This window comes from Komagataeibacter nataicola (assembly GCF_003207795.1).
Lineage (GTDB): Bacteria > Pseudomonadota > Alphaproteobacteria > Acetobacterales > Acetobacteraceae > Komagataeibacter > Komagataeibacter nataicola.
This window is the reverse complement of sequence record NZ_NIRT01000017.1, coordinates 1-57,671: the sequence shown is the minus strand read 5'-3', so window position 1 is coordinate 57,671 and position 57,671 is coordinate 1. Positions and strand designations below refer to the sequence as shown.

47 protein-coding genes and 1 tRNA gene are annotated in these 57,671 nt (G+C 64.3%); 33 read left to right on the top strand and 15 right to left on the bottom strand.

Annotated features, from left to right (window positions below):
* Positions 1-80 precede the first annotated feature (80 nt).
* Both rpoH and CDI09_RS10625 read right to left on the bottom strand, forming a co-directional pair.
* A complete protein-coding gene (gene rpoH, locus CDI09_RS10630) occupies positions 81-977 on the bottom strand; it encodes an RNA polymerase sigma factor RpoH (RefSeq protein ID WP_078526493.1) in 897 nt (298 codons plus the stop codon).
* A gap of 243 nt (positions 978-1,220) precedes the next feature.
* Positions 1,221-2,192 (bottom strand): RluA family pseudouridine synthase, encoded by a 972-nt coding sequence (locus CDI09_RS10625; protein ID WP_078526494.1) that lies wholly within the window; start codon positions 2,190-2,192, stop codon positions 1,221-1,223.
* A 48-nt stretch (positions 2,193-2,240) separates the two neighbouring features.
* On the opposite strand from CDI09_RS10625, the gene CDI09_RS10620 reads away from it, so the two are divergent.
* The 16 genes from CDI09_RS10620 (at position 2,241) to CDI09_RS10545 (ending at position 25,441) form a co-directional block, all read left to right on the top strand.
* Positions 2,241-2,594, top strand: coding sequence for a hypothetical protein (locus CDI09_RS10620; RefSeq protein WP_110571321.1), 354 nt, complete (start codon positions 2,241-2,243; stop codon positions 2,592-2,594).
* Between the two features lie 76 nt (positions 2,595-2,670).
* A tRNA-Glu gene (locus CDI09_RS10615) sits at positions 2,671-2,746 on the top strand.
* 635 nt (positions 2,747-3,381) lie between these two features.
* On the top strand, positions 3,382-4,431 hold the full coding sequence (locus CDI09_RS10610) for a glycosyl hydrolase family 8 (protein WP_236944487.1): 1,050 nt from the start codon (positions 3,382-3,384) through the stop codon (positions 4,429-4,431).
* Positions 4,428-5,468, top strand: coding sequence for a ribonuclease E domain-containing protein (locus CDI09_RS10605; RefSeq protein ID WP_249034018.1), 1,041 nt, complete (start codon positions 4,428-4,430; stop codon positions 5,466-5,468). The genes CDI09_RS10610 and CDI09_RS10605 overlap by 4 nt, the downstream gene beginning before the upstream one ends.
* Before the next feature lie 178 nt (positions 5,469-5,646).
* Positions 5,647-7,911, top strand: coding sequence for a UDP-forming cellulose synthase catalytic subunit (bcsA, locus tag CDI09_RS10600; RefSeq protein ID WP_110571320.1), 2,265 nt, complete (start codon positions 5,647-5,649; stop codon positions 7,909-7,911).
* Between the two features lies 1 nt (position 7,912).
* A complete protein-coding gene (locus CDI09_RS10595) occupies positions 7,913-10,327 on the top strand; it encodes a cellulose biosynthesis cyclic di-GMP-binding regulatory protein BcsB (protein WP_110571319.1) in 2,415 nt (804 codons plus the stop codon).
* A 2-nt stretch (positions 10,328-10,329) separates the two neighbouring features.
* On the top strand, positions 10,330-14,286 hold the full coding sequence (locus tag CDI09_RS10590) for a cellulose synthase subunit BcsC-related outer membrane protein (protein WP_078526502.1): 3,957 nt from the start codon (positions 10,330-10,332) through the stop codon (positions 14,284-14,286).
* The gene (gene bcsD / locus CDI09_RS10585; protein ID WP_061271618.1) at positions 14,286-14,756 is read left to right on the top strand and encodes a cellulose biosynthesis protein BcsD; all 471 of its coding nucleotides are present in this window, start codon (positions 14,286-14,288) and stop codon (positions 14,754-14,756) included. The genes CDI09_RS10590 and bcsD overlap by 1 nt, the downstream gene beginning before the upstream one ends.
* 218 nt (positions 14,757-14,974) lie before the next feature.
* Positions 14,975-17,182 (top strand): beta-glucosidase family protein, encoded by a 2,208-nt coding sequence (locus CDI09_RS10580; protein WP_078526506.1) that lies wholly within the window; start codon positions 14,975-14,977, stop codon positions 17,180-17,182.
* Positions 17,183-17,193: 11 nt separating this feature from the next.
* A complete protein-coding gene (locus CDI09_RS10575; protein WP_078526508.1) occupies positions 17,194-17,868 on the top strand; it encodes a hypothetical protein in 675 nt (224 codons plus the stop codon).
* 162 nt (positions 17,869-18,030) lie between these two features.
* Positions 18,031-18,489: a cupin domain-containing protein gene (locus CDI09_RS10570; RefSeq protein WP_078526510.1), complete on the top strand. Its 459-nt coding sequence runs from the start codon at positions 18,031-18,033 to the stop codon at positions 18,487-18,489.
* The gene (locus CDI09_RS10565) at positions 18,486-19,115 is read left to right on the top strand and encodes an NUDIX hydrolase (protein WP_078526512.1); all 630 of its coding nucleotides are present in this window, start codon (positions 18,486-18,488) and stop codon (positions 19,113-19,115) included. Before CDI09_RS10570 ends, CDI09_RS10565 begins: the two co-directional genes overlap by 4 nt.
* A gap of 214 nt (positions 19,116-19,329) precedes the next feature.
* Positions 19,330-21,216 (top strand): molecular chaperone HtpG, encoded by a 1,887-nt coding sequence (gene htpG, locus CDI09_RS10560; RefSeq protein ID WP_078526514.1) that lies wholly within the window; start codon positions 19,330-19,332, stop codon positions 21,214-21,216.
* A 306-nt stretch (positions 21,217-21,522) separates the two neighbouring features.
* Positions 21,523-22,614: an S-methyl-5-thioribose-1-phosphate isomerase gene (mtnA, locus tag CDI09_RS10555; protein WP_078528048.1), complete on the top strand. Its 1,092-nt coding sequence runs from the start codon at positions 21,523-21,525 to the stop codon at positions 22,612-22,614.
* 131 nt (positions 22,615-22,745) lie between these two features.
* Positions 22,746-24,542, top strand: coding sequence for an aspartate--tRNA ligase (aspS, locus tag CDI09_RS10550; protein ID WP_078526516.1), 1,797 nt, complete (start codon positions 22,746-22,748; stop codon positions 24,540-24,542).
* Between the two features lie 5 nt (positions 24,543-24,547).
* The gene (locus CDI09_RS10545) at positions 24,548-25,441 is read left to right on the top strand and encodes an EipB family protein (RefSeq protein ID WP_236944489.1); all 894 of its coding nucleotides are present in this window, start codon (positions 24,548-24,550) and stop codon (positions 25,439-25,441) included.
* On the opposite strand, the gene CDI09_RS10540 is transcribed toward CDI09_RS10545, so the two are convergent.
* Entirely contained in the window at positions 25,416-26,201 is a 786-nt protein-coding gene (locus CDI09_RS10540; RefSeq protein ID WP_078526518.1) for an exodeoxyribonuclease III, read from the bottom strand. The two genes, CDI09_RS10545 and CDI09_RS10540, sit on opposite strands and share 26 nt — an antisense overlap.
* Entirely contained in the window at positions 26,198-26,563 is a 366-nt protein-coding gene (locus CDI09_RS10535) for a HesB/IscA family protein (protein ID WP_078526520.1), read from the bottom strand. The genes CDI09_RS10540 and CDI09_RS10535 overlap by 4 nt, the downstream gene beginning before the upstream one ends.
* A gap of 127 nt (positions 26,564-26,690) precedes the next feature.
* Here CDI09_RS10535 and CDI09_RS10530 point away from each other — a divergent pair, with 127 nt between their 5' ends.
* From CDI09_RS10530 to serS, 8 genes are all read left to right on the top strand, one after another.
* Positions 26,691-27,155 (top strand): hypothetical protein, encoded by a 465-nt coding sequence (locus CDI09_RS10530; RefSeq protein ID WP_078526522.1) that lies wholly within the window; start codon positions 26,691-26,693, stop codon positions 27,153-27,155.
* A 112-nt stretch (positions 27,156-27,267) separates the two neighbouring features.
* Positions 27,268-29,073 carry an arginine--tRNA ligase gene (gene argS / locus CDI09_RS10525; RefSeq protein ID WP_078526524.1) on the top strand — a complete coding sequence of 602 codons (1,806 nt, stop codon included), beginning with the start codon at positions 27,268-27,270 and terminating at the stop codon, positions 29,071-29,073.
* Positions 29,070-30,044, top strand: coding sequence for an SPOR domain-containing protein (locus CDI09_RS10520; protein ID WP_078526526.1), 975 nt, complete (start codon positions 29,070-29,072; stop codon positions 30,042-30,044). Before argS ends, CDI09_RS10520 begins: the two co-directional genes overlap by 4 nt.
* 9 nt (positions 30,045-30,053) lie before the next feature.
* Positions 30,054-30,911, top strand: coding sequence for a segregation and condensation protein A (locus tag CDI09_RS10515; RefSeq protein WP_078526528.1), 858 nt, complete (start codon positions 30,054-30,056; stop codon positions 30,909-30,911).
* On the top strand, positions 30,911-31,606 hold the full coding sequence (gene scpB / locus CDI09_RS10510) for an SMC-Scp complex subunit ScpB (protein WP_078526530.1): 696 nt from the start codon (positions 30,911-30,913) through the stop codon (positions 31,604-31,606). Before CDI09_RS10515 ends, scpB begins: the two co-directional genes overlap by 1 nt.
* A 78-nt stretch (positions 31,607-31,684) precedes the next feature.
* Positions 31,685-32,245, top strand: coding sequence for a Sec-independent protein translocase protein TatB (tatB, locus tag CDI09_RS10505; RefSeq protein WP_078526532.1), 561 nt, complete (start codon positions 31,685-31,687; stop codon positions 32,243-32,245).
* 7 nt (positions 32,246-32,252) lie between these two features.
* On the top strand, positions 32,253-33,062 hold the full coding sequence (tatC, locus tag CDI09_RS10500; protein WP_078526533.1) for a twin-arginine translocase subunit TatC: 810 nt from the start codon (positions 32,253-32,255) through the stop codon (positions 33,060-33,062).
* Positions 33,062-34,327, top strand: coding sequence for a serine--tRNA ligase (gene serS, locus CDI09_RS10495; protein WP_078526535.1), 1,266 nt, complete (start codon positions 33,062-33,064; stop codon positions 34,325-34,327). The genes tatC and serS overlap by 1 nt, the downstream gene beginning before the upstream one ends.
* 97 nt (positions 34,328-34,424) lie before the next feature.
* Here serS and CDI09_RS10490 read toward each other — a convergent pair whose 3' ends face one another.
* Positions 34,425-36,893: a helicase-related protein gene (locus CDI09_RS10490; RefSeq protein ID WP_078526537.1), complete on the bottom strand. Its 2,469-nt coding sequence runs from the start codon at positions 36,891-36,893 to the stop codon at positions 34,425-34,427.
* 294 nt (positions 36,894-37,187) lie between these two features.
* Between CDI09_RS10490 and CDI09_RS10485 the strand changes: the two genes are divergently transcribed.
* Entirely contained in the window at positions 37,188-38,066 is an 879-nt protein-coding gene (locus tag CDI09_RS10485) for a ferredoxin--NADP reductase (protein ID WP_078526539.1), read from the top strand.
* Between the two features lie 133 nt (positions 38,067-38,199).
* A complete protein-coding gene (gene gorA / locus CDI09_RS10480; protein ID WP_078526541.1) occupies positions 38,200-39,597 on the top strand; it encodes a glutathione-disulfide reductase in 1,398 nt (465 codons plus the stop codon).
* Between the two features lie 167 nt (positions 39,598-39,764).
* On the opposite strand, the gene CDI09_RS10475 is transcribed toward gorA, so the two are convergent.
* Positions 39,765-40,112 (bottom strand): hypothetical protein, encoded by a 348-nt coding sequence (locus CDI09_RS10475; RefSeq protein WP_110571318.1) that lies wholly within the window; start codon positions 40,110-40,112, stop codon positions 39,765-39,767.
* 310 nt (positions 40,113-40,422) lie between these two features.
* On the opposite strand from CDI09_RS10475, the gene CDI09_RS10470 reads away from it, so the two are divergent.
* The 4 genes from CDI09_RS10470 to gltX all read left to right on the top strand — a co-directional run bounded on the left by CDI09_RS10470 (position 40,423) and on the right by gltX (position 44,888).
* The gene (locus tag CDI09_RS10470) at positions 40,423-41,826 is read left to right on the top strand and encodes a class II 3-deoxy-7-phosphoheptulonate synthase (protein WP_078526544.1); all 1,404 of its coding nucleotides are present in this window, start codon (positions 40,423-40,425) and stop codon (positions 41,824-41,826) included.
* A 31-nt stretch (positions 41,827-41,857) separates the two neighbouring features.
* Positions 41,858-43,027 (top strand): beta/alpha barrel domain-containing protein, encoded by a 1,170-nt coding sequence (locus CDI09_RS10465; protein ID WP_078526546.1) that lies wholly within the window; start codon positions 41,858-41,860, stop codon positions 43,025-43,027.
* A 16-nt stretch (positions 43,028-43,043) separates the two neighbouring features.
* The gene (locus CDI09_RS10460) at positions 43,044-43,409 is read left to right on the top strand and encodes a hypothetical protein (RefSeq protein WP_078526548.1); all 366 of its coding nucleotides are present in this window, start codon (positions 43,044-43,046) and stop codon (positions 43,407-43,409) included.
* Between the two features lie 141 nt (positions 43,410-43,550).
* Positions 43,551-44,888 carry a glutamate--tRNA ligase gene (gltX, locus tag CDI09_RS10455; RefSeq protein ID WP_078526550.1) on the top strand — a complete coding sequence of 446 codons (1,338 nt, stop codon included), beginning with the start codon at positions 43,551-43,553 and terminating at the stop codon, positions 44,886-44,888.
* A gap of 121 nt (positions 44,889-45,009) precedes the next feature.
* Here gltX and CDI09_RS10450 read toward each other — a convergent pair whose 3' ends face one another.
* The 4 genes from CDI09_RS10450 to rpsD all read right to left on the bottom strand — a co-directional run bounded on the left by CDI09_RS10450 (position 45,010) and on the right by rpsD (position 49,517).
* The gene (locus CDI09_RS10450) at positions 45,010-45,792 is read right to left on the bottom strand and encodes an RNA methyltransferase (protein ID WP_205836718.1); all 783 of its coding nucleotides are present in this window, start codon (positions 45,790-45,792) and stop codon (positions 45,010-45,012) included.
* Complete coding sequence (gene cysS, locus CDI09_RS10445) at positions 45,789-47,153, bottom strand: cysteine--tRNA ligase (protein WP_078526553.1); 1,365 nt, start codon at positions 47,151-47,153, stop codon at positions 45,789-45,791. The genes CDI09_RS10450 and cysS overlap by 4 nt, the downstream gene beginning before the upstream one ends.
* 65 nt (positions 47,154-47,218) lie before the next feature.
* Complete coding sequence (locus tag CDI09_RS10440) at positions 47,219-48,781, bottom strand: peptide chain release factor 3 (protein ID WP_078526555.1); 1,563 nt, start codon at positions 48,779-48,781, stop codon at positions 47,219-47,221.
* A gap of 118 nt (positions 48,782-48,899) precedes the next feature.
* Positions 48,900-49,517: a 30S ribosomal protein S4 gene (gene rpsD / locus CDI09_RS10435; RefSeq protein ID WP_025437534.1), complete on the bottom strand. Its 618-nt coding sequence runs from the start codon at positions 49,515-49,517 to the stop codon at positions 48,900-48,902.
* A gap of 307 nt (positions 49,518-49,824) precedes the next feature.
* Here rpsD and CDI09_RS10430 point away from each other — a divergent pair, with 307 nt between their 5' ends.
* The gene (locus CDI09_RS10430; protein ID WP_078526557.1) at positions 49,825-50,373 is read left to right on the top strand and encodes an HdeD family acid-resistance protein; all 549 of its coding nucleotides are present in this window, start codon (positions 49,825-49,827) and stop codon (positions 50,371-50,373) included.
* Here the strand turns inward: CDI09_RS10430 and CDI09_RS10425 are convergent.
* The gene (locus tag CDI09_RS10425) at positions 50,352-51,125 is read right to left on the bottom strand and encodes an NADPH-dependent F420 reductase (protein WP_078526559.1); all 774 of its coding nucleotides are present in this window, start codon (positions 51,123-51,125) and stop codon (positions 50,352-50,354) included. The two genes, CDI09_RS10430 and CDI09_RS10425, sit on opposite strands and share 22 nt — an antisense overlap.
* 122 nt (positions 51,126-51,247) lie before the next feature.
* Between CDI09_RS10425 and CDI09_RS10420 the strand changes: the two genes are divergently transcribed.
* A complete protein-coding gene (locus tag CDI09_RS10420) occupies positions 51,248-51,595 on the top strand; it encodes a hypothetical protein (protein ID WP_078526561.1) in 348 nt (115 codons plus the stop codon).
* A gap of 11 nt (positions 51,596-51,606) precedes the next feature.
* Here the strand turns inward: CDI09_RS10420 and CDI09_RS10415 are convergent, their stop codons facing one another.
* From CDI09_RS10415 to alaS, 3 genes are all read right to left on the bottom strand, one after another.
* On the bottom strand, positions 51,607-52,440 hold the full coding sequence (locus CDI09_RS10415; RefSeq protein WP_078526563.1) for an endonuclease/exonuclease/phosphatase family protein: 834 nt from the start codon (positions 52,438-52,440) through the stop codon (positions 51,607-51,609).
* 37 nt (positions 52,441-52,477) lie between these two features.
* Entirely contained in the window at positions 52,478-53,167 is a 690-nt protein-coding gene (locus CDI09_RS10410) for a carbonic anhydrase (protein WP_078526565.1), read from the bottom strand.
* A gap of 295 nt (positions 53,168-53,462) precedes the next feature.
* Positions 53,463-56,114 carry an alanine--tRNA ligase gene (gene alaS, locus CDI09_RS10405; protein WP_078526567.1) on the bottom strand — a complete coding sequence of 884 codons (2,652 nt, stop codon included), beginning with the start codon at positions 56,112-56,114 and terminating at the stop codon, positions 53,463-53,465.
* A gap of 155 nt (positions 56,115-56,269) precedes the next feature.
* Here alaS and tenA point away from each other — a divergent pair, with 155 nt between their 5' ends.
* Positions 56,270-56,974, top strand: coding sequence for a thiaminase II (gene tenA / locus CDI09_RS10400; protein WP_078526569.1), 705 nt, complete (start codon positions 56,270-56,272; stop codon positions 56,972-56,974).
* Here tenA and CDI09_RS10395 read toward each other — a convergent pair.
* Positions 56,896-57,570: a GtrA family protein gene (locus tag CDI09_RS10395; protein ID WP_322788384.1), complete on the bottom strand. Its 675-nt coding sequence runs from the start codon at positions 57,568-57,570 to the stop codon at positions 56,896-56,898. The two genes, tenA and CDI09_RS10395, sit on opposite strands and share 79 nt — an antisense overlap.
* Positions 57,571-57,671: the final 101 nt, after the last annotated feature.

Below are 57,671 nucleotides of genomic sequence, written 5' to 3'. Positions count from 1 at the left end.
AAAAAGCCCCGTAGCCATTGGCGCACGGGGCTTTAATTTTAAGAGTTTTTGGTAAATCGTTAAAGAACGTCGCCTTTATTTCAGGCTTCCGCCCCTTCGGTATGTCGGGCGCGGCGTGAGGCGACTTCCGCCTTCATCGCGGCCTGCACCTTTTCAAAGGCGCGGACCTCGATCTGGCGCACCCGCTCGCGCGAGATGTTATAGACATGCGATAGTTCTTCGAGCGTGGCCGGTTCGTCCTTGAGCCTGCGTTCGGTCAGGATATGGCGCTCGCGGTCGTTGAGCGACTTCATGGCGTTGGCCAGAAGCGCCTGACGGCCGGAATATTCCTCGCTCTCGGCCAGGGTCTGTTCCTGGTTGTCGTTGTCATCCACCAGCCAGTCCTGCCATTCGCCCTCGCCATCCATGCGCAGCGGCGCGTTCAGGCTGTGGTCGGGGGCGGCAAGGCGGCGGTTCATGTTCACCACGTCCTGCTCGGGCACGCCGAGGGACTGGGCAATCTTGTTGACCTGTTCGGGCTGGAGGTCACCATCATCAATGGCCTGCATCTGGCCCTTGAGGCGACGGAGGTTGAAGAAAAGTTTTTTCTGGGCGGCGGTTGTGCCGATCTTCACCAGTGACCAGCTATGCAGGATGTATTCCTGTATCGCGGCACGGATCCACCACATGGCATATGTGGCCAGGCGGAAACCCCGATCGGGGTCGAAGCGGCGCACGGCCTGCATCATCCCGATATTGCCTTCGCTGATCAGCTCGCCCACCGGCAGGCCATAGCCGCGATAGCCCATGGCGATCTTGGCCACGAGGCGCAGGTGGGAGGTGACAAGCTTGTGGGCGGCTTCGGTATCGCCCTTGTCCTTCCAGCGGTGTGAAAGGCGAAGCTCCTCCTCGGGGGAGAGCATGGGGAATTTGCGGATATCCCGAAGGTATTTGGACAGGTTGTTTTCGGGACCGGAAATAAGAGCAGAAGAGGCCATTGCAACGGACTCCTGTACCAGAGGGATGGGGGCAGCTGTAATCCGGCTCAACGTCATTGTGACCGGGCGGGTTGCATCATCACTCTGCTAGACGCACGACTGGACTTCTCACGTCCCTGCATGCAACCCCCATCCTGGGCAGTTCCATACAGGACGTCCAGTTAGCCTGGGGGCGTCGGCCCCGGCGAACAATCACCGAACATAGGCATTGTTCCTGCTCCTGTCAATGAATATGCCTGTTAATCAGGCAATATCGGCCAGAAGCTGGCGGAAGTCTTCCGGCGGCGCGCTTTCAAACAGCATCTCGGCCCCGCTGCGCGGGTGGATGAAGCCCAGCCTGCGCGCATGCAGCGCCTGGCGGCCAAAATCCAGTGCTGCGGTCTTGGCCGTGGGGGGCAGGGCACGGGCGGCGGCGGGAATGCGGCGCAGATAGACCGGGTCGCCCACTAGCGCATGCCCGGCATGGGCAAAATGCACCCGGATCTGGTGCGTGCGCCCGGTGGCCAGCCTGCATTCCACATGCGCAACGCCGCCGTGGAAGGTATTGAGAATCCGGTAATGGGTGAGCGCATGTTTGCCGCTGCCGCCTGTTACCACCGCCATGCGCTTGCGGTCGCGCCTGTCGCGCCCGATCGCGCCATCGAACGACCCGCTTCCCGGTGTGGGGATGCCCCAGCACAGGGCCTCGTAAGCGCGGTCGATCCGCCGCTCGGCGAAGGCGAGTGACAGGGCCTGATGCGCCATTTCGGTCTTGGCGGCGACCATGATGCCCGATGTGTCCTTGTCCAGCCGATGCACGATTCCTGGGCGTTTTTCGCCGCCAATGCCGGTCAGGCTCTCGCCGCAATGGGCGAGCAGGGCGTTGACCAGCGTGCCATCTTCATTGCCCGGCGCGGGGTGCACCACCATGCCGGCGGGCTTGTCGAGCACGATCAGGTCGCGGTCCTCGTATAATATGGTGAGCGCGATGTCCTGACCCTGCGGCGTTGCGGGGATTGCGGGGGGGATGTGAATTTCATAACACATGCCTGCCCGTACGGGTTCGGCCGGGTCGCGCAGCGGATCGCCATTGCGCAGCAGGTGCCCGCTTTCCATAAGGGACTTGACGCGCGAGCGCGAAAGGCTTTCGACCGCGTTGGCAAGAAAACGGTCGGTACGCTGGCCTGCATCATCGGCGGTGGCGATGATCGGGGCAGGGGGGGCAGTGTCATTCATGGCATGTGTCTATCGGAAAAAACGGTATTCGGGAACGGAAAGCACGGAATGGAAAAACAGGGATCGCGCGCGCTGCTCGCCGCAGTGATCGGCATGGGGGTTCTGCTGTTCCTCGGGTCGCTGGCGCTGGTAGGGGTGCTGGTGCATCGCATGATGCATCCTGCCCCCCCGCCAGCGGCCACGATGGCCGTGGCAGGGCCTGTGGTGGCCGGGCCGGACATGCCGGCACAGGCAGCGCTTGTGGTTGACGAGCCACCCGGCACGGCCGTGCGTTCGGTCACCGCGCGGGCGGACGGGCTGCTGGCCGTGGCGCTGACGGGCGGCGGCGTGGCCGAGCGCATAATCGTGTGGGATCCGGCGGCGCGGCGCATCACGGCGCGCCTCGTGCTGGGGCAGCCGTAAACAGAAAAGCGCGGGGGCGTGATTCTTTGCTTGCATGCCTCCGCAACATCGCCTAGAAGGCGGCTACCGGCCTTTTGTCCCGTTCGTCTAGAGGCCTAGGACACTGCCCTCTCACGGCGGCAACAGGGGTTCGAATCCCCTACGGGACGCCAGTCCATTCTGGCTGAATAAAAGACCGACTGAATAAAAACGCGCCGCAAGGCGGGTTTTTCGTATGTACTGCCGTTTGTAGCAAATATTTTTGCGAGAAGGGTGGATACGCTATGGCAAGGCAATTTATTATATATTAATATATAATAAAGGCATCTTATATACTGCGGCGGCCCGTTCTCCAAAAAGCATTGATTCAGATCAAGCTGGTTTGAAATTTAAAAATATTTTCCGTCTTTTAATTTTGCGAAATATGGCAGCATAGTGAACAGCGGTCATTCGCCATAGGTCTCTTCTTTAATTTCCTTAGGAAGTATCAACGGTTTTTGTAGGGGGCCATTTGCCTCTGCGTGACAAAAATGCAACTTCTCCCGCCCTGTAGCCGGTTGTGGTGCTGGTGGCGGTTTCGCCGCCGGGGGGAGAGACGTTATGGTCCTTTTTCAGTAATAAAGTCTGTCCCGGAATGGTCGTCTGCGACTTGCAGGATGGAGGAGTTTCCGATTAAGGCGTCATGGCACGGCAGGGTATCGAAGGCGCGGCAGGCGCTCAGCCAGGCAGTGGCATGGGTTCAGACTTCTTGAGGGTGTGGTGGTAGATGCTGTTGGATTTTATGAAGCTGCAAAAACATGTATCCGGAATGGGGCGCCGCTCTTTTCTGTCCGCCATGGCGGTGGCTGGCAGCCTTCCCGTGCTTTCTGCCGCTGAAGCCGATGACGCCATCGGCGTAAATCCACAGATCGCCCAGCAATGGGCCATTTTCCGCAGCAAGTATTTCCGTCCCGACGGGCGCATTGTCGATACGGGCAATAGTGGCGAATCCCACAGCGAAGGGCAGGGCTATGGCATGCTCTTCTCCGCTGCGGCAGGCGACCGGACAGCGTTCGAGGCGATCTGGGTCTGGGCGCGCACCAACCTGCAGCACAAGGATGACGCCCTGTTCTCCTGGCGTTACCTTGATGGGCACAACCCGCCCGTGGCCGACAAGAACAACGCAACCGATGGCGACCTGCTCATCGCCCTCGGCCTGGCATGGGCCGGCAAGCGCTGGAAGCGCGCAGACTTCATTCAGGACGCTATGGACATCTATGGCGATGTGCTGAAGCTCATGACCAAGACCGTCGGCCCCTATACGGTGCTGCTGCCGGGCGCTGTCGGGTTTCTCACCAAGGATGCGGTGACGCTGAACCTGTCCTATTATGTCATGCCTTCCCTCATGCAGGCCTTCGCGCTCACGGGGGATGCGCAGTGGACCAAGGTGATGGGCGACGGGCTGAAGATCATCGCCAAAGGGCGATTCGGTGAGTGGAAGCTCCCGCCGGACTGGCTTTCGATCAACCTGCACACCAACGCTTTCTCCATTGCCAAGGGCTGGCCGCCGCGTTTCTCGTATGATGCGATTCGCGTGCCGCTCTATCTGGCTTGGGCACATATGCTGACCCCGGATCTGCAAGCGGATTTCGCCCGGTTCTGGAACCATTTTGGCGCGTCCGCCCTGCCGGGCTGGGTTGATCTGACCAATGGCGCGCGCTCGCCCTATAATGCGCCGCCGGGCTATCTGGCGGTGGCGTCATGCACGGGTCTGGCATCAGCAGGTGAACTGCCCACGCTTGACCATGCGCCCGATTATTATTCGGCAGCGTTGACGATGCTGGCCTATATCGCCCGGAACCAGGGAGATGGAATGTGAGCACACCTGAAAAGGAAGCGGGAACGCAGGTGAATACCGACAGCCAGCAGGATGTCGATCGCATGCTGACGGATGGCTATGGTGTCAGCAGCGCAGGTTTTCACTACCGCCCTTTCAAGCAGAAGCGTCCGCCCAAGCCACAGGTCAGGCACGACGAGTCCAGCGTGGCGCAGCAGGCCGTGGCGACCGAGCACGCGCATGCTGCTGAAGAAACGTCGCAGCATCCCGTTTCTTCCTACAATGAACCCTATTCCACCCCGTCAGCGCCTGAGGTCGCACCTGCCGAGACAGCAGGGCAGGTGCAGCATTACGGGGAAACGGCATATACGCCTGCCGCGCATGATGCCTATGCCACGCAGTCAGCGCCCGAGCCGGAACCTGAACAGGCCGCGCCCGAGCCCGAGCCTTATGTCTCGCATGACGATACGCCAGCAGCCGAACCCGAGATATATGCAGCCACCCATGCCGAAACCGTAGCGGTTCCGGAATATGAGGCCCCGCCACAGCCAGCCGCAGCCCCCGTGGCGCAGGTCGCGCCGCCGACCGCAGCGGTGACCCCGCCCGTCAGGCAGGAGCGGCCCACAGTGCCGCCCGTAACGCCGAGGCCCACGGTGTCTTCCTTCATGGCCCCCCGTCCTGCGCCGGCTTCTGGCGTGGCTTCGGCGCCGTCCCCCATCGCGGTGGAGGACTGGGCCCCCGTGCCCAAGGCCCAGCAGCAGCGTGGGCAGCGTTTGACAGGGCCTGGATTCTTTTTCGGCGCGGGAAGCGAGCGGACGCCCGCAGCAAGGCTGTTCCAGTCGGCGCCGGTGTCCCGGCCTGTTTCAAAACCTGTTTCCAAGGTGACCACAATGACCAAAGTCGACAAGAGTTCCCCGAATGGCAGCCAGGCTGGCCGCCCCGCGCCGACCGACAATTCTCCTACCCTGACCGAAGTGTTCATGACCCTTGGCGGTCGGGCCACGGACCGGTTGGTGCCCAAGCCCAGCCTGCGTGATGCCCTGTTGCGCAAGCGTGAAGACGCAAACGGCGAATCCTGAAACCGTGCCGGGGGCAGCCAGCCCCCGGCCTGCCAAAGGAAAGAAGGGGGAAGGTCTTTCCCCGTTCCGCATATGCTGCGGGCCGAAAGGCGACATGACGGACCAAATGCGTCTGACGGTTTTCTTTTGAATATATAACGATCTGTTTTTTCAGTATTTATTATCGGACGAGCTATTGATGTCAGAGGTTCAGTCGCCAGTACCCGCGGAGAGTAGGCTAGACCGCTTTTCCAACAAGATACTGTCACTGCGTGGGGCCAACTATATAGTTGGAGCGCTGGGGCTTTGTGCACTTATCGCCGCAACCACGGTCACGCTGTCCAACTATGAGCAGCTAAGTGTGGCAGTTGTGTGTGTGCTCGTCTTTTTCATTGTCGGACGGCGCAAGAGCCGGCGCACCCAGATCTTTCTCGAGGTGCTCTCGGCGCTGGTCTCCCTGCGTTACCTCACATGGCGCCTGACCGAAACGCTGGACTTCGATACATGGATTCAGGGCGGGCTGGGCGTAATCCTGCTCACTGCCGAGCTTTATGCCCTGTACATGCTGTTTCTCAGTTATTTCCAGACAATCCAGCCGCTCCATCGCGCGCCGCTGCCCCTGCCTGACAATGTTGATGACTGGCCGACCGTCGATATCTTCATTCCGACCTATGATGAACAGCTGAGCATCGTGCGCCTGACCGTGCTGGGCGCGCTGGGCATCGACTGGCCGCCCGATAAAGTGAATGTCTATATCCTCGATGATGGCGTGCGCCCCGAATTCGAGCAGTTTGCCGAGGAGTGCGGCGCTCTCTACATCGGGCGCGTCGACAGTGCGCACGCCAAGGCGGGTAACCTGAACCACGCCATTAAGCAGACCTTTGCCGATTATATTCTCATCCTGGATTGTGACCATATTCCGACACGCGCGTTCCTGCAGATCGCCATGGGGTGGATGGTCGCTGACCGCAAGATTGCCCTGATGCAGACGCCGCATCACTTCTATTCTCCCGATCCGTTCCAGCGTAACCTGGCCGTGGGCTACCGCACCCCGCCGGAAGGCAACCTGTTCTATGGCGTTATTCAGGATGGTAACGACTTCTGGGATGCCACCTTCTTCTGCGGCTCGTGCGCCATCCTGCGGCGTGAGGCCATTGAATCGATCGGCGGCTTCGCGGTTGAAACCGTGACGGAAGATGCCCATACCGCCCTGCGCATGCAGCGCCGTGGCTGGTCCACGGCTTACCTGCGCATTCCTGTTGCCAGTGGTCTGGCCACCGAGCGGCTGACAACCCATATCGGCCAGCGCATGCGCTGGGCGCGCGGCATGATCCAGATCTTCCGCGTGGATAATCCGATGCTCGGGCGGGGGCTGAAGCTGGGGCAGCGGCTTTGCTATCTTTCGGCCATGACGTCGTTCTTCTTCGCCATTCCGCGCGTCATCTTCCTTGCCTCGCCGCTGGCGTTCCTGTTCGCGGGCCAGAACATCATCGCCGCTTCGCCGCTGGCCGTGGCGGCTTACGCCATTCCGCATATGTTCCACTCCATCGCAACCGCCGCCAAGGGGAACAAGGGCTGGCGCTATTCGTTCTGGAGTGAAGTGTACGAAACCACCATGGCGCTGTTCCTGGTGCGCGTGACCATCATCACCATGCTGTTCCCCTCCAAGGGCAAGTTCAACGTGACGGAAAAGGGGGGCGTGCTGGAGCAGGAAGAGTTTGATCTTGGCGCGACCTACCCCAACATCATCTTTGCCACCATCATGGGGGGTGGCCTGCTGATCGGTCTGTTCGAGCTGACCTTCCACTACACCCAGCTCGATGGCATCGCCATCCGTGCTTACGCACTGAACTGCGTCTGGGCGGCGATCAGTCTCATGATCCTCCTTGCCGCCATCGCCGTGGGGCGTGAGACCAAGCAGGTCCGCTACAACCATCGTATCGAGGCGCATATCCCGGTAACGGTTTATGAAGCGCCTGCCGAGGGGCAGCCCAATACCTATCATAATGCGACGCCCGGCATGACCCAGGATGTTTCCATGGGTGGTGTTGCCGTCCACATGCCCTGGCCCGATACCAGCACGGGGCACATCAAGACACGTATCCATGCCGTGCTTGATGGCGAGGAGATCGACATTCCCGCCACCATGCTGCGCTGCAAGAATGGCAAGGCCGTGTTCACATGGGACAATAATGACCTTGATACGGAACGCGATATTGTTCGCTTCGTGTTCGGGCGGGCCGATGCCTGGCTGCAATGGAACAATTATGAGGATGACAGACCGCTACGCAGCCTGTGGAGCCTGCTGCTCAGCATTAAGGCGCTGTTCCGCAACAAAGGCAAAATGATGGCCAATAGTCGTCCAAAAAAGAAACCACTTGAACTACCGGTTGAGCGCAGGGAGCCCACAACCATCCATAGTGGACAGACACAGGAAGGAAAGATCAGCCGTGCGGCCTCGTGATATGAAAATGGTGTCCCTGATCGCGCTGCTGGTCTTTGCAACGGGGGCACAGGCTGCGCCTGTTGCTTCCAAGGCGCCAGCTCCGCAGCCCACAGGTTCGGACCTGCCACCTCTCCCCGCCGCGGCACCGCAGCCTGCGGCGCCCGCTGCCGCGAGCGCGGGCCAGCAGCCCGCCACCACCACCGCCCCGGCGGCGGATGCCCCGGCGGCCAGCACGGCTGATGCGGTCGTGGATAACGCCGAAAACGCCATTGCCGCGTCTGACGTGGCGACGGTGCATACATATTCCCTCAAGGAACTCGGCGCACAGAGTGCACTGAAAATGCAGGGCGCCGCCACGCTGCAGGGCCTGCAGTTCGGCATTCCGGCCGACCAGCTGGTCACGTCGGCGCGGCTTGTCGTGTCGGGTGCGATGTCGCCCAGCCTCCAGCCTGATAGCAGCGCGGTCACGATCACGCTGAACGAGCAGTTCATCGGCACGCTTCGTCCCGACCCTACCCATCCTACATTTGGGCCGCTCTCGTTTGATATCAACCCCATCTTCTTCATCAGCGGCAACCGGCTGAACTTCAGCTTCGCGTCAAGCTCGAAGGGCTGCACGGACCCCAGCAACGGATTGCTCTGGGCCAGCGTGTCCGAACATTCCGAGCTGCAGATCACCACCATACCGCTTCCCCCGCGCCGTCAGCTGTCGCGTCTGCCCCAGCCGTTCTTCGACAAGAACGTAAAGCAGAAGACCGTCATTCCGTTCGTTCTCGCACAGACATTTGATCCCGAAGTGCTGAAGGCGACGGGCATCCTGGCATCCTGGTTCGGCCAGCAGACCGATTACCGCGGCGTCACCTTCCCGGTCTTCTCCACCATTCCGCAGACGGGCAACGCCGTTGTGGTCGGTGTGGCCGATGAGCTGCCTTCCGCCCTCGGGCGCCAGTCGGTCAATGGCCCCACGCTCATGGAAGTGGCCAATCCATCCGACCCCAACGGCACGGTGCTGCTCGTAACGGGGCGCGATCGTGATGAAGTCATCACCGCGAGCAAGGGCATCGGCTTCGGCTCGAGCACGTTGCCGACAGCCAGCCGCATGGACGTGGCGCCGATTGATGTGGGCGCCCGCGTGGCGAATGACGCGCCGAGCTTCATTCCCACCAACCGCCCGGTCCGCCTCGGTGAACTGGTGCCAGACAGTTCCCTGCAGGCTGAAGGCTACGCCCCCGGCGCGCTGACGGTGCCGTTCCGTGTCTCGCCCGATCTGTACACGTGGCGCGATCGGCCGTACAAGCTGAACATCCGTTTCCGCTCACCGCCGGGGCCGATCGTGGATGTGTCGCGCTCGTCGCTCAACGTGGGTATTAACGATACCTATCTCGAGGCCTATCCGCTGCGTGAGCCGGATTCAACGCTGGACCAGCTCCTGCGGGGCGTGGGGCTTGGCCATCGTAATGACAGCGTGCAGCAGCATACCCTGCCGATCCCGCCCTACCGGATCTTTGGCCAGAACCAGCTGCTGTTCTATTTCGAGATGGCGGCGATGGCCGAGCCGGGCTGCAAGCCCGGCCCGAGCACGTTCCATATGGGCATTGATCCGAATTCGACGATCGACCTGTCCAATGCCTATCATATCACCCAGATGCCCAACCTCGCCTTCATGGCCAGCGCCGGCTACCCGTTCACCACCTATGCCGACCTGTCGCGCTCGGCCGTGGTGCTGCCTGAACACCCCAATGGCATGATCGTCAGCGCCTATCTCGACCTCATGGGCTTCATGGGGGCGACGACATGGTATCCGGTGTCTGGTGTGGATGTGGTCTCGAGCGACCATGTGAATGACGTGGCGGACCGGAACCTGATTGTCCTGTCCACGCTGGCCAATAGCGGCGATGTTTCGCAGCTGCTGAGCAATTCGGCCTACCAGATTTCCGATGGGCGGCTGCACATGGCCCTGCGCTCGACGCTGAGCGGTGTGTGGAACCTGTTCCAGGATCCGATGTCGGCCATCAGCAAGACGGCTCCGACCGAGGTCGAGAGCACGCTGACCGGTGGCGTGGCCGCGATGGTCGAGGCGGAATCGCCGCTGGCATCGGGGCGGACCGTTCTCGCGCTGCTTTCAGGCGATGGGCAGGGGCTCAACAACCTTGTGCAGATTCTGGCGCAGCGGAAAAACCAGGCCAAGATCCAGGGTGACCTGGTGCTGGCGCACGGGGATGATCTGACATCCTACCGCAGTTCGCCGCTTTATACGGTTGGCACGGTGCCGCTGTGGCTCAAGCCTGACTGGTATATGCACAACCATCCCAGCCGCGTGATTGTGGTTGGCCTGTTCGGTTGCCTTCTCGTGGTCGCTGTCATGGTGCGCGCCCTGACGAAGCATGCTCAGCGCCGCCGTCGGGAGTTGCAGGAAGAAAGGCAGAGAACGTGAACATGAACAGGCGATACGCCCTTTCGCTTTCTGGTGCCCTGCTGGCCAGCAGCTGCATGACGGTGCTGGTGGCGGTTCCCGTTGCGCGGGCGCAGCAGGCTTCCACGGCCATGACCACCGCTGCTGCCACGAGCCCGACTGTGGCGCCACGGCAGATCCTGTTGCAGCAGGCACGCTTCTGGCTTCAGCAGCAGCAATATGAGAATGCCCGCCAGGCCCTGCAGAACGCGGAACGCATCGCCCCCAATTCCCCTGATGTGCTGGAAATGCAGGGTGAATACCAGACGGCTATTGGCAACCGTGAAGCCGCCACCGATACCCTGCGCCACCTCCAGCAGGTGGCGCCGGGCAGCGTGGCGGCAGCCAACCTGACCGACCTGCTCAGCGAGCGGGCCATTTCCCAGGGCGACCTGTCACAGATCCGCTCGCTTGCGGGTTCGGGCCAGAACGCGCAGGCGGTGGCGGGGTATCAGAAGCTGTTCCACGGTGGCAAGCCGCCGCGTTCGCTCGCGGTGGAATACTACCAGACCATGGCTGGCGTTCCGGCCCAGTGGGATCAGGCCCGCGCGGGCCTGGCCGGGATCGTTGCGTCCAACCCGCAGGATTACCGCGCCCAGCTCGCCTTTGCCCAGACCCTGACCTATAACACCTCGACCCGCATGGAAGGCCTGACCCGGCTCAAGGATCTGCAATCCTTCCGCAGCCAGGCCCCGGTCGAGGCGGCCGCCGCCGCGCAATCCTACCGCCAGACCCTGAGCTGGCTGCCGGTCAATCCCGATACGCAGCCCCTCATGGAGCAGTGGCTTGCCGCTCACCCCAATGATACCGCGCTGCGCGACCATATGCTTCACCCCCCCGGCGGCCCGCCGGACAAGGCGGGGCTTGCGCGCCAGGCCGGTTACCAGCAGCTTAACGCGGGCCGTCTTTCCGCAGCAGAGCAGTCTTTCCAGTCCGCGTTGCAGATCAACTCTCATGATGCTGACTCGCTTGGCGGCATGGGCCTCGTGAGCATGCGGCAGGGTGATACCGCCGAGGCGCACCGCTATTTTGAAGAAGCTATAGCCGCCGATCCCAAGACCGCCAGTCGCTGGCGTCCGGCGCTGGCGGGTATGGAGGTGAGCGGCGAGTATGCTTCCGTTCGCCAGTTGATCGCCGCCCATCAGTACACCGAGGCCAAGCAGCGGCTTGCCACGCTGGCTCGCCAGCCCGGGCAGTACACTGGCGCGACCCTCATGCTGGCCGACCTGCAGCGCTCGACCGGCCAGGTTGCCGCTGCCGAGCAGGAATATCGTGGCATCCTGTCGCGTGAGCCCGATAACCAGCTTGCCCTGATGGGGCTGGCGCGGGTTGATATGGCGCAGGGCAACACGGCGGAAGCCCGCCAGCTCCTGTCGCGTGTCGGCCCGCAATATGCCAGCCAGGTGGGCGAAATCGAGGTTTCCGGCCTGATGGCGGCTGCGTCCCAGACATCGGATTCCGCGCGCAAGGTTTCCATCCTGCGTGAAGCGATGGCCCAGGCCCCGCGCGACCCGTGGGTGCGCATCAACCTTGCCAATGCGCTGCAGCAGCAGGGCGATGTGGCTGAAGCCGGGCGCGTGATGCAGCCCATTCTGGCCAATCCTGTCACCGCGCAGGACCGCCAGGCCGGTATCCTGTATACCTATGGCAGTGGCAATGATGCGATGACCCGTCGGCTTCTGGCCGGTCTGTCGCCTGCGGATTATTCCCCCGCGATCCGCTCCATCGCGGAGGAAATGGAAATCAAGCAGGATCTGGCCAGCCGCCTGTCCATGGTGTCCAACCCGGTGCCGCTGATCCGCGAAGCCCTTTCCCAGCCTGATCCGACCGGCGCGCGTGGCGTGGCGGTGGCTGACCTGTTCCGCCAGCGTGGCGACATGGTGCATGCGCGCATGGCGCTGCGTATCGCCTCGACGCGCACCATCGATCTTTCGCCCGACCAGCGTCTGTCCTACGCCACCGAATACATGAAGATCAGCAACCCGGTGGCGGCCGCGCGCCTGCTGGCCCCGCTTGGTGATGGCGCGGGTTCGGGTGCTGGCAATGCGCTGCTGCCCGAGCAGATGCAGACGCTGCAGCAACTGCGCATGGGCATCTCGGTAGCGCAGTCTGACCTGCTCAACCAGCGTGGCGATCAGGCGCAGGCCTATGATCATCTGGCACCCGCCCTGCAGGCCGACCCGGAGGCGACATCGCCCAAGCTGGCGCTTGCGCGGCTGTATAACGGCCACGGCAAGCCGGGCAAGGCGCTCGAGATCGACCTTGCGGTGCTGCGTCACAACCCGCAGGATCTTGATGCGCGGCAGGCAGCGGTGCAGGCTGCGGTCAACAGTGACCACAACAGCCTCGCCACCCGCCTCGCCATGGATGGCGTGCAGGAAAGCCCGATGGATGCCCGCGCCTGGCTGGCCATGGCCGTGGCTGACCAGGCTGATGGCCATGGGCAGCGCACCATCGAGGATCTGCGCCGGGCCTATGACCTGCGCCTGCAGCAGGTTGAGGGCACGCGGGCCGCGGCTGGCGCCGCGCAGGAAGAGGCGCTTGCCCCGCCCTCGACCAACCCGTTCCGCCCACGTGGCTACGGGCACCAGACGGAACTTGGCGCGCCTGTGACCGGTGGCTCCTACAGCGCCGAGGCGGCATCCCCCGATACATCGGACCAGATGCTCTCCTCCATTGCTGGGCAGATCCACACGCTGCGTGAAAACCTTGCGCCCTCCATTGATGGTGGCCTCGGGTTCCGGTCACGTTCGGGCGAGCATGGCATGGGCCGCCTGACGGAAGCGAACATTCCCATCGTGGGTCGCCTGCCGCTGCAGGCGGGTGCGTCCGCCCTGACCTTCTCGATCACGCCAACCATGATCTGGTCGGGCAACCTCAACACAGGTTCCGTCTATGATGTGCCGCGTTATGGCACGATGATGGGCGTGCAGGCGTATAACCAGTACGATAGCTATAGCAACGCGGGCAAGGACCAGCAGCGTATCGCCGCAGCCTCGGCCGAGGCCGGTTTTGCGCCCGATGTGCAGTTTGGCAATAGCTGGGTGCGTGCCGATGTCGGCGCCTCGCCCATTGGCTTCCCCATCACCAACGTGCTGGGGGGGGTCGAGTTCTCGCCGCGCGTGGGGCCGGTTACGTTCCGTGTCAGCGCCGAGCGTCGGTCGATCACCAACAGCGTGCTGTCTTATGGCGGGTTGCGTGACTCGAATTACAACAGCCCGCTTGGCCGCTATGCCCGCCAGCTCTATGGCAAGGAACTGTCCAGCCAGTGGAGCCGCGAATGGGGTGGGGTCGTGACCAACCACTTCCACGGCCAGGTCGAGGCAACGCTGGGCAACACCATCCTGTATGGTGGTGGTGGCTATGCAATCCAGACCGGCAAGAACGTGCAGCGCAACAGCGAGCGCGAAGCCGGCATCGGCGCCAACACGCTGGTGTGGCATAACGCCAACATGCTGGTGCGCATCGGTGTAAGCCTGACGTATTTCGGTTATGCCAAGAACGAGGATTTCTACACCTACGGGCAGGGTGGTTACTTCTCGCCGCAATCCTATTATGCGGCGACCGTGCCGATCCGCTACGCGGGGCAGCACAAGCGGCTGGACTGGGATGTGACGGGCAGCGTGGGCTACCAGGTGTTCCATGAGCACTCGGCGCCCTTCTTCCCCACGTCATCCCTGCTGCAGTCCGGCGCCAATACCATTGCCTCGAATTACTCGGCGAGTGCCACGCCGGCGGACTATCTGTCGGAGGAAACGGTGAACAGCGCCTACTATCCCGGGGATAGTATTGCTGGTCTTACCGGTGGCTTTAATGCTAGGGTGGGCTATCGCTTTACACGCAATGTTCGTCTTGATCTCTCGGGGCGCTATCAGAAGGCCGGTAACTGGACTGAAAGCGGCGCCATGATTTCCGCACACTATCTTATTATGGACCAGTAATGACAACTTTGAACGCAAAACCGGACTTTTCGCTCTTCCTGCAGGCCCTGTCCTGGGAGATTGATGATCAGGCCGGGATCGAGGTCCGCAATGACCTGTTGCGCGAGGTCGGCCGGGGTATGGCTGGTCGTTTCCAGCCGCCGCTGTGCAACACCATCCACCAGCTCCAGATCGAGCTGAACGCCCTGCTGGCCATGATCAACTGGGGTTACGTGAAGCTGGACCTGCTGGCGGAAGAACAGGCCATGCGCATCGTGCATGAAGACCTGCCGCAGGTGGGCAGCGCGGGCGAACCCGCCGGCACATGGCTCGCCCCGGTGCTGGAAGGGCTTTATGGCCGCTGGATCACGTCGCAGCCCGGCGCATTCGGTGACTATGTCGTAACGCGTGATATCGACGCGGAAGACCTGAACTCGGTCCCGGCCCAGACGGTTATTCTCTATATGCGCACCCGTAGCGCTGCGACCTGATCCCGATCAGGCGCGCCATTTGCGTCAAAACCCTGCCTACAGGCGTGTTCATGCCCTGTAGGCAGGGTTTTTTGCGTATATGACCTCCACTCTTTGCTCTGTTTTTGCGCTAGATCATGCGGCGCGGGGGCAGGGTGCTTCACAAATGGACTGAGGAGATGGCGGGCGCAGGCAGCCCGTGCTGTCACTGCCCAGCCCCTGAAGGAGGAGCCAGCCACATGAAACTGTCCCGCAAGATATTCCTGTTATCCGCCGTGGCGTGTGGCATGGCGCTGGCCCAGGTGCCCGCTTTCGCGCGGCATGCGCATGATGACGGGGGCGATCCGGCCGATGTCCGGGCGCGGCAGGTGCTGGCCTCCATGAGCCTTGAGGACAAGATGTCCCTGCTGTTCAGTGTTGATGGCGGTGGCTTTAACGGCAGCGTGGCCCCTCCCGGCGGCCTGGGCTCGGCTGCGTACCTGCGGGCACCCAAGGGCTCGGGCCTGCCCGACCTGCAGATTTCGGATGCGGGGCTTGGCGTGCGCAACCCGGCGCATATCCGCAAGAATGGGGCGGCGGTTTCGCTGCCGTCGGGCCTGTCTACGGCCAGTACGTGGGATATGGACATGGCGCGGCAGGCTGGTGCCATGATCGGGCGCGAGGCGTGGCAGAGCGGCTTCAACATCATACTGGGCGGTGGCGCGGACCTGACCCGCGACCCGCGTGGCGGCCGCAACTTTGAATATGCCGGTGAAGATCCGCTGCAGACCGGGCGCATGGTGGGCAGCACCATTGCGGGCGTGCAGTCGCAGCATGTGATCTCCACGCTCAAGCATTATGCGATGAATGACCTTGAAACCTCACGCATGACCATGAGTGCCGATATCGCCCCCGCGGCCATGCGCGAGAGCGACCTGCTGGGCTTCGAGATCGCACTTGAAACCGGGCATCCCGGTTCGGTCATGTGTTCGTATAACCGTGTCAATGATCTGTATGCCTGTGAAAACCCCTACCTGCTGACCAGGACGCTCAAGCAGGACTGGCATTATCCCGGCTTTGTCATGTCCGACTGGGGGGGCACGCATTCCTCCGCGCGGGCGGCGCTGGCGGGGCTGGATCAGGAATCGGCGGGCGATCATACCGATGCCCGGCCTTATTTCCGCACCCTGCTTGCAGCCGATGTAAAGGCGGGCCGTGTGCCCCAGGCGCGCATCGATGACATGGCGCAGCGCATCGTCCGCTCGCTGTTTGCCATCGGGCTGGTGGACCATCCGCCGCAGCAGAAGCCGCTTGATGTGGTGACCGATACCCTCGTGGCCCAGAAGGACGAGGAGGAAGGCGCGGTCCTGCTGCGCAACCAGGGCAACATCCTGCCGCTTTCGCCCACCGCGCGCATCGCCGTCATTGGCGGCCATGCCGATGCGGGGGTGATTTCAGGTGGCGGGTCGAGCCAGGTCGAACCCATTGGGGGCGAGGCGGTAAAGGGACCGGGCAAGAAGGAATGGCCGGGCGACCCGGTCTATTTCCCGTCCTCGCCGCTCAAGGCCATGAAGGCCGAGGCGCCGCAGGCCCGGATCACCTATGATTCCGGCACCAGTATCGCCTCTGCCGTGCGGGCCGCGCGCGCGGCTGACGTGGTGGTGGTCTATGCCACGCAGTTCACCTTCGAGGGGATGGACGCGCCGAGCATGCACCTTGATGATAATGCCGATGCGCTGATTACGGCAGTCGCCGCCGCCAACCCGCGCACGGTCGTGGTGATGGAAACCGGCGACCCCGTGCTGATGCCGTGGAACAACAGCGTGGCAGGTGTGCTTGAGGCGTGGTTCCCCGGTTCTGGCGGTGGTCCGGCCATTGCCCGGCTGCTGTTTGGCAAGGTGGCGCCTTCGGGGCACCTGACCATGACCTTCCCGCAGGCGGAGTCGCAGCTGGCCCACCCCGATATTGCAGGCGTTACGGCGGATAACGTGTTCGAGATGCAGTTCCACACCGATCAGGAGCTGGTTTACGATGAAGGCAGCGATGTCGGCTACCGCTGGTTCGACCGCAATCACTTCAAGCCGCTTTATCCGTTCGGTTATGGCCTGACCTACACCACGTTCAGCTCTGACGGGCTGAAGGTGGGTGAACACCACGGGCAGGTGACGGCCACGTTCAACGTGCACAACACCGGCACGCGGCCGGGCGTGGACGTGCCGCAGGTCTATGTCAGCCTGCCCGATGGTGGCGCGCGCCGCCTGGCGGGCTGGCAGCGTATCAGCCTGGCGCCGGGCGAGAGCCGCCAGGTCTCGGTGCGGATCGACCCGCGTCTGCTGGCGCATTTCGATGACAGGCATGACCGGTGGAGCGTGCCCTCGGGCACCTTCCGCGTGTGGCTTGCGGCATGCGCCACGGATGACAGCCAGCAGGCCACCATGCACCTGCATGGACGGACCATGGCGCCCTGAGAGTGGATGTAATGGGCAGGGGACTGCTTGCAGCGGCGGTGATGGGGGCTGGCCTGCTGCCTGCCAGCCCGGTAATGGCGGCCAGCCTCTCGTGGCCTGATACGCCAGATGCGCGCGCGCGCCTGATGATGAGCGTGCAGGAACTGGAAATAACCCTGCTCACCCACCCCAGCGCCACGCTGGCGCTGGAGGACTGGTGTGCCGCCCACCATATGGCCGCCCGCCCGGTTGTGGTGGCGCGGAAGGCAGCCCTGCCGCAACCTGATCGCGTGCCCGCGCGGGTGCGGGCTGATCTGGGGGTGGGCGCCACGCAACCCGTGCGGCACCGGCAGGTGCAACTGGTCTGCGGCCCATATGTGCTTTCGGTTGCGGACAACTGGTATGTGCCCGGCCTGCTGACCCCACGGATGAACGCCACGCTGGAAGGAACGGACACATCCTTCGGCCATGTGGTGGCCCCCCTGCGTTTTACCCGCGAGCGGCTGGAGTTCGCGCGGCTGTGGTCGCCGTGGCCCGGCCCGGCCGCGGGGCAGGCCACGGCAATGATCGTGGCTCCGGCTGAAATCGTGCGCCAGCGCGCGGTGCTGCGTGACGGGCAGGGACGCGCCTTTAGCGAGGTGGTGGAAACCTATACCGACCAGACCCTCGCTTTTATGCTTCAGGGCCAGAGCGGCCCTAATCCCTGAAGAAGTTTTTGGTGAAGCTTTTTTCAAGAAGCTTCGAAGAACGCCGCCCTTTTGAAAAAAGGCGGCGCTCAAAAACTCTTACGCCCTATCTGCCTGCCGTTTGCAGCCCGGCGGCAGGAGGGCTACGCCGGACCATGCGATCATGACCGGAGCCAGAACCCCATGACAGATTTGCGAGACCCCAACACCCCTGCCGAGACCGTGCGACACCTGCTGGGCCTGCAACCCCACCCCGAAGGCGGAAGCTACCGCGAAATATGGCGCGATACGCCCGCCGATGGCCCGCGTGGCGCGGTCTCGACCATCAATTTCCTGCTGGCGGCGGGCGAGCGCTCGCACTGGCACCGCGTTGATGCGGCCGAGATCTGGTGCTGGCAGGGTGGCAGCCCGCTGGTGCTTGAAATGGCAGCGGGGCAGGGCGCGCCGATCGTGCAGATCGTGCTCGGCCCGTTGCCCGCACAGGGGCAGGTGCTGCAGGCGGTGGTGCCACCGGGGGCATGGCAGGCGGCTCAAAGCCAGGGGGCATGGAGCCTTATGGGCTGCCAGGTGGCTCCTGCCTTTGTTTTCAGCCAGTTTGAACTGGCCCCGCCCGGCTGGTCGCCCGAAGGAGAAAATGCATGACAACCCCGCAATGGCTCATCTGGGCCCGTGACCTGCAGGCGCTGGCGCAAAGTGGCCTGGCCTATGCCGAAAGTCCGTTCGACCGTGAACGCTATGAAAGCATAAGGCAGATCGCAGCTGACATGATGGCCGCAGGCAGTCATGCCGACATGACGCGCGTGCTCGACCTGTTCAGCAGTCAGGATGGCTATGCCACGCCCAAGCTGGTGGTGCGCGCCGCCGTGTTTGATGCGCAGGGCCGGATGCTGCTGGTGCGCGAGGTGCTGGATCATGACCGCTGGACCCTGCCGGGCGGCTGGGCGGATGTGAACCTGACCCCGGTGGAAAACACGGTGAAGGAAGTGCGCGAGGAAAGCGGGTTTAGCGTGCGCGTGACCAAACTCGCCGCCGTGTGGGACCGCGACCGGCAGGGCCATCCGCCCGGACCGTTTTCATGCTGCACGCTTTGTTTCATCTGCGAACTGACCGGCGGCAGCGCCGAAACCAGTATCGAGACATCGGAGATTGGCTGGTTTGCAGCAGACAGCCTGCCCACCGACCTGTCGCTCGGCCGCGTGCTGCCCCGCCAGCTGAGCCGCATGTTCGAACATGCCGCCAACCCGGACCTGCCCACGGATTTTGACTGAAAACCTTTGAAAACAGGTCGTTGATAAAAAAGTAAAAGTTTTAGGATGCCGCCCTTTTTCAAAAAGGCGGCGTTCGGCCGCGTCGATCAACAAAAACCTCGCCCCTCGCCGCTTTCGGGCGTTGCGCTGTCAGGCCATTGAAAAACCGACCGGGATTTCCATATCCAATACAAATTGTAACCTGATGCATTGCAACAGACAGACTGGACAAACCATGACGGAACAGACCACCACGACCCCGCCCGAAGCCAAGGGCGAACAGCATGAATTCAGCGCCGAGGTCGGCCGCCTGCTCGACCTTGTGGTGCATGCGCTTTATTCCGAGCGTGAAATCTTCCTGCGCGAGCTGGTCGCCAACGCGGCGGACGCCACCGACAAGCGCCGCTTCGAGGCGCTGACCGATGGCGCGCGCGCCCTGCCCGAAGATGCCAAGATCCGCATCAACCCCGATAAGGAAGCCCGCCTGCTGACCATCAGCGATGATGGCGCGGGCATGAGCAAGGAAGACCTTGCCCGCAACCTCGGCACCATCGCCCGCTCAGGCACCCGCGCCTTTGGTGAGGAGCTGGCCAACGCCAGGCCCGAGGACAAGCCAAGCCTGATCGGCCAGTTCGGCGTGGGCTTCTATGCCGCCTTCATGGTGGCGGACAGGGTGGACGTGATCTCGCGCCGCGCGGGCAGTGACGAGGCCTGGTGCTGGTCCTCCACCGGCAAGGGCAACTACACCATCAGCCCCGCCACGCGCGACAAGGCGGGCACCGACATCATCCTGCACATCAAGGAAGATGCGAACGACTTCCTCGATTCATGGCAGCTTGAAACCATCGTTCGCAAATGGGCCGACCATATTTCGTGGCCGATCACCATCGTCAAGGATGATGGCGAGGAAACCGCGGCCAACAAAGGCACGGCCCTGTGGCGCAAGCCGCGCGGCGAGATCGATGAAGAGCAGCTCAACGAGTTCTATCGTCACGTAAGCCACAACTTCGACACGCCCTGGGCCACGCTGCACTGGCATGCCGAAGGCACGATGGAGTTCTCTGCGCTGCTGTTCATTCCCGGCAGCAAGCCCTTCGAGTTTGCCGAGCCGGTGCGCGAGAGCCAGATCCGCCTGCATGTGCGCCGCATGTTCATTACCGATGATGCCGGCCTGCTGCCGCCGTGGCTGCGGTTCGTGACCGGCGTGGTCGATACCGAGGATCTGCCGCTCAACGTCTCGCGTGAGATGCTGCAGGCTACGCCGGTGCTCGCGCGCATCCGCAAGGCGGTGACCAACCGCGTGATCTCGGAACTCAAGACCCGCAGCAAGGACGAGGCGGATTTCGAGAAGTTCTGGGAAAATTTCGGCCCCACCTTCAAGGAAGGCATCTGGGACGACGCGACCCACCGCACGGAACTCGCCACCATCGCTCGCTTCCGCTCCAGCACGCAGGAAGGCTGGACCACGCTTGACGCCTATCTCGAGCGCAAGAAGCCCGAGCAGGAAGCCATTTACTACCTGACCGGCGACCGCACGGAAATGCTGCCCTCCTCGCCGCAGCTCGAGGGCTTCCGCGCGCGTGGCATCGAGGTGCTGCTGCTGTCCGACCCGGTGGACTCGTTCTGGCCCGAGCGCCTGGGCGTGTACAAGGACGTGCCCATCCGCAACATCAGCCAGTTCCACACCGATCTTGAAAAGTTCGGTGCGCCAGAGGAGACGCAGGCTGAAAAGGACGCGCTGGAAGTCGTGATCCCCGCGCTGAAGGAAGCGCTGGGTGATGCGGTGTCCGACGTGAAGGGCACCAACCGCCTCGTCAACAGCGCCGTAGTGCTGGCCGCCCCCGAATCCGGGCCGGACCTGCAGATGATCCGGCTGATGAAGCGCAGCGGCCAGCAGGTGCCCGACACCGCGCCGGTGCTGCAGGTCAACCCGGCCCATCCGCTGATTGCCGATCTCGCCACCCGCGTGAAGAATGGCGACCCGGTGCAGGACATTGCGCTGACGCTGATGGACATGGCCCGGATTCAGGATGGTGAAAGCCCGAAGGACCCCACCGGCTTCGCCCGCCGCCTGACCACGATCCTCACCCGCCTGCCGCTAACGGACGGCCCGCAGGGCTGAACCGCCCCGCGCTGAACGGTAAGCCCGAAGCATCCCGCCATGTGCCTGCATGGCGGGATGTTGCGTTTTCAGGGGGGCTGCCGCCCTGGGGCAGGGGCTTTATCATGTTCCGGTGTAGCCCTGCGGGCTGACTGCCTGTATGATCGTGCCCATGCGGGAACGGGTTACGCTGCCTTATGGCAGAAAAACCGCAACCGCGGCTTTATTCAAAGTATTCAGGCGGCAGGGCCTTGAACGCGGTCCGGCCGGATGCTTCCCTACTCGCCCTTTTCTGTGTTCCGGTTTTTGGATGGCGGCAAGTCTTATATGAAAATTGATAACGTCTCTTATCGCAGTGTCTGGGTGGATGCGGATGATGGCTGGTCGGTCCACATCTTTGACCAGACCCGTCTGCCCTGGTCGCTCGATATCCTGCGCCTGACCGAGCGGGATCAGGTGGCCCATGCCATCCGCACCATGCAGGTGCGTGGCGCGCCGCTGATTGGCGCCGTGGCCGCCTATGGGCTGGCGCTGGCGCTGCGCCATGACAGCAGCGATGAAGCCATGGAGCGTGACGCGGCATTACTTGCGGCAACCCGCCCCACGGCGGTCAATCTGGCCTGGGCCATCCGGCGCATGCTCACCCGCCTGCGCACCACGCCCGCGGCTGACCGCGTGGCCGCCGCCTATGACGAGGCCGGGCGCATCTGCGATGAAGACGTGATCCAGAACGAGGCCATCGGCCGGCAGGGGCTGGAGCTGATCGAGGAGATCGCCGCCCGCCGCCCCGGCCCGGTCAATATCCTGACCCACTGCAACGCGGGCTGGATCGCAACCGTGGACTGGGGCACGGCCCTTGCGCCGATCTACATGGCGCATGATCGTGGCATTGACGTGCATGTGTGGGTGGATGAAACCCGCCCGCGCAATCAGGGCGCCTCGCTCACCGCGTGGGAGCTCGGCCGCCACGGGGTGAAGCACACCGTTATTGCCGATAATGCCGGTGGCCATCTGATGCAGCATGGCCAGGTGGATCTCGTGATCGTGGGCACCGACCGCGTGACCCGCACGGGTGATGTGGCCAACAAGATCGGCACCTACCTCAAGGCGCTCGCGGCGCGTGACAATAACGTGCCTTTCTGGGTGGCGCTGCCATCGACCACCATCGACTGGACCATCAGTGATGGGGTCAACGAAATCCCGATTGAAGAACGTAATGGCCGCGAAGTCACCCACATACAGGGCCGTGACGCGGGCGGTAACGTGACGAGCGTGCAACTCGTGCCCGATGGCAGCAGGGCCGCCAACCCGGCCTTTGACGTGACCCCCGCGCGCCTTGTGACCGGCCTGATTACCGAGCGCGGGCGCTGCCCGGCCACGGCGGACGGGCTGTGCGATCTCTTCCCCGAATACGTGTGAGCATGGCCCCGCGCACCGGGGCCATGCAGCTATAACCTTGACAGGCGCGGGCGGGATTGGCTTTGTCGCGCCTGCAATCGGGTGCCCCCTTTCGGGTGCACTTTCAAAACTGGTAGAATCAGGACAAGAGCATGCATCCCTATCGTACCCATAGCTGCGCGGCCCTGCGGGCTGCCGATGCCGGGCAGACGGCCCGCCTTTCCGGATGGGTACATTCCAAGCGCGATCATGGCGGCCTGCTGTTCATTGACCTGCGCGACCATTTCGGCATGACGCAGATCGTGATCCCCGCAGGCTCCCCCGTGCTGGAAACAGCCGAGCGCGTGCGCGTGGAAAGCGTGCTGACCGTGACAGGCGAAGTGGTGCTGCGCGATGGCGCGACCAAGAACCCCAACCTGCCCACCGGCGAGATCGAACTGCGCGCGCGAGAGATCGAGGTGCAGTCCAGCGCGGATGTGCTGCCGCTGCAGGTGGCGGGCAATGAGCACTACCCCGAAGACCTGCGCCTGACCTACCGCTACATCGACCTGCGGCGCGAGAAGGTGCACCGCAACATCATGCTGCGCGCGCAGGTGATCGCGAGTCTGCGCAAGCGCATGACGGACCTTGGCTTTGTCGAGTTCCAGACCCCGATCCTGACCGCCTCCTCACCCGAGGGTGCGCGCGACTTTCTCGTGCCCGCGCGCATGCATCCGGGCAAGTTCTACGCCCTGCCGCAGGCCCCGCAGCAGTTCAAGCAGCTCGCCATGGTGGCGGGGTTCGACCGCTATTTCCAGATCGCGCCCTGCTTCCGTGATGAAGCCGCGCGTGCTGATCGTTCCCCCGGTGAGTTCTACCAGCTTGATTTCGAGATGGCGTTTGCCACGCAGGAAGACGTGTTCGCCACCCTCGAGCCGGTGATGGAAGGCGTGTTCCGTGAGTTCGGCGGTGGCCGCATTGTCAGCGAAGGGCCGTTCGAGCGCATTCCCTACGCCACGGCCATGGAAGTTTATGGCAGCGACAAGCCCGACCTGCGCAACCCGCTGAAGCTGTCGGACGTGACCGAGGCCTTCGCCGGTTCCGGCTTTGGCCTGTTTGCCCGCATCGCTGCCGATGGCGGCCAGATCCGCGCCATTCCCGCCCCTAGTGCAGGCGACCGCCCGCGTGCGTTCTTTGACAAGCTCAATAACTGGGCGCGTGAATCGGGTGCTGGCGGGCTGGGTTACATCATCTTCGCTGAAGAAGGCGGCAAGGGCCCGATCGCCAAGAACCTCGAGGCCGAGCGCATCGAGGCCATCCGCGCCAGGACCGGCCTGAAGGCAGGCGATGCCGTGTTCTTCGTGGCGGGCAAGGGCGATGAGATGGTCAAGTTCTCGGGCGCCGTGCGCACCCGCGTTGCGACCGAACTCGACCTGATCGAGCAGAACGCCTTCCGCTTCTGCTGGATCACGGACTTCCCGATGTACGAGCGCAATGAGGAAACGGGCGAGATCGACTTCTCGCACAACCCGTTCTCCATGCCGCAGGGGGGCATGGACGCGCTCCAGAACCAGGACCCGCTGACCATCAAGGCCTATCAGTACGATATCGTGTGTAACGGCATCGAACTCTCCTCGGGTGCGATCCGTAACCACCAGCCGGATGTCATGATCCGCGCCTTCGAGATCGCGGGCTATCCGGCCAGCGAGGTCGAGGCCCGCTTTGGCGGCATGCTCAACGCCTTCCGCTATGGCGCGCCGCCGCATGGTGGCTCCGCACCGGGCGTGGACCGCATCGTGATGCTGCTCGCCGATGAGCCCAACATCCGCGAAGTCATCCTGTTCCCGCTCAACCAGCAGGGCGAGGATCTGATGATGGGCGCGCCTGCTCCTGTCGAGCCGCAGCGCCTCAAGGAACTCTCGCTCGCGCTCGACCTGCCGCGCCCCAAGCCCGGCCAGAAGAAGGACTGAGTGCCATGCACGCCGTGATGGGCCCCTCCCTCACGGCGCGCCGCATGAGGGTGCGGCGGGCATGGTGTCGCGGCCTGATGGCAACGACCATGGTGGCCGTAGGGGTGTGGCATGGCCAGGCGCATGCCGCTCCGGCAACGGGCATGGCTGCGCATCGGGCGGTATATGACCTTGTCCTGTCCGCCGTGGGCGAGGGCGATGTGGTGACGGCGGAGGGCAGGCTGACCTTCGTGCTGTCCGACATGTGCACGGCATGGTCCACCCAGCAGCAGCTGCATGTGCGCACCGTGGGCCGGGGTGGTGACGAGCACAACAGCGATTCCGATTACGCGGTGCTGGAGGACAAGGATGGCTCATCCCTCGTTTTCAGCGCCGACCAGACCGAAAACGGCCAGTCCAGCCCGCGCATAGCGGGCGAGGCGCATATGGGTCCAGGTGGCGGCAAGGTGCATTATACCGCGCCCATCGTGCATGACGTGGCGCTGCCCGTGGGCACGCTGTTCCCCGTAGCCCACACCACCAGCGTGATTGCGGCAGGGCAGGCGGGCCGGACCGAGATCGCGCCGCCCCTGTTCGATGGTACGGTCGAGACCGGGGCGCTGAGCACCTACGTGCTGCTGCTCGCCCGCGAGGCGCCGCCGGTGGATACACCCTTTGCGGCCCTTGCCCCCCTTGGGGCGCAGCGGGTGCATATGGCGTACTACAACCCCACCACGCGCGACATGGGGCCGATATTCGAGCAGGGCATGCGCTATTTCTCCAATGGCGTGGCGGACCGGCTCGACCTCGATTTCGGGCAGTTCCGGCTGGCAGGCACGCTGCGCGAGTTCCGGCTGCTACCGGTGCCCGATCACTGCCCGGCAGCCGCGCCGTTCAGTCCACAGCACCGGCCACTGTAACGGCCAGCGGCACGTGGTCCGATGGCTGGGCCTTGCCACGCTCGTCACGCGCAGGCAGGGCGGTGAGCAGCCGTTCCGCCACCCGGGGCGAGAGCAGGGCATGATCGATGCGCAGCCCGCTGTCACGCTGCCAGGCGGCGGCCTGATAATCCCAGAACGTATAGAACCGCCCGGTGGGGTGCAGCGCGCGCAGCGCATCGGTCAGGCCCAGCCAGAGCAGGCGGCGGAAGGCCGCGCGGGTGGCCGGGCGAACCAGCGCATCATCAGGCGCGAGCGCGCCGGGGGCGCAGTCCTCATCGGTTGGGCAGACATTGTAGTCACCAAGCAGCACGAAATCCTGCCCGGCCTCGAGCATGGCGTGGGCATGGAGCGCGAGTGCTTCCATGAAGGCGAGCTTGGAGTCGTAGCCTGCACTGCCGCCGGAATTGCCGTTGGGCAGGTACAGATTGCCAAATATCAGCCCGCCTGCGCGAATTTCCACGTAGCGGGCCTGCGGCGGCTCGGTTTCCCAGCCGGGCAGGGCGGTGTGGGTGACCTCATGCGGCACGCGCGTGAGAATGGCCACGCCGTTATAGCTTTTCTGCCCCACCACGATGCTGTCATAGCCCACGGCCCTGAAGGCATCGGCGGGGAAGATTTCGGTGGCGCACTTGATCTCCTGCAACGCCAGCACGTCGGGCTGCTCGCGGGCAAGGTAGTCAAGCACATGATCAAGGCGCTGGCGGATGGAATTGACGTTCCAGGTGACGAATTTCATCATTCCACCGAGAAGCTGGTGCCACACCCGCACGAGGATGCCGCCTGCGGGTTGCGCACGGTGAAATGCGCGCCCATCAGGCTGTCATCAAAATCAAGCACGGCGCCGCTCAGCAGGTCCATGCTGGCCGGGTCAACGAGCACGCGGGCGGTGCCTGCGGCAATGACAATGTCATCGGGCCGGGTTTCGGGCTCGAGCGCGAATTTATACTGAAACCCGTTGCAGCCACCCGCTTCGACCGCCACCCGCAGGGCGGGCTCGCCCGTGGGGGCTGCGGGCTGTTCATCAAGGATCTCGCGCAGGCGATTTGCTGCCGAATCCGATACGCGGAACATCTCGGCCGGCGGGGAAGGGGGCGTGGACATCGGGTTTCACCATGATCTGTGCACGCAGGCCGGCGCCACTTCATGTTGGCTGCGGGCTGCGGGCGGGTTATGGATGTACGGCGGTATGGCTTGCGCCGTTTCATCCATGGCTTGGTCCTGATCCTATATGAGCACTGCACCCTACGCTGTCCAGACCGCTACGGCCCGTGGCAGGCTCCACCCCGAGGCCGAAGCCCCCATCCGCAGCCCGTGGCAGCGCAACCTCGCCCGCCTTGCGCCCCGCAGCGCCGATGACATCCGCCACGCTGGCCGCCCCGCAGTGGCCTGCAGCCCCGCCATGGACGAGGCCAATCTGGCCATCCGCCACTTCCCGTACGCGCGGCCGTACCGCCGCTGGCGTATCAACCGCATGGCACGCAAGGCGCGGCTTACGGTCGAATCGATCTTTACCATCCTTGGCACCGACAAGACCCTGCTGCCCGATGGCGCCAGCGCACCCGCCCTTGCCGCACGCGCGCGGGATGACATGGCAGGTGCGTGCCGGGTGGTGGCCGATTATACTGCCGGTATGACCGATCGCTGCGCGATGGAGAAATATCGACGGTTGACGGACCTGTCCTCGCCGGGGTGAAACACGCGCAGCACGATCATCCGCCTGCCACCGCTCCTTGCGCGATGCCGGCGGGCCATACAATGCCGGGCCACAGGGTCCGTTACCGTTATCTGTTGGGAAACCAAGCCGCATGTCAGACAGTCTGTTCGCCCGTTACCTTACGCATGTGCGCGATGCGCTGCGCGCCATCATGCCCGACCTGCCCCCAGCAGCCCTTGAGCGCGTCGAGGTCACGCCCACCCGCGACCCTGCCCATGGCGACCTTGCGACAAATGCGGCGCTGGTCATCTCCAAGGCGGCCCGCCGCCGCCCGGCCGAGATTGCGGCTGAACTGGTCACGGCGCTCGCCAGCGTGCCCGGCATTGCGCAGGCCGAGGTGGCGGGCCCTGGCTTTGTCAACATGCGCCTCGCCCCCGCCGTGTGGCAGGCCGTGGCGCGTGACGTGCTGCGCACGGGCGAGGCTTACGGCACGAGCAGCGCAGGCCGTGGCGTGAAGGTGAATGTGGAATATGTCTCGGCCAACCCCACCGGACCGATGCATGTGGGCCACTGCCGCGGCGCCGTGGTGGGTGACGTGCTGGCCAACCTGCTGGCCAAGGCGGGTTATGAGGTCACAAAGGAATATTACATCAACGATGCCGGCGCACAGGTGATCGCGCTGGCCTGGGCCACGTACTGGCGCTACCTGCAGGCGCTGCACACCACCATCACGGAAGAGGAATTCGCAGCCGTGGTGCCCGGTGGCGCGATCCAGTACGGCGGCGACTATCTGGTGCCCGTGGGCGAGGCGCTGGCCCGCAGGCATGGTGACAGCCTTGCAGCCCCTGGCCTGAAGCCCGCCGATCCTGCCCTGTGGCTCGAGACCGTGAAGAAAGAGGCGGTCGATACCATGATGGGCATGATCCGCGAGGATCTGGCCGCCCTTGGCGTGCATCATGACGTGTTCACCAGCGAGGCGAAGATCCTGGCTGATGGCGAGACGGACCGCGCCATAGCAAGGCTGGAAGAAAAGGGCCTGATTTACGAAGGCGTGCTCGAGCCCCCCAAGGGCAAGCTGCCCGATGACTGGGAAGCCCGCCCCCAGACCCTGTTCCGCTCCACCGAATTTGGCGATGACGTGGACCGCCCCTTACGCAAGTCTGACGGGTCAAACACCTATTTCGCCAATGATATCGGCTACCATGCCGACAAGATCCGCCGTGGTGCCGATGTGCTGGTCGATGTATGGGGCGCGGACCATGGCGGCTACATCACCCGCATGAAGGCCGCCGTGGCGGCGCTGGCCACCGATGGCCGCCCGGTGCTTGACGTGCTTTTGTGTCAGATCGTGCGCATCGTACGTGATGGGCAGCCGGTGCGCATGTCCAAGCGCGCGGGCACGTTCGTCACCCTGCGCGACCTGATTGACGAGGTGGGGCGTGACGCGGTGCGCTTTACCATGCTCACCCGCAAGGCGGATGCGCAGATGGAATTCGACCTCGATCAGGTCGTGGCCCAGAGCCGCGACAACCCGGTCTTTTACGTGCAGTACGCCCATGCGCGCTGCTGCTCGGTGCTGCGGGCCGCGGCAGGCCTGGCCAATGCGGGCAGGCTGCCCGGTGGCCTTACGCCCGCCGACCTTGCAACAGTCGACCTGTCGGGGCTGCGCGCCGATGCGGAACTGGCCCTGCTGCAGCGTATGGCGCAGTGGCCGCGCATGGTCGAGGCGGCGGCAGCCGCGCATGAGCCGCACCGCATTGCGTTCTATCTCAATGAACTGGCCTCCGATTTCCATGCACTGTGGAACCGGGGCAAGGATGACACGACCCTGCGCTTCGTGCAGGAAGATGACGTGGCCGCAACCCGCACGAAACTTGCTCTTGTCGAGGCGACGGCAACCGTGCTGCGTTCGGGCCTGAACGTGCTCGGCGTGCAGCCGGTCGAGGAGATGCGATGAGTCCTGACGATACCCCGCCGCGCAGTGGTGGTCCCGATGATCTCCGGGACAGCCCCGCAGCACCCGATCCCTATGCCGAGCGCCCCGCCACGCGCGAGCGCATGGGGGCTGATTCCAACCCCGACCTGAACACGCGCTCGCCCATGGAGCCAGCCGATGACATTGGCTCGCGCACGGCCGCCCGTGGCGGCAGGGGCGGCACCGATTTCAAGGCCCTTCTGGCGCGCTTCGCGGGTAGCAGCCTGCTCGGCGATGACCCGCTCACGCGCAAGCTGGTCTATGGCGCGGCGGGGCTTGGCGGCGTTCTGGTCGTGGCGATTGGCGGCTGGTCGCTGTTCGGCCACCATGAAGGTGGCATTGCGGTGCTCGGTCCGCCGCCGGGGCCGGTGCGCGTCAAGCCCGCCGACCCGGGTGGCATGCAGATCCTGGGCGCGGGCGATGGCATGGCCGCCGATGGTGGCGTGATGCGCCTCTCGCCCCCGCCCGAGCAGCCCCAGCCCGATGCCATGGCCCGGCAGTACGCCCCGCCACCGGGTAGCGACAGCGCCGATGGCGGCAATGCGCCCCCGCCGCCTGCGCCCGCCGCCGCCCCGGCCGAGACGCCTGCTCCTTCCACGCCAGCCCCGCAGGAGGCTGCCCAGAAACCCGCGGAACCGGTCAGGCAGGCCGAGGAGGCGCCCGCCGCCACCCTGCCAGCACCGGTGCCGCGCGCGCTCAATGAGGGCAATGGCGCCTACAGCGTGCAGCTTGCCGCCCTTGATTCGCAGGAGGCGGCACTGAAAAACTGGAGCCAACTGCTCAGCCGCTATCCCGGCGTGTTCGGTTCCTACCAGCCTGCCGTCATCAGGGCGGAGCGGAGTGGCAAGACGTTCTACCGCCTGCGCATCAAGGGGCTGAGCAAGGCGCAGGCCGCATCGGTGTGCGAGAAGGTCAAGGCCAAAAGCCTGCCGTGTGAACCGGTCCATTCCTGAGCGCACCCCATGACCCAGCCAGCGGAGGCGGGGCGGGCGGCTGACGCGCCTGCCTCCACGCAGGGGCAGCCGACCTCGCCCATCGTGCATCTCGACGGGTTTGACGGGCCTATGGACCTGCTGCTTGAACTCGCCCGGGCGCAGAAGGTGGATCTGTGGCGTATTTCCATCCTCCAGCTTGTCGAGCAGTTTCTGGCGGTGGTGCGGTCCATTCCCGCCGTGCGGCTGGAGCAGGCGGCGGACTGGCTGGTGATGGCGGCATGGCTGGCCTGGCTCAAGTCGCGCCTGCTGCTGCCCGAGGATGACGGCGCGGACACCGATGCCGAGGATGCGGCCGCCCTGCTGCACGAGCGCCTGCTCGAGCTTGAGCGCATGGTGCAGCTGGGGCGGTGGCTTGGCGCGCGCGACCAGCTTGGCCATGAGGTGTTTGAACGCGGGCAGCCCGAAAGCCTTGTTGAGATCGATCGCTCGGGGCTGGCGGTGGATGTGCCGCAGCTCATGCGCGGCTATATGGCGGCCATGCGGCGGCGCGCGCGCAAGGCCACCTACCAGCCGCGCCCGCCACGGTTCTGGACCGTGCAGGACGCGCTGGCGCGGCTGCGGCGCATGCTGGGCACGCTCATGCCCGTGGACTGGTGCGGGCTTGAGGCCTTCCTGCCCCCCGCCACGGCGGCGGACGGGGCAGGCCCCCTGGCCGAGACCGGCCGCCGGGCCGCCGTGGCGGGCACGCTGCTGGCCAGCCTGGAGATGGCGCGCAACGGCACGATCGAACTGCGGCAGGCGGAACAGTTTGGCCGTATCCTGCTACGTGAGCGGATGGCGGAAGACCCCGCCGCCCCAATGCAACCTGAAGGGGAGAGGCCCTGATGAACGACCCCGAACAGCCTGACCTCATCGCGCCGGTGCAGGCCGTGGTGGAAGAAATCACGGTGCGGGATTTTTCGCTGCGCCTTGTCGAGGCGCTGATCTTTGCCCGCGCCGACCCGCTCAGCACCCGCGCCATTGCCGAGGTGCTCGGCGCGCAGGGCGGCATTCCGCATGACACCGCCGACCGTGATGCCTATGTGGCGGCAACGCTGGCCACCCTTGGCGCGCACTATGCCGGGCGCGGTGTGGAACTTGTCGAGGTGGCGGGGGGCTGGCAGTTCCGCACCGCCCCCGACCTTGCCCCGCGCCTGACGCGCGTGATGCCGCGCCCGCGCAGGCTGGCGCGCTCGACCATGGAAACGCTGGCCATCATCGCCTACCACCAGCCCTGCACGCGCGCCGAGATCGAGGAAATTCGCGGCGTGAGCCTGAGCCAGCAGGTGCTCGACACCCTGCTCGAGGCCGAACTGATCATGCCGCTGGGCCGCAAGGAAGTGCCGGGGCGTCCGATCCTGTGGGGTACGTCAAACGGGTTTCTGCGGCATTTCGGCCTTAAGGACCTTGGCGACCTGCCCCGGCGCGAGGAACTGCTGGTGGACGTGCCCGATGCAGCCCCCGAGCCACCCGGTGGCCTGCCCGCAGCACAGGGTGGCGATGATGCGCCGGATGAGGTTCCTGACGCGCCCGGGGCGTGATAGGTGTGCGGGGCACGATGATGGTGTACGGTTCTGCGCGCGCCGCAAGGGGCGGGCGCGGTAGGGAAGGAACGGCTGATGTTCGATTTCGCATGGTCTGAATTTGCCCTGATCGGGGTGGTGGGCCTGCTGCTGATCGGGCCGAAGGACATGCCTGTCGCCATCCGCACCGTAACCGGGCTGATCAAGAAGGCCCGGGGGCTTGCCACCGAGTTCCAGTCGCATGTGGATGAAATGGTGCGCGAGGCTGACCTGACCGAGGCGCGTGACCAGCTTGGCAGGCTCAAGCGCATGAACGTGCGCGACAAGATCATGAGCGCGATCGATGGGGATGGCGCCCTGCGCCGCTCGCTTGATGATACGCATGAGGCGGCGCATTCCGCCATGGCGGCGCCGGTGGCAACGCCTGCGTCATCCCTGCCCGAGCAGGCCATTCCCTCGCGCCATTACATCCCCCCCCTTGTCGATGACAGCCCGGAGGAGGTGGACGCCCCCGATGCGCCCGATTTCCTGCCGCCGCGCACCGCCCGGCGCATTGCCGCCGAACTGCCGCGCCTCACACCGCCCGCCTTCCTGCCGCCGGTCCGGGTCATTCACCGTGGCCAGCGCGTTGGCGTGACCCCCGCAGGGCAGGAATAGGAACACGATGGACGCCCACGACGAAAACCCGAACCCGGACGCCATTGATGACCAGCCCATGCCGCTGCTCGAGCATCTTGTCGAACTGCGGCGCAGGCTGCTGTGGTCGATGGTGTCGTTCGTGGCGTGCTTTGCGGTCTGCTATTACTATTCCGAGCAGATCTACTTCTTCCTCGCCAGGCCGCTGGGCGACATCATGCGCCAGAAGGGCGAGCAGCCGCACCTGATCTATACCGCGCTGTACGAGGCCTTTTTCACCTACATGAAGGTCGCCTTCTTTGGCGCGGCCTGCCTGTCCTTCCCCATGGTGGCGGTGCAGGCGTGGATCTTCATCGCACCCGGCCTGTACAAGAGCGAGAAGCGGGCCTTTGCGCCTTTCCTTGTCGCGACCCCCATCATGTTCGCGCTGGGGGCGGCGCTGGCCTATTATTTCATCTTCCCCGCCGCGTGGAAGTTCTTCCTGTCGTTCCAGACGGCGGACGGGCAGGACGGGCTGCAGATCGAGCTTCAGGCCAAGGTATCGGAATACCTTTCGCTGGTGATGAAGCTGATCCTGGCGTTCGGCATGGCGTTCGAGCTGCCGGTGGTGCTGACGCTGATGGCCCGCGTGGGGCTGGTCACGTCAAAGGGACTGGCGAAGGTGCGGCGCTACGCCTATGTGGGCGCGTTCGTGGCCGCCGCCATCCTGACCCCGCCCGATGTGATTACCCAGACCGGCCTGGCCGTGCCGCTGATCGGGCTGTACGAAATTTCCATTTTCTGCGCCCGCCTTGTCGAGCCGCGCAGACCGCCTGAAGAAACCGAGGAGACCCCCTGATGCACGACCTGCGTGCCCTACGCGCCGACCCCGCAGGCTTTGACGCCGCCCTGAAACGGCGCGGGGCGCCCGCCGTGGCCGATGGCGTGCTGCTGCTGGACACGGAGCGCCGCGCCGCCGAGACCGAACTGCAGGAGCTTCAGGCCAGCCGCAAGAAGATATCCAAAGAGATCGGAGCCTTACGCAAATCCGGCGCGGATACCGCAGCCCTTGAAGAGCGCGTGGCCCACGGCAAGGCGCGGATGGAAGAACTCCAGACCCGGGTTGCCGAGCTTGACGGCCAGATCCGCGGCACGCTCGAGCGCCTGCCCAATCAGCTTGATGCTTCCGTGCCCGAGGGGGCGGATGAAAGTGCGAACGTGGAAGTGCACCGCAACGGCGTGGTGCGCGAATTCAGCTTTACCCCGCGCGAGCATTTCGAACTGGGCGAGGCGCTGGGCCTGATGGATTTCGAGACCGCATCGCGCCTGTCGGGTGCGCGGTTCGTGGTGCTGCGTGGCGCGCTGGCCCGCATGGAGCGCGCACTCGGCCAGTTCATGCTCGACCTGCACACCACCGATAACGGCTACGAGGAAACAGCCGTGCCGGTTCTGGTCAATAACGAGGCCATGTACGGCACCGACAAGCTGCCCAAATTCGCCGACCAGTCCTTCCGCACCGAAGATGGCCGCTGGCTCATCCCCACCGCCGAGGTGCCGCTGACGGCCAGCGTGTCGGGCCAGATCCTGCCTGCCAATGTGCTGCCGCGCAGGCTGGTGGCCCTTTCCTCATGCTTCCGCAGCGAGGCGGGGGCTGCGGGGCGCGATACGCGCGGCATGCTGCGCCAGCACCAGTTCCAGAAGGTGGAGATGGTCAGCATCACCACGCCCGAGGAGAGTGACGCCGAGCACGAGCGCATGACGCGCTGTGCCGAGATGGTGCTGGAGAAGCTGGGCATTCCCTATCGCCGCCTGCTGCTCTGCGCGGGTGATACCGGCTTTGGCGCGGCCAAGACCTTCGACCTTGAAGCATGGCTGCCCGGCCAGAAGGCATGGCGCGAGATTTCATCATGCTCCACCACGCGCGATTTCCAAGCCCGGCGCATGAATGCCCGCTACCGCGTGGCGGATGGCAAGCCCGCCTTCGTGCACACGCTTAACGGTTCCGGCCTTGCCGTGGGCCGCACGCTGATCGCGGTGATGGAAAACTACCAGAACGAGGATGGCAGCATCACCGTGCCGGAGGTGCTGCGGCCTTATATGGGTGGCATTGAAGTTATCCGTTAAAAACAGGATAGAAGTTTTTGGGTGCCGCCTTTTTTCAAAAAGGCGGCTTCTTTTCGAAGCTTTTTGAAAAAAGCTTCACCAAAAACTTCTGTTCTGCTTACCGCCGCTTGCGGTGGGGGCGTTTGCCCTTGGGCGGGCCACCATCGCGGTTGGCCCCCCTGCGGCCCGGCGGGTTGGCGCGGCTGTCGGGGCGGAAGGGTGAGGCGGAGGTGGCGCGGGCGCGCACGCTCTGCTGGCGCAGCACGTCCTCGATCCAGTCATTCAGCCGTGCCGTGGTTTCCTCCGCATCCTCGCGGTTGACGTAAGTCTCGGGGAAGCGGAGCGCCAGCCACCGCCACGCCACCAGCCGCTTGTGGCGCTTTTCGGCGCGTTCAAGCTCCGTGCGCTCGGCGCGTTCGGCAGGCGGCAGACGGCCCGTGCCCGGTGGCGGCACGCTGTTGCCCGCCGCATGGTCCGCCGCCCAGTGCACGAGGCGCTGGATGCCGTTGTCGCGGTCATCAACCGGGCACATGGCATAGACCCAGCGCTGGGCCAGTGTCAGGTCCGCAACACCTTCAAGGGCGGTGGCGATGGCAAAGGCCTGCTCCATGTTGGCCAGGCGGTAATTGGGATCATCACGCCGCAGCACCGCGCGGCGGATGCGCACCAGCACGCCGAACAGGCTGTCGGACCCGATCTCGGCGGCGACCGCCTGCACGATGTCGGCATCGGGCTGCACCTGCGGGCGCATGTCCTCGATCGGCTGGGGCGGGGCTTCCAGCATGGCGCGGATGAAGGACGGGCTGCCCACCCCCTCCAGCACGGCCACGATGCCCTGCTCATGCTTGCCAAAACGCCCGGCGCGGCCACCGATCTGCTTGACCTCCTGCGGGTTGAGGTCGCGGGTCTGGTTGCCGTCATATTTGCGCAGGGCCGCGAACACCACGCGGCGGATGGTCAGGTTCAGCCCCATGCCGATGGCGTCAGTCGCGATCAGGATGTCCGCATCGCCATTATTGAAGCGCTGCGCCTCGGCCCGGCGCACTTCGGGGCTGAGCGCGCCATACACGACCGCCACCCGCTTGCCGTGGGCGAGCAGCAGCGCGCGCAGGTCGAGCACCTCGCGGCGCGAAAACGCGATCAGCGCATCATGCTTTTGCAACTCGGGCAGGCTGACCGCGCGTTCGGCCGCGACCAGCGGGCTTTTGCGCTCGAGGCGGATTTCATCCACCGGGTCGCCGCACAGCTCGGCAATGCGCCGGACCATGGGAATGCAGTCCGGCGCGCCGAGAATGAACAGGTGCCGCGCGGGTGCCCCCATGATGGCGGCCGTCCACGCAGCGCCCCGGTCGGGGTCGGTGAGCATCTGGGCCTCGTCGATGATGGCGACATCGACCGGGTTGTTCAGCGGACACATCTCGACGGTGGCGGCAAGGTGGCGACTGCCGGGCACGTCGATGCGCTCCTCGCCGGTGGCGAGCGAGGTCGGCACGCCGCGCGCGGTCAGCGACTCGCGGAACTCATGGGCCAGCAGTCGCAGGGGGGCCAGCGCCAGCCCGCTCTCGGCCCGGGCCAGCGCATCAAGCGCGGTATGCGACTTGCCACTATTGGTTGGCCCGGTCACCAGCGTGATGCGGCGGTTGAGCGCGCGCGCGGTGCGGAAATGGGCTGCGTAGCGGTCGAGTGCCGCCACCTGCGCAATCACGGCATTGCCCACGCGCCTGTTGCCGAGGTCGGGTGCCAGCGGGGCGCGTCTGTCGCTTTCCGGCCCCTCGCGCCGCCACTGCGGCAGGTTCTGGCGCAGGGCCATGAGTTCGGAGGGGTCGAACTCCCAGCGTTCCTGCCCGTCCGCCTGCGGCACGCGGCGGGCGACGGGCAGGCGGTTCTCGGCAATCCAGCGCAGGGCCTCGCGCTGCGAGCAGCGTAGCAGGCCGGGCACGTCGCTGAAGGGCACGAGGCTCTTTTCCCACTCACGCAGGCGCTGCACTTCCTCGCGCCGGCGGGCGCGCGCCGTGTCTTCTATGCGGGCATCGCGGTCGCGGCGACTGCTTTCCGCCGCATCAAGGCTGGCGGCAAAGGCCGCGGGGTCGGGCAGGCCGAACGCATCGGCCACGGCCACGGCCAGGGTGTGCAGTTCACCGGGCGAGAGCATGCGCCCCGTGCCATCGAACAGGTCGGAGCGGATATTCTCCACCGCCATCTGCGGAGTCTCGCCCTGGGTGCGCAGTTTTTCATGCAGCACGGGCGTCAGGGCCGCGAGCAGGGTGGCGTCGTCCGGGGCGGGGGTATCGACCGTTTTGGCGGCCGTCTCGGTATCCGCACGGGTGACCCATACCTGGCCTGCCCGGCGGGTCAGGTCCATCAGGCGCGAGCCCCATGGCTTGCGGCGCACGGTGCACAGGGCGGCGCGGAAGGTTGCGTCATCCACCCGGTCAGCGCCGGGGGCAAGCTGGCGGGCGATCACGCGCTCTAGCTTGGGGCGCTCGCGGGTTTCAACATGCAGGCCGGTGGCGGCGATGGCTGCATCAAGCGCCAGCGCGGCAGGGGCTGCGGTAGACGCGTCGCGATCGGAAAATTCTGAACTCATGTTTCCTATGTGCGTCATCCATGCGGCGGGGACAATGGACTCCGGCTTGCATCGACATGGGAAATCATTGAATAGAAGCCCCGATCGTACGCGTCTGGCATGACAGGCGTGCCCTGAAACGCGCCTTATGCGGCAGGTTCAGCCGCCCTTGGTGCGTGATATGTTTGTTTTGTGCTGGAAATCCACGTTGTGGATGGCCTAAACATGCCCGCCTTAGTCATATCGTTGTGGGCGGCGCATGTTTGCAGGAAATCCTGTGTCTGCGTCATATCCAGCCGGGAGAGTGATAACCAGATGTCCGATACGTTGATTATGCCAACCAGCGAGACCATGCTCACCGGCCTCGCCCCGGTCGAGGGACAGCCCGGCGTGTTCCACCTTGCCGAACCCACCAAGGAATACGGCCACCTGAATGCCGAGACCGTGCTGTCCGTGCATCACTGGACCGACCGGCTGTTCACCTTCACCACCACGCGCGACCCTGCACTGCGTTTCGAGAACGGCCAGTTCACGATGATCGGCATCGAGGTCGAGGGCAAGCCGCTGCTGCGCGCCTACAGCATTGCCAGCGCGAATTACGAGGACCACCTCGAATTCCTGTCCATCGCCGTGCCCGATGGCCCGCTGACCTCGCGCCTGCGCCACGTCAAGGTGGGTGACAAGGTGCTGATCGGTCGCAAGCCCGTGGGCACGCTGCTGCTTGATAACCTGCGCCCGGGCCGCAACCTGTATTTTCTGTCCACCGGCACGGGGCTTGCGCCCTTCATGAGCCTGATCAAGGACCCGGAATGCTATGAGCGTTACGAGCACGTGATCCTGAGCCACACGGTGCGCATTTCGGGTGAGCTGGCCTATTCCAACCACATCCGTCACGAACTGCCCGAGCATGAGTTCCTTGGCGAGGACGTGAAGGGCAAGCTGCTGTACTACCCGGCCGTGACCCGTGAGGAATTTGCCGTAACCGACCGCATCACCAAGCTGATCGAGACGGGCAAGATCTTCACCGATCTCAACATCCCCGAACTCGACCCCGAGCATGACCGCGTGATGATCTGCGGTTCGCCCGAGATGCTGGCCGATACCGAGAAGATGCTCCAGGAGCGCGGCTTCGACGAGGGCAACAATTCCCACCCCGGCGCCTACGTGGTGGAAAAGGCGTTCGCCGAACGCTGATCCCGCCCACACCACTCCCCGGCCATTCCGCCATGGCCGGGGTTTTTTATTGGCCCCGCCACGCGCATGGCGGGTCATTGCCGGAATGCGGCGTGCTGTGTCCCGTCCGGCCGAGACAGGATGCACAACCGGCATGAGTTATGATTTTGATCTGTTCGTCATTGGCGCGGGCTCCGGTGGCGTGCGCTGCGCGCGTATTGCCGCCAGCCACGGGGCGCGGGTTGCCGTGGCTGAAAGCCGCCACTGGGGCGGCACCTGCGTCAATCTGGGCTGCGTGCCCAAGAAGCTGATGGTGCAGGCCAGCGACTATGGCGACTGGGTGGATGACAGCCACGGCTTTGGCTGGAACACGAAGCGCGGCCACAATGACTGGGCCGCCCTCATCGCCGCCAAGGACCGCGAGATCGCACGCCTCAACGGCATCTATGTCTCGATGCTGGAAAAGGCCGACGTGGCCCTGTTTACCGGCCATGCCACCATCGAGGACGCGCACACCCTGCGCATTGACCCCTCGCCACTCGCCCCGCATGAAGCCCCCCGCCGCGTGACTGCCGCGCGTATTGTCATTGCGGTCGGCTCCACGCCCACCCTGCCCAAACTGCCGGGCGTGGAATATGCCATCTCGTCCGATCAGGCTTTCCACCTTGAAGAGCGCCCCAGGCGCGTGTGCCTGGTGGGGGGTGGTTATATTGGCGTGGAGTTCGCCGGTATCTTCCGCGGGCTTGGCTCCACGGTGGACCTGGTCTACCGCCAAAACCTGCCGCTGCGTGGCTTCGATGCCGATCTGCGCCACGCCCTGCATGATGCGATCGACCTGCGCGGCATCCGCCAGCATGTCGCGACCTCGCCGACCGCCATTGAAAAACAGGCTGATGGCAGCTTCGTGGTCCATCTTGATAATGGCACCCGCATCGAGACCGACTGCGTGTTCTTCGCCACCGGCCGCCACCCCAAGGTGACCGGGCTGGGGCTGACGCAGCTTGGCGTGGCGATGGAGGAGAACGGGCGCATCATCGTTGATGACAAGAGCGAGACGACGGTGCCCGGCATTTATGCCATAGGCGACGTGACCAACCGCCTTAACCTGACCCCGGTGGCCATTGCCGAGGGCCATAATCTGGCCGACCGCCTGTTTGGCAAGGCATCCCCGCGCGAGTGGTGCTATGCCACCACGCCCAAGGCGGTGTTCTTTACCCCCACGCTCTCCAGCGTTGGCCTGACTGAGGCTGAGGCCGCGAAGGAAGGGGATGTGGATGTGTATGTCAGCCGCTTCCGCCCCATGCGCAACACGCTGAGCGGGCGCGCGCAGCGCACGTTGATGAAGCTGGTGGTCGATCAGGCCAGCCAGGTTGTGGTGGGGGCCCACATGCTGGGTGATGACGCGCCCGAGATCATGCAGGGTCTGGCCGTTGCCGTGACGGCAAGGCTGAAGAAGACCGACTGGGACCGCACAATCGGCATTCACCCCACGGCGGCGGAGGAATTCGTGACCATGCGTACCCGCACGCGGGTCACGCCGCGTTCCGAATAATAAAAGTTTATGGGGGGACGTCTTTTTTTTAGGCAGGGTCTTTTGAAGCTTTTTGAAAAAAAGCTTCACCCAAAACGTCTCTCCGGATTCAGGCCCTGCCCAATAAAAAACCGCTGCGGGTCAGACCCGGCAGCGGTTTTTTTTTATGTCTGATGCTGCATCGCGCTTCAGCGCGGAGCCACCCAGCCATTGCCGGTGGAATCGCCAAGCTGGCCATCACCGTTGATGCCGCTGCTCTGGTAGGCCGTGCCGAAGCGCGACAGGTCCGTGCCCGTGACCGAGTCACGATGCACGTGCTCCAGATGGTCGGGGTCGGGGCCGTGGTTGAGCTCCATCGACGGTGCTTCCTCATAGCCGGGCGGCAGATGGCCGCGCTGGCCGTGAACGGTCATCCGGTCCTGATCGGAACTGCTGCTGGTGTCGTCCTGGCTGGCCGGGGCGGCCATGGCCGTCACGCTCAACAGGCACAGCCCGGCCGAGAGGGCGGTTATGAGTTTCCCACGTGAGGTGGCCATGATCCGTAATCCTTTTACCTGAGGGGGCAGCATGCCAAGGCTTTTTTGCTAAGGGAAGCGGTGACGTGGCAGGCCAACCATACCTCTTTTACATATGGGCGGTCCCGTCGCGCAATACGACCCCCGCAGGGCCGCAGGAAGCCTGACTTGTGGCCGCCATGCAACATTCATGATGCCTGCCCGGCCGCCGATATCACAAAGCGCCGCGAACAGGCTTTGCCATATGCCGGTTTTTTCGACATAAAGGCGGCCCTTCCGCCTGGCAGGCGGAAAGGACTGTCTTGTATCAAGAGGAATTAGGATCCGACCCATGAGTGCGACGCACAGCCACAACAGTTCTTCCCGGCAGGCCTGGACGCCGGAGAGCTGGCGGTCGTTTCCCGCGCGGCAGATGCCGCGATACCCCGACGAGACAGCCCTGAGCGGCGTCGAGGCCCGCCTGCGCCGTTACCCCCCGCTGGTTTTCGCCGGTGAGGCCCGCCGCCTGCGCGCCCATCTGGCCAAGGCCGCCACGGGGCAGGCCTTCGTGCTGCAGGGCGGCGCGTGTGCCGAGAGCTTCAGCGAATTCACCGCCGATATCGTGCGCGACACCTTTCGCGTGCTGTTGCAGATGGCGGTGGTGCTGACCTTCGGCGCCAAGGTGCCGGTCATCAAGATCGGGCGCATGGCAGGCCAGTACGCCAAGCCGCGTTCATCGGATACCGAGACGAAGGACGGCGTGACCCTGCCGTCCTATCGCGGTGACATCATCAACGGCTCCGACTTCACCGAGGCCGCGCGTATTCCCGACCCGAAGCGCATGGAAACTGGCTACTTCCAGTCGGTTGGCACCATGAACCTGCTGCGCGCCTTCGCCAGCGGCGGTTATGCCAACCTCCATGAGGTGCATCGCTGGAACCTTGGTTTTGTCGAGCGCTCGCCGCTGGCGCAGCGTTATGGCGAGCTTGCTGGCCGCATTGGCGAGACGCTGGACTTCATGGCGGCGTGCGGGCTGAACGCCACCACCACGCCCCAGATCGACGAGACCGAGTTCTACACCTCGCACGAGGCCCTGCTCCTGCCTTACGAGCAGGCGCTGACCCGCATCGATTCGACATCGGGCGAATGGTATGACTGTTCGGCCCATTTCGTGTGGATCGGTGATCGCACCCGCCAGCCCGATGGCGCGCATGTCGAGTTCCTGCGTGGGGTGCGCAACCCCATCGGCATCAAGGTTGGTCCCTCCACCACCATCGAGGACCTCGAGCAGCTGCTCGACATCCTCAACCCCGCCGATGAGGCCGGGCGCATCTCGCTCATCTCGCGCATGGGGGCGGGCAAGGTGCGCGACCACCTGCCGCCGCTGCTCGAGAAAGTGATGGCCACGGGCCGCACGGTTACATGGCTGTGCGACCCCATGCACGGCAATACCAGCTCGACCTCGACAGGGGTCAAGACCCGCTCGTTCGATGCCATCCTGTCCGAGATCCACGGTTTCTTTGATGTGTTCGAGGCTGCGGGCGCCAGCCCCGGCGGCGTGCATTTTGAAATGACGGGCCAGAACGTGACCGAATGCATCGGTGGCGCCCACCGCCTGACGGAAGATGATCTGGGCGAACGCTATGAAACCTTTTGCGATCCGCGCCTGAATGCGGAACAGTCACTGGAGATGGCATTCCGTCTGGCCGAGGAACTGAAGACGCGGATGCACCGGATGGCTGGCGGGGCACGCTGACCCCGCCCCGTAACGCGGGAAGGGAGGGCAAATGACCCAGGGTGAACCGGCTGGCCGTGACAGGCTGGCCAGCGCGGCGGATGACATGATCGCAGCCCGCACGGATGCGTATTTCAACCGCACGCGCGCCATCGTGGAGCATTTTGGCGACAGGAAGGTCACTTACGCCATCTTCCTGCGCCGCCCCGTCATTTCCGCCCCCCGGCTCATGACCGAGTGGCTGCGCGCGGTCGGCAGCGCGCGCGGCATCACCATTGAAACCACGCTTCTTTACCCCGAGGGCACATGGGTGGGGGCGGGCGAGCCGCTGGCCTACATAACCGGCTCGTTTGCAGCCCTTGCCCCGCTCGAGACACTGGTGCTCCAGCGCCTCGGCCCGGCCTGTGTCGCCGCCCATAATGCCTACCAGATGGCCATGGCGCTGCCCCATGTGCGCTTTCTGGCCATGGAGGCCCGCCATTGCGCGGGCTTTGGCATGCAGGAGCAGATGGCCTATGCCGCCTCCGTTGGCAGCCATGCCGCCCAGAAGGAAGGGGCGCATGGCTTCATTGGCGGCGCGAATGACGCGACGGCGCATTATTTTGGCACCACGCATGGGCTGGGCACCATGCCGCACGCGCTGGTGGGCTATGCGGGTTCGACCCTGCGGGCAGCCGAGATGTTCCATGAGGTCTATCCCTCAATGGACCTGGTGGTGCTGGTTGACTATTTTGGCCGCGAGGTGACGGATGCGCTGGAAGTGTGCCGGCACTTCCCCGAACTTGCGGCGCAGGGGCGGCTGGCCGTGCGGCTCGACACGCATGGCGGCCGCTTTCTGGAAGGGCTGGACCCGCAATCCTCCTATGACGTGCTCGAGCGCCACACGCCGGGCACCATCCGGCGCTACCGCTCGGACAAGGAACTCAGCCACCTTGTGGGCACCGGGGTCTCGGCTGCGGCCATCTGGCGCATGCGCGAGGTGCTGGACGAGGCGGGCTTCCCGCATGTGCGCATCATCGCCTCATCAGGGTTCAGCGTGGAAAAATGCCTGAGCATGGCCGATGCCCATGCCCCGGTGGATGTAATCGGCACGGGTTCGTTCATCCCTGACCGCTGGTCCGAGACGTATGCTACGGCGGATATCGTGGCGTATGACAACGTGCCACGGGTCAAGGCGGGGCGCGAGTTCCTGCTGCGCCGCACGCCACACGACCCGGAATAACGAAAGGCTTCTAATCTTGTCAGAAAACATCTTTGCCCCCGAGGGCGGCTGGCGCGTACGCATCATCGACCTGTCAGGCGGTGCCGAGGATAATATTGTCGAGGAGGTGGGCGGCTTTCCCGACCTGATCCAGGCCAACGCCTTTGCACGCGCCTATGTGCGCGACAGCATCGAGCGCTGCCGCATGGCCGGTCTGTCGGCAGCCGACATCCTCAAGGCCTGGTTCGCGTTTGGCGAGGACGCGGAGGTGCTTGAAGCGGGCGAGCAGGGCTGGCGTTCGGCCAATGAACTTGATGATTTCGCAGCCCATGCAGCCACACCCATGGAACGCGACTGGCGCGCCTTCGATCCGCGCCGGGGCGATGATGAGGACGAGGCGTAAAAGCCTAGCAGGGCAGATAAAAGCTTCAGGGAACGCCGCCTTTTTGAAAAAAGGCGACCCCCAAAAACTTTTATCTGTTCCAGAAGGCAGGAGCCGCCGTGTTCTCTGGCGTTTGGGGCGTAATCGCCGCATATAAGGGGCATGAAACTCCGTTTTGCGCCTAGCCCGACCGGGCTGATTCATGTTGGCAATGCGCGTCAGGCCATTGCCAATGCCCTGTTCGCCCGCCGCCACAAGGCCCGCTTCCTGCTGCGGATTGACGATACCGATCGCACCCGCTCGAAGGAGGAATACGTTCAGGCCCTGTGCGATGACCTGCGCTGGCTGGGCATTGGCTGGGATGAATTCGTGCGCCAGTCCGACCGGCTGGAGCGCTACGCGCTGGCCATCGAGGCTCTCAAGGCCAGCGGGCGGCTTTATCCGTGTTTCGAGAGCGAGCAGGAGCTGGCTTCAAAGCGCGAGGCCCGCATCCGCATGCGCAAGCCGCCGGTCTATGACCGCGCCATGCTGCGCATGACCCCCGCGCAGCGCGCGCAGGCCGAGGCCAATGGCAAGGTGCCATACTGGCGCTTCAGACTATCCGATCATCGCACGGTGGAATGGAACGACCTTGTCATGGGGGCGTGCCGGGTCAAGCTGCCTGCCATTTCCGACCCCGTGCTGGTGCGGGCCGATGGCACGGTGCTGTACACGCTGGCCTCGGTGGTGGATGACATGGAACTGGGCATTACCCACATCATCCGTGGCGAGGACCACCTGACCAATACCGGCGTGCAGATCGACATTGCCGAGGCGCTGGGGGCGAAACGCAACCGCTTCACCTTCGCGCATCTGCCGCTCCTGCTTGATGAGGGCGGGGGCAAGCTGTCCAAGCGGTTCGACGGGCTTTCGATTCGCGCATTGCGGCAGGATGGGGTCGAGCCTTCGGCCATCGTCTCCTACCTTGCCCGCCTGGGCAGCGCGGATGATCCGGCACCGCTTTCGTTTGATGAACTGGCTGCAACCTATGACCTTGGCCGTGTCTCGCGTGCGGCGGCGCGGTTTGACATGCGGCAGTTGCTGGGGCTGAACCGCCGCATCATGCACGCCATGCCGTTTGAGGAAATCCGCGCCCGCCTGCCCGAGGGGGCGACCGAAGCCTTCTGGCTGGCCGTGCGGGGCAATGTGGATATGGCAGGCGAACTGCGTCACTGGTGGGATGTGGTGGCGGGCGAGATCGTGCCGCCAGTGATTGATGAGGCGGACCGCCCCTTCCTGCTGCATGCACTGGAGTCGCTGCCTGCGGAGCCGTGGGATGAAACCACATGGAAAACATGGACCACGACGGTGAAAGAGCGCACGGAGCGCAGCGGCCGCGCCCTGTTCCACCCCCTGCGCCTGGCGCTGACGGGCGAGGATAGCGGGCCTGAAATGCGCGACCTGCTGCCACTCATGGGCCGCGCCCGCGTGGCCGACCGGCTCCAGATCGCAGCACGCTGATACGAAAAAGGCCCGGTTATGCACCGGGCCTTTTTTGTGAAAGAAGTTTTTGGTGAAGCTTTTTTCAAAAAGCTTCAAAGAACGCCCCCTTTTTGAAAAAAGGCATCTCCGGAAAGTTTTGTTATTTCCTGTCCTGCCGCGCCTTGCGCCCGCGTGAAAGCTCGGTCACCACGCCATGCAGCGTGCGCAGTTCCTGCTCCGTCACTTCGCCGCGCAGGAAGAAGTGCCGCAGGTTGCGCACCATGCCTGCGCGCTTCTGTTCATTGCGCAGGAATCCGCATTCATCGAGATCGCCAATCAGGTGACGCATGAAGTTGTCGAGTTCGCCCCGGGTGGCCACATGCGTTTCGTTGGTCATGAGCGTGCGCGGCGGGGTATCGTCCTTCGCCATCCACCACTCATAGGCCATGATCATCACCGCCTGTGCCAGATTGAGCGACATGAAGGCGGGGTTGAGCGGGTAGCGGATCAGGGCATCGGCGCGGGCCATGTCCTCATTATCAAGGCCTGCGCGTTCGGGGCCGAACATCAGCCCCACCTTCAGGCCGCGATCGGTCATCTCGCGCAGTTCGGCAGCACCGCCGCGTGCTGTCAGCACGGGCTTGACGATATGGCGCGGGCGCGGGCAGGTGGCAAATACGTGGTGCAGGTCGGCCACCGCATCATCCACCGTGTCGAACACCTGTGCCGATTCAAGAATTCGGTCAGCGCCCGAGGCACTGCGCCATGCGCGTTCCAGCGGCCAGCCATCACGCGGGGCGACGAGGCGCATGTGAAACAGCCCGCCATTGGCCATGGCGCGGGCTGTGGTGCCAATGTTCTCGGCCATCTGGGGCCGGACCAGGATCACGACCGGGCTGTTGCCTATGGGGCCGATATCCGCCCCGCCATCACGGCCGGTCATGCCTGCCTCCATGTCGTGCCCTGCGGGCCATCTTCAAGCATGATGCCCTGTGCCGCGAGGGTGTTGCGGATTTCATCCGCGCGGGCGAAGTCACGCGCCTTGCGGGCGGCCAGCCGTTGTGCAATCAGGCGTTCGATTTCAGCCGGATCGACTTTCGCCCCACCACGGAACCATGTCTCGGGCGTGTCATGCAGCAGGCCGATCAGGTTGCCTGCGGCCTTGAGCTGGGCTGCGGCCATGCTGTCACCCGCCACGGCCCTGTCAGCCAGCGCATGCATCTCGGCCAGCGCACGGGGGGTGTTCAGGTCATCGCACAGCACGGCGATGACGCTTTCAGGCGGGGCTACGGCATCCTGTGCCGGATCAAGGGCTTCGAGCGCGCGATAGAAGCGGTCAAGCATCTGTTTGGCCTCGTCCAGCCCTTCGCGCGTAAAGTTCAGCACCGAGCGGTACTGCGCGCGCAGCAGCAGAAGGCGCAGGGCCTCGGCGGGCGTGTCACGCAGCACGTCGCGCACGGTCAGGAAGTTGCCGAGCGATTTCGACATCTTCTCCCCATTCACCAGCAGCATGGCGTTATGCACCCAGTGATTGGCGAAGTGCCCGTGCGGGTGGCAGCACATGCTCTGCGCGCGCTCGTTCTCGTGGTGCGGGAACAGGAGGTCGGACCCGCCACCATGAATGTCGAAGCTCTCGCCCAGATAGCGGTGCGACATGGCCGAACATTCGATATGCCAGCCCGGTCGCCCCCGGCCCCACGGGCTGTCCCAGCCCGGGGTCTGGTCGTCTGATGGTTTCCACAGCACGAAGTCGCCCGCATTGCGCTTGTAGGGGGCCACTTCCACGCGGGCGCCGGCAATCAGGTCATCGGGGCTGCGGCCCGACAGCGCGCCGTAGGAGGCATAGGTATCCACCGCGAAGAGCACATGGCCCTCGGCCTCATAGGCATGGCCGCTTTCGATCAGGCGGTGGATCATGTCCTGCATTTCGCCAATGTGGTGCGTGGCGCGGGGTTCGATATCGGGCGGCAGGATGCTGACGGCGGCGAGATCCTTGTGGAAATCGCTGATGGTGCGCGCGGTCAGGTCGGCAATGGGTTCATTATTGGCGCGGGCGCGGGCGTTGATCTTGTCATCCACGTCGGTGATGTTGCGCACATATGTCACGCATGGGTACAGGTGGCGCAGCAGGCGCACCAGCACATCGGCGGTCAGCATGGCGCGCAGGTTGCCGATATGCGCCAGGTCATAGACCGTGGGGCCGCAGTAATAGACCCGCACGTTATCGGGGGCGAGCGGCGTGAAGGGAACGGTGCTGCGTGTCCTGCTGTCGTGCAGGTGCAGGCGGGGCTGTGTGTCGGACATGATGTGCCTAGATGGGGTAGACAGGCAGGGATAGGCAAGACCCCATCGGGGCCACGCCCGAGCGGTCAGCCGATTTCCTGGCCGATCTGCTTGATGTCATGGAAGGTCAGCTCCGGGTTGCCTTCCGCCGTGCGCTTCATCATGAACGCCGATGAGGCGAGGAAGACCGGGTCGCCATCAATATCATCCGCCATGGCCGTGCGGTTGGCCATGCAGAAGGCTTCCAGCCGCTCACGCGGGCCGGTGACCCAGCGGGCGAGGTTGTAGGGCGTCGACTCGAAGCCGATGGCCACGCCGTATTCGCCCTTGAGGCGGGATTGCAGCACATCGAGCTGCAGCGTGCCGACCACACCCACGATGGGGGGCGCGCCATCCTGCGGGCGGAAAAGCTGGACCACGCCTTCCTCGGCCAGTTCGGTCAGGGCCTGGCGCAGTTTCTTGGCCTTCATCGCATCATCAAGCCGCACGCGGCGCAGGATTTCAGGCGCGAAATAGGGCACGCCAGTAAAGCGCAGGTCCTCGCCCTCGGTCAGCGTATCACCAATGCGTAGCGTGCCGTGGTTGGGAATGCCCACCACATCGCCTGCAAAGGCTTCCTCGGCAAGCTGCCGGTCACGGGCGAAGAAGAATTGCGGGGTGTGCAGCGCGAACTGCTTGCCAATGCGCACATGCTTGAGCCGCATGCCGCGCTGCAGCTTGCCAGAGCAGATGCGGGCAAAGGCCATGCGGTCGCGGTGGTTGGGGTCCATGTTGGCCTGGATCTTGAACACCAGCGCGGTCAGCGCGGGTTCATCGGCGCGCACGTTACGTGTTTCGGTGGCCTGGTCGCGCGGCGGCGGGCCGAAGGCGGCCAGCGCGTCGAGCAGGTCGGTCACGCCGATTTCCTTCATCGCACTCCCGAAGAAGACCGGGGTCAGGTGGCCTGCATTGAAGCTTTCAAGGTCGAATTCCGGGAGGGCGGCTTCAACGAGTTCAAGTTCCTCGCCAAGCTGCACCATGCGCGGATCAGACTGGTCGAGCTCCTCGGTCACGTGCAGTTCGCGTTTATGGATATCGTAGGTGCCGACAAACTTGGCGGCACGGCCCACCGGCCATGTGGCGGGCGAGACATCGAGTGCGAGAGAGGACGAGATTTCATCGAGCAGGGCAAACGGGTCCTGCGATTCGCGGTCCATCTTGTTGATGAAGGTGACGATGGGGATATCGCGCAGGCGGCAGATTTCGAACAGCTTGCGCGTGCGGGCCTCGATGCCCTTGGCGGCGTCGATCACCATCACGGCGGCGTCGACTGCCGTCAGCGTGCGGTAGGTATCTTCCGAGAAGTCTTCATGGCCTGGCGTGTCGAGCAGGTTGAAGATGCAGCCGCCATATTCAAACGTCATGACCGAGGTCACGACCGAAATGCCACGGTCGCGCTCGATTCCCATCCAGTCCGAGCGCGTGCGCCGCCGCTCGCCCTTGGCCCGTACGTTGCCCGCCATCTGGATCGCGCCGCCCGCGCGCAGGATGCGCTCGGTCAGCGTGGTCTTGCCCGCATCAGGGTGCGAGATGATGGCAAAGGTGCGCCGGCGGGTAATCTCGGCGGCAAGCGGGGTTTCGGCGGCGGTGGCGGTCACGGTCTTGTCCATTCCTGCGGCTGGCCTGGCGGAAAGGAGGCGGAAGCGGGCAGGGGCCAGAAACGCGGACGCCGGACGCAGGGAAAAATCCCCACGCCCGGCGTCACGCCTGCCCGGTTCCGGGACTTGATCAGCGAGAGTAGAATTCGATGACCAGGTTCGGTTCCATCTGCACCGGATAGGGCACATCCGACAGCTTGGGGCTGCGCAGGAAGGAGCCCTTCATCTGGCGGTGGTCCACTTCCATGTATTCCGGCACGTCACGCTCGCCGCTCTGGGCGGCATCGAGCACGATGGCGAGCTGCTTGGACTTCTCGCGCACTTCGATCACGTCGCCATCACGCACCAGGAAGGAGGGGATGTTGACCTTGCGGCCATTGACCGTGATGTGGCCGTGGCTGATGAACTGACGCGCCGCGAACGGGGTGATCGCGAACTTCAGGCGGTACACGACCGCATCCAGCCGGCGCTCGAGCAGGTCGATCAGGTTCTCGGAGGTATCACCCTTGCGGCGCACGGCCTCATCGTAATACTTGCGGAACTGCTTCTCGCCGATGTTGCCGTAGTAGCCCTTGAGCTTCTGCTTGGCCATCAGCTGCACGGAGAAGTCGGAGGGCTTCTGCTTGCGGCGCTGGCCGTGCTGGCCGGGGCCATACTCGCGCTTGTTGACCGGCGACTTGGCGCGGCCCCACAGGTTTACGCCAAGGCGGCGGTTGATTTTATACTTGCTCTCAAGGCGCTTGCTCATTGTGCGCTCTCTTCTCTTCAATCTGCATGGCCTGCGGCGTGAGCCACGGGCCATGGCGTTGCACCGGTAGGCCCTGTTCCCCATGAACAGGGCGGGCGCGATCCGTATTACTGGCGCCGGGGAGCAATCACCCATGGGCACCAGCCGTATCGTCCACGTTCCCGGCAGTCGGGCGCGTATAGAAGTACCGGGGGGGGCGTGTCAATCATTCCCACAAGCCTGTATCGCACCGGGGGCACGGCCTGTTATGAAACGGGCAGCATGCGGATGAACCACATCCATCAATAAACAGGAGGAACTTCAGTCAATGGATACGCCAATTACGCAGCGCTGGCCGCTGTTTGTGGGGCTGGGCGCGATCTCGTTCGGCCTGGGCATCATGGCATGGGTGGATGCGCTGGCGGTCTCGCTGGCCAGCACCATCCTGTTTGGCGTGCTTCTGTTCGTGGCGGGCACGGTGCAGCTCGTGCATGCCTTCGTGGTGCGCGACTGGAGCGGGCGGCTCATGTCGATCGCGGGTGGTGCGCTCTATATCCTGGCGGGCACGATGATGATGGAGGAGCCGAGCACCGGCTCCATGGTCATCACCATCTTCATTTCCGCCTGCCTGGTCATATCAGGCATCGCGCGCATCATCATGGCGTTCCAGCAGCGCGGGCTGCAGGGGTGGTGGTTCATCCTGCTTGGCGGGCTGATCAGCCTGCTGGTGGGTGTGTGCCTGTATGTGACCCTGCCGTGGTCGGGGCTGTGGCTGATCGGCACGTTCATTGCCGTTGAACTGATTGCCGCGGGCATTGGCTGGGTGCAGTTCGGCTTTGCGCTGCGGCAGGCGAATTACATCCCGCCCGCGAACTGAGTGGCCAGCGCGCGGTCAACCGGGTTGTTGGCCGTGACGCCCAGCAGGTGGCGCAGGTCGGTGGCGTTCATCTGCGCCTCAAAGGCCGGGCCGCCGGGCTGGAACAGCCTTGCTGTTGAAAGCGGGCCTACCATGACCGGGTCAAACCCCGCATCATGGATCAGCCAGCCCGCCGTGTACAGCGCCTGTATCACGTCGCCCGCCATGGGCAGCGCCAGGCGCGGCGGCGTGCGCCATGTCTGGGCGGCGAGCGTGGTCATGTCCTCGGAGTTGAAGGCGCGCACCACGGAGGCGGCAGGGAAGAGCGACTGCGTGGTCAGCCCCGCCCCGTTACGCAGCGCCAGCCGCCCGATCTTGCCATCGCGCCAGCCATAGGGGTTGGTCGCGTCGATCAGCGGCTTTGTGCCCACGATGGCGCCAATCGTGTGGCCAAGCTGGGGCAGGGCACCATAGGGTACGGCCAGCACCACGGCATCGCCAAACTTCGCGGCCTCCTGCGCCGTGCCCGCGCGGGCGAGGGGATAGAATTCCGAGGCCCGTTTTTCCGCTTCCTCGTGCTCGAGCGCGCTGAACATGACCTGATGGCCCGCCCGCGCCCACAAACGCCCCAGCGTGGTGCCGACATGCCCCGCTCCGATCATGCCGATGCGCAGCGGCCTGCCCGCATGGGCCATGCCGGGCAGGGCCACGGGCAGCAGGCTGGCGGCCAGTGCGGCGAGGCACTTCCGGCGGGTGGGTTTCAGGGCTGGCATGCGTCTCTCCTGTTCATGGGGCGTGTGGCAGTATGGCACGGGATGTCCTATCCTGTGCCCTCGTTATCGTGCCGGGCTGTCCTATATGGCATAGACCTGGTTAAAGCAGGAGTACAGCGTCAATGACCGATACCCCCGATCAGGATCCGGCCGTGGTGGCGCAGTCCGCTGTGCCCGTAGGGGTGGAACATCCGGTTGAGGCCCTGCATGAAGCCGTGCAGGAAGATGAAGCCGCCATGGCCGCGAGCACGACCCCCGATCCCGGCCCTGTGCCCGAGGCCCAGACGCAGGTTGTCGCCACCCCGCATGATGCCGTGGCCACCACGCAGGCGGCGGCCGATGCGGCGGCGGTTCCCCCGTTCATGCCCTACAAGGAACTGTTCCAGCTCATGGGGGCTGTCGTGTTCGTGATGATCGTGGTGATGGTGGGGTGGAGTGCGCTGCACGCCTCGGGCATCTGGCCGGAATAACGGCTGCCCCCTCAGGGGAGCGAAAGCCGTGCCGAGACCGGGCAGTGATCGGACAGACGGGCTGTGCCGTCCTGCGTCCGGTCACGATAGAGCATGACGCGCAGGCTGCCCGGTTCCAGCCAGTCGCGGGCCGCGCCGCCCATGATGAGATGATCGATGAAATAGGTTCCCGCCCCGCACGGGCTGGCGCGCCCTGCCGTGGCCAGCGTGAGGGGGCCGTTTTCGCCCAAAGTGTGCAGCATCGGGTCATCGGGGGCCAGCAGGCGGTTGAAATCGCCCAGCACGACGAAGGCCTCGCCTTCATCCTGCCGCTCCATGATCCAGTCCTGCACCACGGCCATCTGCCGCCGCAGGGTGCCACAGGCGGGCCTGCGGTCGGCGGGGCCTGAATCCCGGCATCCGGCCTTGAGGTGCACCACCAGCACGCGCAGGCTGTCAGCGCCGGTGCCGATGGTCAGGTCCAGCCCCGCGCGCAGGTGGCGCGGCGCATCGGCGGCATAGACATCCAGCGCCGTAACATCGGGGTGGCGCATGACAGGCAGGTCCGCCCGCACGGCGGCGGCTACCCGCTGCACCACGGAATCACCGGTTATGAAGATATGGTAGGCGGGTGCGGGAAACAGCCGGGCGGCAAGGGCCGGATCGTCCACTTCCTCCAGCGCCACGATATCGGGGGCAAGGCGTGTGGCATAATGTGCCAGTCGCGCCATGTCGGTGGGCGTGCGGGGCATGACATCGGGCGGCAGGGCGGGATCACCCTGCGCGCGCGTGGTCAGCCATTCCAGGTTCCATGTCGCAACCTTCAGGCTGCCTGCCGCCCATGCGGGGCAGGCAGCCCAGATCATGGCCAGCCCGGCCAGTGCGGCGGGCCGGGGCAGGAAATTACGCCGTGGCGCTGTCGGCCTGCTGGGCGCGCAGCTTGGCAATGGCTTCATCGACATGGATGAAGGTGCGCGAGGTTTCATCGAGCACCACCACTTCCCCGCTGGCAATATCATAGAACCATCCCTGCAACGTCAGGGTGCCGCGGGCAAGCCCCGCCGCCACGGCGGGGTGGGTGCGCAGGTGCGCGATCTGGAGCTGCACGTTCTGTTCGGACAGGCTGCGCACGGTGGCGGGGCCGACATCGGTGGCCTCGAGCACGGCGCGTGCGGCCTCGGCATTGCGCAGCCAGCTTGCCACGGTGGGCATCTTGTCGAGGTGGCTGGCCTGCGGGTCGAGCAGGGCCTTCATCGCGCCGCAGTTGGAGTGGCCGCAGACGATGATGTGCGACACCTTGAGCGCGCTGACCGCATATTCGATGGCAGAGGACACGCCGCCGAGCATCTCGCCATAGGCGGGCACGATATTGCCGATATTGCGCAGCACGAACAGGTCACCCGGCTGGGTCTGGGTAATCATGCTGGGGTTCACCCGGCTGTCGGCGCAGGCGATGAACAGCGTATCGGGGGACTGGCTCTCGGCAAGACTGGCGAAGAGGTCACGGTTCTGGGGAAAGACTTCGGTGTTGAAACGCTCCACCCCATGCAGCAGCTCGATGAGGGTTTCCCGGGCAGTATTGGTATGGGCCATTGTAATATCCTGTCACCTGAATGTCCGGACCGGTGTGAAGTCATGTCCTGTCGTGGCATCAAGGGGCAATGCACCGGTCAGAGGCATGTCCCGTTTCAGCTATATCATGGAAACATCTGGCAGTCCCATCTGTTTCGTTATGAAGTTATACGGAAATACTATGTTATCATACTATAGTTAATGAATATTAACTTTATGCATTGAAGTATTTCTGTCTTGCAGCATGTGCCGTACAGCACAACGGCGCACCGAGGTGCGCCGTTGCATGGGCGTATGGAAACTTCTTGTAGCCCGCTCAGGCCGTGGCCGCCTGTGCCAGGGCTGCGCGCACGGCCTCAAGTGCGGCATCGGCCTTGCTGATGTCGGGACCACCCGCCTGCGCCATGTCGCGCCGGCCGCCGCCGCCCTTGCCATCCATGGCAGCACTGGCCGCGCGCACCAGGGTTACGGCATCGACTTTCTCGGCCAGGTCCGGCGTGGCGGCGACGACGATGCTGCCCTTGCCATCGGCGGTCGAGACGAGGGCGATCACGCCCGAGCCGATTTCCTTGCGCAGCGAATCCGCCAGCGGCTTGAGTTCCTTGGGCGGCAGTTCACCCACGTTGCGGGCATCGAGCCTGATGCCGCCGATCTCGACGATGCTGGCCGCCGCCTGGCTGCCCGAGGCCAGCTTGCGCTGCAGGTCGGAAATCTGGCGCTCCATCACCTTGCGCTCTTCCAGCACCACGGCCAGGCGCTCCGGCGCCTCGGCGGCGGGCACGCGCAGCATGGCGGCGATCTGGTTCAGCCGTTCCTCGGTAGCGAGCGTCGCGTTCTGTGCGGCAAGGCCGGTCACGGCCTCGATGCGGCGCACGCCTGAGGACACGCCACTTTCGGACGTGATGCGGAACAGCCCGATATCGCCCGTGCGGCGCACATGCGTGCCACCGCACAGTTCGATCGACCAGCCGGCGCGGCCTTCTTCCGGCCCGCCCATCGAGACAACGCGGACCTCATCGCCATATTTCTCGCCAAACAGGGCCATGGCACCCTGCTCGATGGCTTCTTCGGGCGTCATGCTGCGGGTGGTGACATCCGAGTTCTCACGGATGCGGGCATTCACCTCAGCCTCGATCTCGGCCAGTTCCTCGGGCGTAATCGGGCGGGGCTGGCTGACGTCAAAGCGCAGGCGGTCGGGCGCGTTCAGGCTGCCCTTCTGGGTCACGTGTGCGCCAAGCCTGCGGCGCAGGGCCTCGTGCAACAGGTGGGTGGCCGAATGGTGGGCGCGGATGGCGCTGCGCCGCTCGTGGTCCACCTGCGCGGTCACGGCCATGCCGGGTTTGACCGTGCCTTCGATTACGGTGCCGTAATGCACCAGCAGGTCGCCCAGTTTCTTCTGGGTATCGGTGATGGCAATATGCAGGCCCGGCGCGGTGATGGTGCCGGTATCACCGACCTGGCCGCCGCTCTCGCCATAGAAAGGGGTCTGGTTGAGAAGCAGGGCTACCGTGGTGCCGGGGCCTGCGGATTCAACCTGCGCGTTATCCACCACCACGATCTGCACCTCGGCATCCGAGGTCTCGGTGGTGTAGCCCAGGAACTCGGTCGCGCCGAAGGTGTCGCGCGCCTCGAACCACACGGTCTCGGTCGCGCTGTCGCCCGAACCGCTCCATGCGGCACGCGCGCGCTTGCGCTGCACATCCATCGCCTCGTTGAAGCCCGCCACGTCCACGCCGTGGCTGGTGCCACGCAGGGCGTCCTGTGTCAGGTCGAGCGGGAAGCCGAAAGTGTCATACAGCTTGAAGGCGACATCGCCAGGCAGGGGCGCGCCATCGCCGAGGCGTTCGGTCTCGTCGGCCAGCAGCGACAGGCCACGGTCAAGCATCGCCTTGAAACGCAGTTCCTCGCCCTTCATCGTCTCCTCGATCAGGGCGCGGGCGTGGATCAGTTCGGGATAGGCCTCGCCCATCTGCCGGATCAGGGCCGGGACCAGCCTGTAGAAAGTCGGCTCAGTCGTGCCCATCAGGTGCAGGTGGCGCATGGCGCGGCGCATGATGCGGCGCAGCACGTAGCCCCGCCCGTCCTTGGAGGGCAGCACGCCATCGGCAATCAGGAACGAGGTCGAGCGCAGGTGGTCGGCCACCACGCGGTGGCTGGCGTTGAACGGGCCATCGGGGTCCTGCCCCGTCACCTCGGCCGAGGCCAGGATCAGCGCGCGGAAAGTGTCGGTATCATAATTGTCGCGCTTGCCCTGCAGGATGGCGGCAAAGCGCTCCAGCCCCAGCCCGGTATCGATGGACGGGCGCGGCAGCGGCGAGCGCGTGCCGGGCGGGTTCTCGAAATACTGCATGAACACGAGGTTCCAGATTTCGGTAAACCGGTCGCCGTCCTCATCGGGGGAGCCGGGCGGGCCACCGGCCACTTCGGGGCCGTGATCGTAGAAGATTTCCGAGCACGGGCCGCAGGGCCCGGTGTCACCCATGCGCCAGAAATTGTCGGAGGTGGGGATGCGGATGATCCGGTCATCGGACAGGCCGGCAATCCTGCGCCACAGGCTGGCTGCTTCCTCGTCATCGGCATAGACGGTGGTGAGCAGCTTTTCCTTTGGCAGGCCGAAGGTGCCGGTGACCAGGTTCCAGGCCAGTTCGATGGCTTCCGCCTTGAAATAGTCCCCGAACGAGAAATTCCCCATCATCTCGAAAAACGTATGATGGCGGGCGGTATAGCCCACATTGTCCAGGTCATTGTGTTTGCCGCCCGCGCGCACGACCTTCTGGGCCGTGGTGGCGCGGGAGTAGGGGCGTGTTTCCTGCCCGGTGAACACGTTCTTGAACTGCACCATACCCGCATTGGTAAAGAGCAGCGTCGGATCGTTATGCGGCACCAGTGACGAGGACGGCACGATCTGATGCCCGTTCCCGGCAAAATAGTCGAGGAAGGTGGCACGAATGTCGTTTGTTGTGGGCATGGCGGGAAACAGACGATCCTGTATTGAAAGATATAGATGTAAAACCGGATTCATTCACCTAGCGCACGTAGCACCAGACCGGAAGTGCCAACATGCGCGTAAACCCCAGATGGCGAATGCGTGACATGCACGCCCCCTGCATGAAAGGACGGAACATGGACGATGAATGGCAGGCCGAACGCGACTGGCCCCTGCTGACCACGGGGCTTGCGGGCCGCCTGCGGCGTGACTGCATGGCGCAGTGGCTGGATTTTGTGCGCCATCCCTTCGTGCGCGGCGTGGCGGATGGCACATTGCCGCCCGAGGCGTTCCGCAATTTCCTGATTCAGGACTACCTGTACCTCATCCAGTATGCCCGCGCCTGCGCGCTGGCGGTGTACAAGGCTGATACGGTTGCTGACATGCGCCATGCCGCAGGCCTGATGGCGGGCATACTCGATACGGAACTGGCCATGCATGTGGGCTACTGCCGGCAGTGGGGCATAGATGAGGCTGCACTGGAATGCGCGGAAGAATCGCTCGAATTACTTGCCTATAGCCGCTTTATACTTGACCGCGCCCAGAGCGGTGACCTGCTTGACCTGATGGTGACCATGGCTCCATGCCTGATCGGCTATGCGGAGGTTGGCGCGCGGCTGCATGCAAGCCCGCTGACACGGCGCGAGGGCAATCCGTACTGGTCGTGGATCGCCCTTTACGGGGGGGATGAGTATACGCAACTCGTAGAGGACGGCATTCGCCAGCTTGATGTGCTGGCCACCCCTTATGGGGCGCAGGCGCGTTATCCAGCCCTGTTGCGGGCGTTTGCCACGGCGGTGCGGCTTGAGACCGCATTCTGGGGCACGGGGCGTTCGGGCTGAAAGGGCAGTATTTCGGCTGTTTGTCGGGGTGTGGCGGGTGTCTTGGAATGAAACACCATTTTGCAGCTGATATGAAAGTTCGCCATCATGCCCGTCACTGAACCCGCTGCCAGCGCCAGAAACGGATAGGCCCTGAATACGGGCGATACGTGGAACAGTATGAACACACAGCTACGGTTCAGTAGAAAGCCCGGCGCATTGCCCGCAAGGAAGCGCAGCCACTGGATGAAAAAATGATGCTGATTCCCCGCCTTGCGAAAGGTCCAGAACCGGTTGATCAGCCAGTTGATCGAGGCGGCAATAAAATAGGCGGCAATGGTTGCCGCCGTCAGCCCTACGAAGGGACGCAGGCTATAAAGCGTTGCCGTGTCCCACCCTAGCCCCAATACGCCGACAATTCCGAATTTGATGAATTGTTGCAGCTTGTCGGAGCGGATGTTGAACACAGGGCGATCCTTCATTTCCGAGAACGCAGGTGGGCGGAATAAACTGCTGTCAAAGCATGGCCTGGCCCGAACTGGCTGTCTGATAGAATAATTGACGGGCCAGTAAAAGAGAAAAGGGAGCAGATAATGCTCCCTTTCCTTTAATATCATCAGATCAGTGCAGGATGATCTCGACGCGACGGTTCTGGGGCTCACGGGTGTCGGGACCGGTGGGCACCAGCGGGTGGGCTTCGCCGTAGCCATGGATGTCG

Coding starts and splice junctions, on each gene's coding strand:
- rpoH (WP_078526493.1), bottom strand. CDS start 977: ATGGCCTCTTCTGCTCTTATTTCCGGTCCCGAAAACAACCTGTCCAAA.
- CDI09_RS10625 (WP_078526494.1), bottom strand. CDS start 2,192: ATGAATGACACTGCCCCCCCTGCCCCGATCATCGCCACCGCCGATGAT.
- CDI09_RS10620 (WP_110571321.1), top strand. CDS start 2,241: ATGGAAAAACAGGGATCGCGCGCGCTGCTCGCCGCAGTGATCGGCATG.
- CDI09_RS10610 (WP_236944487.1), top strand. CDS start 3,382: ATGGGGCGCCGCTCTTTTCTGTCCGCCATGGCGGTGGCTGGCAGCCTT.
- bcsA (WP_110571320.1), top strand. CDS start 5,647: ATGTCAGAGGTTCAGTCGCCAGTACCCGCGGAGAGTAGGCTAGACCGC.
- CDI09_RS10595 (WP_110571319.1), top strand. CDS start 7,913: ATGAAAATGGTGTCCCTGATCGCGCTGCTGGTCTTTGCAACGGGGGCA.
- CDI09_RS10590 (WP_078526502.1), top strand. CDS start 10,330: ATGAACAGGCGATACGCCCTTTCGCTTTCTGGTGCCCTGCTGGCCAGC.
- bcsD (WP_061271618.1), top strand. CDS start 14,286: ATGACAACTTTGAACGCAAAACCGGACTTTTCGCTCTTCCTGCAGGCC.
- CDI09_RS10580 (WP_078526506.1), top strand. CDS start 14,975: ATGAAACTGTCCCGCAAGATATTCCTGTTATCCGCCGTGGCGTGTGGC.
- CDI09_RS10575 (WP_078526508.1), top strand. CDS start 17,194: ATGGGCAGGGGACTGCTTGCAGCGGCGGTGATGGGGGCTGGCCTGCTG.
- CDI09_RS10570 (WP_078526510.1), top strand. CDS start 18,031: ATGACAGATTTGCGAGACCCCAACACCCCTGCCGAGACCGTGCGACAC.
- CDI09_RS10565 (WP_078526512.1), top strand. CDS start 18,486: ATGACAACCCCGCAATGGCTCATCTGGGCCCGTGACCTGCAGGCGCTG.
- htpG (WP_078526514.1), top strand. CDS start 19,330: ATGACGGAACAGACCACCACGACCCCGCCCGAAGCCAAGGGCGAACAG.
- mtnA (WP_078528048.1), top strand. CDS start 21,523: ATGAAAATTGATAACGTCTCTTATCGCAGTGTCTGGGTGGATGCGGAT.
- aspS (WP_078526516.1), top strand. CDS start 22,746: ATGCATCCCTATCGTACCCATAGCTGCGCGGCCCTGCGGGCTGCCGAT.
- CDI09_RS10545 (WP_236944489.1), top strand. CDS start 24,548: ATGCACGCCGTGATGGGCCCCTCCCTCACGGCGCGCCGCATGAGGGTG.
- CDI09_RS10540 (WP_078526518.1), bottom strand. CDS start 26,201: ATGATGAAATTCGTCACCTGGAACGTCAATTCCATCCGCCAGCGCCTT.
- CDI09_RS10535 (WP_078526520.1), bottom strand. CDS start 26,563: ATGTCCACGCCCCCTTCCCCGCCGGCCGAGATGTTCCGCGTATCGGAT.
- CDI09_RS10530 (WP_078526522.1), top strand. CDS start 26,691: ATGAGCACTGCACCCTACGCTGTCCAGACCGCTACGGCCCGTGGCAGG.
- argS (WP_078526524.1), top strand. CDS start 27,268: ATGTCAGACAGTCTGTTCGCCCGTTACCTTACGCATGTGCGCGATGCG.
- CDI09_RS10520 (WP_078526526.1), top strand. CDS start 29,070: ATGAGTCCTGACGATACCCCGCCGCGCAGTGGTGGTCCCGATGATCTC.
- CDI09_RS10515 (WP_078526528.1), top strand. CDS start 30,054: ATGACCCAGCCAGCGGAGGCGGGGCGGGCGGCTGACGCGCCTGCCTCC.
- scpB (WP_078526530.1), top strand. CDS start 30,911: ATGAACGACCCCGAACAGCCTGACCTCATCGCGCCGGTGCAGGCCGTG.
- tatB (WP_078526532.1), top strand. CDS start 31,685: ATGTTCGATTTCGCATGGTCTGAATTTGCCCTGATCGGGGTGGTGGGC.
- tatC (WP_078526533.1), top strand. CDS start 32,253: ATGGACGCCCACGACGAAAACCCGAACCCGGACGCCATTGATGACCAG.
- serS (WP_078526535.1), top strand. CDS start 33,062: ATGCACGACCTGCGTGCCCTACGCGCCGACCCCGCAGGCTTTGACGCC.
- CDI09_RS10490 (WP_078526537.1), bottom strand. CDS start 36,893: ATGAGTTCAGAATTTTCCGATCGCGACGCGTCTACCGCAGCCCCTGCC.
- CDI09_RS10485 (WP_078526539.1), top strand. CDS start 37,188: ATGTCCGATACGTTGATTATGCCAACCAGCGAGACCATGCTCACCGGC.
- gorA (WP_078526541.1), top strand. CDS start 38,200: ATGAGTTATGATTTTGATCTGTTCGTCATTGGCGCGGGCTCCGGTGGC.
- CDI09_RS10475 (WP_110571318.1), bottom strand. CDS start 40,112: ATGGCCACCTCACGTGGGAAACTCATAACCGCCCTCTCGGCCGGGCTG.
- CDI09_RS10470 (WP_078526544.1), top strand. CDS start 40,423: ATGAGTGCGACGCACAGCCACAACAGTTCTTCCCGGCAGGCCTGGACG.
- CDI09_RS10465 (WP_078526546.1), top strand. CDS start 41,858: ATGACCCAGGGTGAACCGGCTGGCCGTGACAGGCTGGCCAGCGCGGCG.
- gltX (WP_078526550.1), top strand. CDS start 43,551: ATGAAACTCCGTTTTGCGCCTAGCCCGACCGGGCTGATTCATGTTGGC.
- CDI09_RS10450 (WP_205836718.1), bottom strand. CDS start 45,792: ATGACCGGCCGTGATGGCGGGGCGGATATCGGCCCCATAGGCAACAGC.
- cysS (WP_078526553.1), bottom strand. CDS start 47,153: ATGTCCGACACACAGCCCCGCCTGCACCTGCACGACAGCAGGACACGC.
- CDI09_RS10440 (WP_078526555.1), bottom strand. CDS start 48,781: ATGGACAAGACCGTGACCGCCACCGCCGCCGAAACCCCGCTTGCCGCC.
- rpsD (WP_025437534.1), bottom strand. CDS start 49,517: ATGAGCAAGCGCCTTGAGAGCAAGTATAAAATCAACCGCCGCCTTGGC.
- CDI09_RS10430 (WP_078526557.1), top strand. CDS start 49,825: ATGGATACGCCAATTACGCAGCGCTGGCCGCTGTTTGTGGGGCTGGGC.
- CDI09_RS10425 (WP_078526559.1), bottom strand. CDS start 51,125: ATGCCAGCCCTGAAACCCACCCGCCGGAAGTGCCTCGCCGCACTGGCC.
- CDI09_RS10420 (WP_078526561.1), top strand. CDS start 51,248: ATGACCGATACCCCCGATCAGGATCCGGCCGTGGTGGCGCAGTCCGCT.
- CDI09_RS10415 (WP_078526563.1), bottom strand. CDS start 52,440: ATGATCTGGGCTGCCTGCCCCGCATGGGCGGCAGGCAGCCTGAAGGTT.
- CDI09_RS10410 (WP_078526565.1), bottom strand. CDS start 53,167: ATGGCCCATACCAATACTGCCCGGGAAACCCTCATCGAGCTGCTGCAT.
- alaS (WP_078526567.1), bottom strand. CDS start 56,114: ATGCCCACAACAAACGACATTCGTGCCACCTTCCTCGACTATTTTGCC.
- tenA (WP_078526569.1), top strand. CDS start 56,270: ATGGACGATGAATGGCAGGCCGAACGCGACTGGCCCCTGCTGACCACG.
- CDI09_RS10395 (WP_322788384.1), bottom strand. CDS start 57,570: ATGATATTAAAGGAAAGGGAGCATTATCTGCTCCCTTTTCTCTTTTAC.